The sequence below is a fragment of the Streptomyces marincola genome (assembly GCF_020410765.1).
Taxonomy (GTDB): Bacteria; Actinomycetota; Actinomycetes; order Streptomycetales; family Streptomycetaceae; genus Streptomyces; species Streptomyces marincola.
This window is the reverse complement of record NZ_CP084541.1, coordinates 3,042,501-3,100,171: the sequence shown is the minus strand read 5'-3', so window position 1 is coordinate 3,100,171 and position 57,671 is coordinate 3,042,501. Positions and strand designations below refer to the sequence as shown.

Below are 57,671 nucleotides of genomic sequence, written 5' to 3'. Positions count from 1 at the left end.
GCGCGGGCCGCGAACCCGAGGCCGCGGCGGCCGTCGCGGCCCGGTGCGAGGGGATGCCGGCCGCGATCCGGGCCGTCGGCAGCCGGATCGCCGCCTGGCCGAGCCGCGGCCTCGCGGACTTCGCCGCGCGGCTCGACGACGAGCGGCAGCGGCTTGAGGAGCTGAGCAGCCCGCACCTGAACGTCCGCCGCTACCTGATCCAGTCGGCCGCCCGGCTGCCGCGCGGCGCGCGCGAGGTGCTGACGGAGCTGAGCAGGACGGAGGAGACGGACGTCACCGTGGCCTACCTGGCCCGCCGCCTGCACCGCTCGGCCGGCTCGATCGAACGCTCGGTCGAGCTGCTGGCCGACTGCCACATGCTCACGCCGCTTCCCCGGGACGGCCGCCACGTGCTGCGTGTCGCGCCGCTGTTCCGCCTCGCGCTCGCCCTCGGCGCGCCGGAGCAGCGGTCGGAACCCGCCCCCGCGGGCCGGGACATGATGCTGCGCTACAGCGCGCGCGCCCGGCCGGTGCGCCGGCTCGCGCCGCTGCGCAGCGCCCTGCGGGGCGCCTGACCCCGCTCGGGCGCCTGACCCGGGCGGGCGGCTGGTTGGGCGCCGGGGTCGGGCGGCCGGTTGGCCGGGCGGGCCCGCTTGGGCCGGGGCGCCGGGTTCGGTTGGTTGGGACGGCCCGGGCGGCCGGTTGGCCGGTGTCGGCTGGATCGCCCGGAGCGCGTCCCGGCCGGATTGGCCGGCTTCAACGGACGCGCCCGGGTGGCCGGTTGGCCGGGTCCGGCCAGGTCCGCCAGGTCCGGCCGGTGCGTCCGGTCGCCGGGGTCACCGGGTCCGGCCTGGCGGCCGGCGACCCGACCGGCCGACTGCCGCACGGCGCGCGGTCAGCCGGCCGCGCGCAGCCGCCTGCGCCGCCACAGGGCGGCGCAGGCGGTCAGCGCGAGCGCCACCGCGGCGGCCGACCACAGGGCGGGCGAGGCCGGGGCGGTCGCGGCGGCGCCCGCGAGCGCGTAGGCCGCGTTCCCCGGCAGCGTGCCGATGAGGGTCGCCGCGGTGAACGGCAGCCAGCCCACCCGGCACACCCCCGCGCCGAGGTTGACCGCGGCGAACGGCATGACCGGCACCAGCCGCAGCACGAGCACGCCGGTGAACGGCCGCCGCGCCAGCCGTTCTTCGAGCGCGGCCGTGGCCCGGTGCCGGGTCAGCAGCGGGCCCACCGCGTCCCGGCCGAGCAGGCGCGCCGCGCCGAAGGCGAGCAGCGCGCCGAGCGCGGTGCCCGCGGCGGCGACCGCGATGCCGGACACCGCGCCGAACGCGGCGCCCGCCGCCGCCGTGAGCGCGGGTTTGGGCACGAACGCCAGCGTGCCGAGCGCGTACCCGGCGACGAACAGCGGCCAGGAGCCCGTGCCCGGCACCGCGTCGCCGCCGGCCGCGAACGCCGCGCCGGCCGCGAGCGCGAGCAGCAGCGCCAGCAGGGCGAGGCGCGGCCACGCCGCGCGGCGGCCGGCGCGCGGCGCCGCGCGGGCCCGGCGTTCCGCGCGCTCCTCGGCGCGCTCCTCGGCGTTCACGGCTACGGGGGCCTCCACCGGGACATCACACCATCACACGACCAGAGGCCACCGCCCGGCCCCGCGGCCTCGCGCCCGGTCGGACCGGCACCCGGTCAGGCCAGCAGAGAGGTCACCCAGTGGTGGAACTCGGTGATGTGGTGCTCGGTCGGCACCAGCACGCCGCCCGCCGCGTAGGCGCGCGAGTGCATCGCGGGCTGGGTGCGTTCGCACGCCGCGAAGTCCTGCTCGTTCACCCGGTGGAACAGCTCGACGGACGCCGACACGTCCGCGCCGCCGTCGATCACGTCGGCCGCGTACAGCCAGTCGCACTCCACCCGCGTCCGGTCGGGTGCCAGCGGGAACATGCGGTGCACGATCACGTGGTCGGGCACGAGGTTGACGAACACCTGCGGCCTGATCGTGGTCGCGAAGTAGCGCCGGTCCTGCTCATCGGCGAGCCCGGGCAGCCGGCCGAAGCCGCCGCTGCCGTCCACGGTGAAGCCCTCCACGTCCGGCGCGAACGCGGCCCCGTGGCCCACGGCGGCCTGCGCCGCCCAGCCCCCGGCGAACTCCGGGAGCACCTGCACCAGTTCGGGGTGGATGGTGGCGCAGTGGTAGCACTCCATGAAGTTCTCGACGATCAGCTTCCAGTTGGCCCGCACGTCGTAGGTGACGCGGCGGCCGAGCACGAGGTCGGCGGGCCGGTAGCGTTCGACGGCCCGGTCGTCGCCCAGGCGCGCGCTGACCGAGCCGATGACCGTTTCGTCGAACGAGGGCGGCTCGTCCGCGAGGCACACCCACGCGTAGCCGAGCCACTCCCGCAGCGCCACACCGATCAGGCCGTGGGCGGACCGGTCGAGGCCCGGCAGGTCCTTGAGGTTCGGCGCGGCCACCAGCCGCCCGTCCGGCGCGTAGGTCCACGCGTGGTAGGGGCAGCGGAAGGTGCGCCGCACCTGCCCCGACTCCTCGGTGCACAACCGGGCGCCCCGGTGCCTGCACACGTTGAGGAACGCGCGCAGCGCGCCGTCGCGCCCGCGCGTGACCAGCACGTTCTCGCGGCCCACGGTGACGGTGCGGAACGAGCCCGGCGTCAGCAGGTCGCCGGCGCGCACGGCGCAGAACCAGCGCGCCTCGAAGATCCGTTCCTGCTCGCGCCGGAACGTCTCGGGGTCGGTGTACGCGGGACCCGGCAGCGTGGGAAGCAGCCCGGTCGCGGTGATCGGCGTCGTCGTCATGTCTGCCGGCCTCCCAACCGGCCCGGGCTGAACAGCTCGATGGGGTGGGGCGTGCTGCCCGTGAGGGCCAGGTCGGCGAGGATCTCGCCGACGACGGGGACGAACTTGAAACCGTGCCCGGAGAAGCCGCAGGCCACGGTGACCGCCGCGTGCGCCGGGTGCGGGGCGATCACGAAGTGCTCGTCGGGAGTCGTGGTGTACATGCAGGTGACCGCCCGCAGCAGCCGCCCCGGCAGGGCGGGCAGCCGCGCCCCGGCGAACGCGGCCATCTCGGCCACCTCCTCCGGGTGCACCGTGCGGTCGATCGTCTCCGGGGTGCAGGGGATGCCCTGGCGGAAGAACGCCACCTTGGCGCCGCCGCCGGGACCGTCGAGCGCGGGGAAGCCGTAGATCTGCGTGCCCTCGGGGGCCTCCCACACGTACACGGGGTGCCGGTCCGGCTCGAACGGCGCGGTGCCGCCCTCGGGTTCGAACCAGTACATGATCTGCCGCTCGACGGTGAACGGCACGCCGAGGTCGGCCAGCTGGCGCGGCGCCCACGCGCCGGGGCAGACCACCAGGTGCCCCGCGGTGTACACGCCGTCCGGCGTGGTGACGCGGACGCCGCGCCCGCCAGGCAGCGCCTCCCAGGCGGTGACCGGCTCCTCGAAGCGCAGCTCGGCGCCCGCCGCCGCGGCCAGCTCAAGCTGTGCGGCGACCGTCGCCTCGGGGCGCAGCAGCCCGGCCCGCCGCTCGAACAGCGCGACCTCGTCGTCGGCCGGCGCGAGCGTGGGGAACCGGGCGCGGATCTCGCGCGCGTCCAGCATCTCGTGCGGCAGGTCCCACGCGGTGGCCGAGCGGACGCTGCCGGCCACGGTGCGGCTGTCGGGGCGCCCGATCATCAGCCCACCGCACAGCAGCGCGATCTCGCGGTCCGCGTCCCGCGCGAGCCGTTCGTACAGCTCGTAGGCGCGCAGCAGCAGCGGCACGTAGGCGGGGCCCTCGAAGTACGACTGCCGGGTGATGCGGGAGCCGCCGTGGCTGGAACCCCGGTCGTGGACCGGGCCGAACTGTTCGAGGCCGAGCACGCGGGCGCCGCGCGCGGCCAGGTGGTCGGCGGCGGCGCTGCCCATGCCGCCCAGGCCCAGCACGATGACGTCGTATCCGGAAGCCATGTCTCTCCGTTCTCGGGTGTTCCTCCTCCTTCACCCTCCCGCGCCCGGCCGGGCGGTGGGACGGCCGGGCCGGGCGTCAGCGCCGGATGCGGGACAGCTCCGGGTCGAGCAGCGGCTCGGCGCGCACGGTCGCGGCGAGCCGTTCGCCGAAGTAGGCGACGTGCGTGCCGGTGCCCGGCACGGCGAGGGCGGCCGGCAGCCAGGCGTAGGCGATGGCGCGGCCGACGGTGTGCCCGTAGCCGGCGCTGGTGACGTACCCGGCGGGCCGCGCGGGCTCGTCGGCCGCGTACACCGGTTCGCCGCCCAGGACGATCGCCGCCGGGTCGTCGAGCGTGAGGCACGCCAGCCGCCGCCGCGCCGTCGCCTCCGAACGGCCCGCGAGCGCGGCCCCGCCGATGAAGTCGCGGTCACCGGGCCGGAGGGCGAAGCCGATGCCGGCCTCGTACGGGTCGTGCTCCGTGGTCATGTCGACCCCCCAGGCCCGGTAGCCCTTCTCCAGCCGCAGGCTGGTGAACGCGGCGCGGCCCGCGGCGAGCACGCCGAGGCGCTGCCCGGCCCGCCACAGGGTGTCCCACAGCAGCGGCCCGAGGTCGGCCGTGGTGTACAGCTCCCAGCCCAGCTCACCGACGTAGCTCAGCCGCATGGCCGTCACCGGGACGTGCCCGATGTGCAGCCGGCGCGCGGTGAAGTAGCCGAACGCCTCGTGCGAGACGTCCGCGTCGGCCAGCGGCGCGACCAGCTCGCGGGCCAGCGGGCCCCACACGCCCAGGCAGCAGGTGCCCGGCGTGATGTCGCGGACGGCGACCGAGCCGTCCGTCGGCGCGTGCCGCAGGAGCCAGTCCAGGTCGAGGGGCCCGTTGCAGCCGATCTGCCAGTGGTCCCGGGCCAGCCGGGCGACGGTGATGTCGGACCGCACACCGCCCGCGTGGTCGAGCAGCAGCGCGTAGCCGACCGAGCCCGGCCCGCGGTCCACGCGCCCTGTGGTCATGCGGCGCAGGAACGCGAGCGCGCCCGGGCCCGTGACCTCAAGCCGGGTCAGCGGCGTCATGTCGAACAGCGCGACCCGTTCCCGCGTGGCCAGCGCCTCGGCCGCCGCGATCGGCGACCAGTGCCGCGCGGCCCACGCGTCGCGCGGCGGGACGGCGCCGGGCGGCAGCGCCTCGGCCAGCGGCGCGTTCGCCTCGAACCACTGCGGGCGCTCCCAGCCGGCGTATTCCAGCTGGTGAGCGCCCAGTTCGCGATGTTTCACGTGGAACGGCCCGACCCGCAGCGGCCTCGGCCGCGCGGGCGGGTCGAGCGGGTGGATGATGTCGTACACCTCGACGAAGCTCTGCGCCCCCCGGTCCGCGACGTAGGCGGGCGAGAGCTGGGCGCCGGTGAACCGGTGCACGTCGCACAGGTGCGTATCGGTGGCCGGCCTGCCCTCGGCCAGCCACTGCGCGACGGCGCGGGCGGCGCCCGCCGAGTGCGTCACCCACACCGCCTCGGCCAGCCAGAGCCCCGGCACCTCGCGGACCTGCCCGAGCAGCGGCATGCCGTCGGGCGTGAACGAGAACACGCCGTCGAACCCGCTCGCCGGCCCGGGACCGCCGAGCGCGGGTAACAGCTCGGCCGCGTCCCGCCAGGCGGGCGCGAACTCCTCCGCACTGAATGGCAGTTCCGACGCGGTCAGGGTGAACGGGTCGACCGGCATGGGCCGGTGCCCGTAGGAGCCGATGCCGAGGGCGTCGCCGTGCTGCCGCACGTACAGGTCGCGGTCCTGGTGCCGCAGGATCGGCAGCCGCGCGTCCGGGTCGAGCCCGGGTACCGGGCCGGTCCTGGCGTACTGGTGGGCCAGCGGCAGCAGCGGCACCGGCACCCCGGCCATCGCACCGACGACCGGCCCCCAGAACCCGGCGGCCGAGACCACCGCGTCGGCCGGAAAGTCCCCCCGGTCGGTGCGCACCGCGACCACCGCGCCGTCCGGGCCGCGTTCGATGCCGGTCACCGTGTGCCCGCCGTGGAACGTCGCGCCGCGCGCCATCGCGCGTTCGGCCTGGAGGCGGCAGGCCAGGGCCGCGTCGGCCAGGCCGTCGCGCGGCGTGTGCAGCCCGCCGAGCACGCGGTCCGCGCCGAGCAGCGGCCACAGTTCGGCGCAGCGCCGCGCGCTGACCCGTTCGGCCTCGATGCCCCAGGACGCGGCGAGCCCGGCCCGGCGCGCGAGGTCCGCGAGGCGTTCCGGCGTGGTGGCGACCTCAAGGCCGCCGACCGGCGAGAAGCAGCCGAGCGACCGGTACTTGTCGATGGTGTAGCGGGCGAAGTCGGAGAGCACCTTGGCCGGACTGGTGGCGAACACCAGGCCCGGCGCGTGGTAGCTGGAGCCCGGCCCGGCGAACAGCGGGCCCCGGTCGAGCACCGTGACCTCCCGCAGGCCGCGGGCGGTCAGCTCGTCGGCGAGCGCGCAGCCGACGATGCCCGCGCCGATGATGACGACGCGCGTGTCCGCCCTCGCTGCCATGGCCCGCTCCTCCCACCGACGCGTTGCGCATGGCGCGCTGGGTTGCGCCATGTGGGACATGGTGAGAACGGCCACTCGCGGTGTCAAGGGCGGCGGATCACCGGGGCGTAAAAGCGCCGGGACGTTCGCGTGTCAGCTGCCGAAGCCGAGGCGCCGCGACAACTCGCCCGCCGCCGAGGTGCAGCTTTCGGCCAGCTCGGACAGCCGTTCCTCGCCCATCCGGTACACGGGACCCGACACGCCGATCGCCCCGATGACCGTTCCGTCGTACCTGCGGACCGGCGCCGCGACCGCGTTCAGGCCGGCCTCCAACTCCTCGCGCGTGACCGCGAACCCCTCGGCCGCCACCTCGTCCGCCGCCGCCCGCAGCGCCGCGGGCGCCGTCACCGTGCGCGCGGTGAACCGCTGCTGCTCGCGCGCCAGCAGGCTCTCCCGCACGGCCGTCGGCATCGCCGCGAGCAGCACCTTCCCGCTGGCCGTGGCGTGCAGCGGCGTGCGCCGGCCCAGCCAGTTGTACGCCGCGACCTCGGCCGGGCCGCGCGCCTGCATGATGTTGACGGCGGCGTCGCCGTCGAGCACCGCCACGTTCGCCGTCTCGCCCGTCGCCTCCGCGAGCCGCCGGCACACCGGTGCGCTCTCCTGCGAGATGTCGAGCCTGATGGCCGCGGCCCCGGCCAGCCGCAGGATGCCCGCCCCCAGGTAGTACTTGCCGCGCTCCTTCTCCTGGTCCACCAGGCCCCGGCTCTCCAGCACCCCGATCAGCCGCGACGCCGTGGACTTGTGCACCCCGATCTCGTCCGCTATCTCCGTGACCCCGGCCCCGCCGCTCCTCGCCAGCGCTTCGAGAACGCTCACCGCCCGCTCCACCGACTGCACCGATCCGGCCACGCCCCGACGCGTTTCCTCACCCTCGGTCATGACCTCATCGTAGGCGCGCGTCACCCGGGCGGCCCCGTGTCGGGCGGCCGGTGACGCGGCGGCCTGGGTGAGCATCGGGACGTGGTGGATGCCGTCGTCATCGGGGCCGGAGCGGCCGGACTCACCCTCGCGCACCGGCTCGTCGAAACGGCCGGGGCCGAGGTTCTGCTCGTGACCGCGCCGCCGGGGCCGCTGCGCCCGGCAGAACGCACCTGGTGCTGGTGGGAGGCGCCCGGCGGCCCCTACGACGACGCCCTCGTCACGTCCTTCCACCGCCTCCGCGTGCACGGCCGCGCCGGCGACGTCGCCGACCGCGCGCCGCGCCGCCTGCGCTACAAGATGCTGCGCTCCGGCGCCCTCGAAACGCTGGTCCGCGACCGGCTCGCGGGCCGGGCCGCGTTCCGCGAGGTCATCGCGACCGTCACGGACATGCGCGACGCCCCGGGCGGCGGCGCCGAGGTGCGCGGCACGGACCCGGAGGGGCGGCCGGTGCTGCTGCGCGCGCGCTGGGCGTTCGACTCCCGGCCGCCGCGCCGGCTGCCGCCCGCCCGCACCACGCTGTTCCAGCACTTCCGCGGCTGGTTCGTGCGCACCCCGCACGCCGCGTTCGAGCCCGGCGTGGCCGACCTGATGGACTTCCGCGTGCCGCAGCCGCCGCGCGGCGTCGCGTTCTGCTACATGCTGCCGCTCGGGACGCACGAAGCGCTGGTCGAGTACACCGAGTTCTCGCCCGAGCCGCTGCCCCGCGAGGCGTACGAACGCGCGCTGCGGCACTACACGCGCCACCACCTCGCGCTCCCGGACCCCACGATCGCCGCGACCGAGGCGGGCGTCATCCCCATGACCGACGGCGTCTTCCCGCGCCGCGTCGGAACGGCCCTGTTCCGCGTCGGCATCGCAGGCGGCGCCGCCCGCCCGGCCACCGGCTACGCGTTCGCCGCCGCGCAGCGCCAGAGCCGCGCCGTCGCCGCCGCGCTGCGCGCCGGCCTGCCGCCCGTGCCGCCGCATCCCCACTCGACGCGCTCGCGCGCCATGGACGCGGTGCTGCTCGCCGCGCTCGACACCGGCCGGGTGTGCGGCGCCGACCTGCTGGCGCGGCTGTTCCACGAGGTGCCGACCGAACGGCTGCTGCGGTTCCTCGACGGCGACACCCGCTGGTGGGAGGACATCGCGGTCGGGCTGCGCACCCCGGCGCGCCCGATGCTGCGCACGGCGCTCACCCTGCCGCTGCGCCCCCGGCGGCCCACCCCCGCGCCCGCCACCCTCGACGAGCACCCCGACCACGGACACCCACGGAAGGCGAGCGTGAACGATGGCGATTGACGACAACCGGGCGCCCGCCGCGCTGCTGCGCGACGGCGACCTGGCGGCGGCGTTCGACCGGGCCGCCGCGGGCTACGACCGGCTCGTGGCCTGCAACCCCGGCTACCACGCGCACCTGCGGCGCTCGGCCCGCCGCCTCGGCCCGCGCCCCGGCGGCGCCGCCCCGCCCCGGCTGCTCGACCTCGGCTGCGGCACCGGCGCCTCGACGGCCGCGCTGCTCGCCGCCCACCCGGGCGCGCGCGTCACGGCCGTCGACGCCTCGGCAGGCATGCTCGCCCGCGCCACGGCCAAACGCTGGCCACCCGGCGTCACGTTCGTCCACGCCCCCGCGGAACGCCTCGCGGACGCGGGTGTCACCGGGCCGTTCGACGGCGTCCTGGCCGCCTACCTCTTCCGCAACGTCGCCGACCCCGACCGCCTCCTGCGCGACGTGCGTCAACTCCTCGCCCCCGGCGGGCGGCTCGCCGTCCACGAGTACACGCTCAGCGGCCGGCCGTCGCACCGCGCGGTGTGGGCCGCCGTGTGCGGCGGCCTGGTGCGCCCGGTGGGCGCGCTGACCGGCGACCGGCAGCTGTACCGGCACCTGTGGCACAGCGTCATCGCGTTCGACACCGCCGCGCAGTTCACCGGCCGCGTGCGCCGCGCCGGGTTCCACGCCGTGCGCGCCGCGCCCATGCCCGGCTGGCAGCGCGGCATCGTGCACACCGTCGTCGGGACCGCGGCGTGACCGGCCGGCGGCCGGGCCGCGACCGGCGCGCCCGGGTGCTGCCCCCGGCGGGGAACCGCGACCGCGTCACCGGCACCCCGCCCAGCGCCGCCGTCGTGGGCGGCGGCATCGCGGGACTCGCCGCGGCCACGGCGCTCGCGGAACGCGGCGTACGCGTCACCCTCGTCGAACGCGGCGACGCGCTCGGCGGGCGGCTCGCGGGCCACCGCGTGACGCTCGCGGACGGCTCGGCCGCCACGATGACGCGCGGCTTCCACGCGTTCTTCCGTCAGTACTACAACCTGCGGCAACTGCTGCGGCGCGCCGACCCGGACCTGCGGATGCTGACCGGGCTGCCCGACTACCCGCTGCTGCACCGGGAGGGGGCGCGCGACAGCTTCGCGCGCGTGCCGCGCACCCCGCCGTTCAACGCCCTCGGGTTCGTCGCGCTCAGCCCCTCGTTCGGCGCCCGCGACCTGCTGCGCATGCGGCCCGCCGCCGCGCTGCCGCTGCTGGACGTCCGGGTGCCCGAGGTCTACCGGCGCCTCGACGGGACCAGCGCCCACGCGTTCCTCTCCGCCATCCGCTTCCCCACGGCGGCCAGGCACCTGGCGTTCGAGGTGTTCTCGCGCAGCTTCTTCGCCGACCCGGCCGAACTGTCCGCCGCCGAGATGGCGTTGATGTTCCACATCTACTTCCTCGGCTCGGCCGAGGGCCTGCTGTTCGACGTGCCCGCCGAGCCGTTCCCCCAGGCCCTGTGGGAACCACTGACCGACCACATCGCGCGCCTGGGCGCGCGGGTGCGCCCCGGCACCGCCGCGGAACGGCTCGCACCCGCCGACGGCGACGCGCTCCACCTGACGACCGCCGACGGGGCGCGCGAACGCTTCGACGCCGTCGTGCTCGCGCTCGACACGGACGGGCTGCGCGACCTGGTGGCGCGTTCACCCGCGCTCGGCGACGCCGAGTGGCGCGCGCGCATCGACAAACTACGCGCCGCGCCCCCGTTCCTCGTGTCGCGCTACTGGCTGGACCGGCCCGTGGCGCGGCACCGGCCCGGCTTCCTCGGCACCAGCGGCTACGGGGCACTGGACAACATCACGGTGCTGAACGCGTTCGAGGGCGAGGCCGCCAGGTGGGCCCACCGCACCGGCGGCTGCGTGCTCGAACTCCACGCCTACGCCCGGCCGCCGGGCGCCGACCGGGCGGCCGAGCAGCGGCTGCTGCTGGCACGCGCGCGCGAGGTCTACCCCGAACTGCGCGAGGCGCGCGTGATCGACGAGCGGCACGCGTGGCACGCCGACTGCCCGCTGTTCCCCGTCGGCGGCTGGACCGACCGGCCCCCCGTGCGCACCCCGCACCCGGCGGTGATGCTCGCGGGCGACCTGGTGCGCACGACGCTGCCGGTCGCGCTGATGGAACGGGCCGCCACCACCGGCTTCCTGGCCGCCAACGCCCTGCTCGCCCGCTGGGGCGTGCGCGGCCAGACCCTGTGGACGGTTCCCGACCGGGGCCGCTCGGCCGCGTTCCGCACCCTGGCGACCCTGGCCCGCCCCACGCACCGGCCGTGACGCACTATGGCCGGATGAACGCGTTGAGTGATAGTCTCGCCACGGAGCGCTGGGACGAACTGGCCTCAAGGGGAGGGGACATGACCACGAAGTGGGAGGCCGATCCGGCGGCGTCGTTCGCACGGCGACTGGGCAAGTCGTCGCACGCGCTGGGCCAGACCTCGGGCAACGCCAGCTGCCCCGACGTGTGGGAGCTGGACAACGGGGACATCGCCGTCATCGGCACCGACCTGACCCCCGACTACGCGGGACGGCTCCCCACGGGGGTGAGCGTCGACCCCGGCGAGCGGCTGGTGATCATCCCCCGGGCGACGCTCGTCGCGGCCAAGACAGACATCCCGGATGCCTGACCTGCTGGCCGACGCCATGGGCGAGGCACGGCCGAAGTCCTTCAGGCCCCCAGCCGCTTCACGGACGCCCGCCGCACTGCACCGCCGCACCGCCGCACTGCCGCGCGGAGTCGACGGTCCGAAGCGGCGTCCGCCGGTGTCCGGGAAGCAGCAGTTGTTGATCGCGGAAGTGGCAGGAGGCTATGAAACAGAACTGATCACCTGGGCAGGGCACAGTGGTTCACGTCGAGTCACAGCAGCGGCAACGGTGAGTGTGTTGAGGTCGCGGACGCGGAGGACGGAGTCCTCACCCGGGACAGCAAACAGCGTTCGGGGCCTGTGCTTGTCAGTCGCTCTGAAGGCTGGCAGGCATTCGTCGCGGGCGTCGTGCGAGGTGACTTCGGCAAGGGGTGAGGACTGACACGGAGGTTCGGAACCCCAAGTGCGCACACGACGCGCGGGCCGCACCGAAGGAGAATGCCCGCATTGCTCGTCTTTGCCCCGTGTTGACTCGGGTTGGTGCCCCAGCCGCATGCCGAAACCACTGGTCAAACACCGTGGCGGCCGTCCCCCGGAACGGCCGAGGATCGCAACCGCCTGTTCGTGGAGCAGCTGGACCGGTACGGCTGGGTGGCGGCCGTCCCCCGGAACGGCTGAGGATCGCAACCCCGCAATCTGGCCGTGCGCCGGGCAACGCAGGAGGTGGCGGCCGTCCTTCGGGGCGGCTGAGGGTCGCAACCCGCAGCCGGACCCGCTCCGGCGGGGCCGGGAGGTCGTGGCGGCCGTTCTTTGGGGCGGCTGAAAATTGCAACTTGCCGGACATCTGCTTGACGTCGACACCGCCGCTGGGTGGCGGCTGTCCTTCGGGGCGGCTGAGGATCGCGGCACCTGGGCGCGGACTCCGCGACCGTGCGCCCGGCTCGGTAGCGGCCCCTTCAGGTTCGGGTGCGCCACGGAGGGTGCGCCGAACGGTATTCCTGGCGCCGACAGAGGCCTTCGGGCACTCAGCGTGGCGGGATTGGTGCGGCGTCTGCAGGGATGGAACGTCCCCGTTTCGCGCGCTAGTCAGCCACTCCCAGCCGTCCCGCCAGGCGGCGAAGTCCGGTGGGCCGCTGGGGAAGTGACCAGAGGTCTCGGACTATGGCGACCGCGAGTGTGTGGTGGCCGAGCCACGCGGGTGCGACGCGGTGGAGTCGTTCCAGAGTCGCCACGGCCTTCTCCGCGTTGCCCAGGTCCGTATGCGCCCGCGCGATGTCGAGCAGGAGCCACGCGCGCCAGGACGGTGGGACGTCCTTGCTCAGACGCATGCCGCGTGCCAGGTCCAGTGCCTCCTGCGGACGTTTGTGCTGGACGGCGAGTCGGACGCGCTCGATGCGTACGGAGGAGCGGCTGAAAACGCTCACCAGCCGTCCGTCTTCCGGCGGGGGCAGGTGCGCGAGTCGTTTCGCGGCGTTCTCGGCGGACGTCATCATCTCGTCGGCGCGTTCGTAGTCGCCGCTCCGTGCGTACGACGTGGCGGCGGACATCAGCAGGCCGCCCCGGACCCGAACGCCTTCGGCTGTGTCCGTGCGGCCCTGCTCGACGCGGTCGGCAGCGTGGATGGCCAGGTGAAGCGCGTCCTCCAGCCGGGCCTGGCGCTGGTAGGACCACGCCACGGAGGTGGAGATCATTCCGGGCAGCAGCACATCCGCCGACTGCTCCGCCGCGTGCATCGCGCGCTCAAGGGCGGAGAGCGCCAGGTCCGTCTTGCCCAGCCGAATCGCCACATGCCCGCCCAGTTGCAGCGACTTCGCCAGGAGCGCCGCTCCGCGCGCCCGCTGCTGCTCGGTGCCGACGGAAGCGGCGAAGCGGCTGTCGTCGATGATTCCGGGGAGAGCCGACATCAGGGCGGGGAAGTTCGCCTTGTGGTACTGCGTCCAGCCCGACGCGATGCGGTGCTTGACGGCTGTCGGCGAGGGGTGCGGCGTGCTGGGTTCCGGCGGGAGCGCGAGCAGCGGTGGAGCGATGGACCGGCGCAGCGCCACAAGCCGGGGGGAGTCGACGAGCGACCCGCTGGCCACCGCGGGCGGCTCGCCCAGCAACGCCGTCAGCTCGACGCCCAGACCGGCGGCAAGAGCGTGCAGGGTTGGCAGCCGGGCTGACGTCTTCCGGCCTTGTTCGAGCTTCTTGACGACATCAACGGACACGCCGGCCCGGTCGGCCAAGGTCTCCTGTGTGAGTCCCGCGAGGCGGCGCAGCCGACGGAGATCAGCACCAAGGCTCATGCTCCCCAGAGTAGGCGGGCACGAGCCCGGGCAGGCGCGGTGGCGACAGTCCGCAGGCGCGCGGCTGGGCCGTGCGCGCGGTCTTTCTCAACGTGCGCTGGGCTCACTACCGTCCGCCGTATGGCGAACACACCTGAGTTACCTTCCCGGCGCGGTGTCCTGCGCACGGCCGCCGCGGCCGGGGCCTTCGGGCTCGCGGCCCACACCGCGATCGGGCGCGCCGTCGCCGCGACCCCGGCGCCCGACCTGCCCGGTGGCCTCATCCCCTACCGCCTTCCCTACCTGAACTGGGCGGGCGAGATCGCCCACCCGGGCCTGTGGACCTGCGCGCCGCGCGACGGGCAGCAGGTCGCCGACCTCGCCAACTGGGCCCACGCCGCCGGCTGGCGGCTGCGGGCGCGCGGCAAGGCGCACACCTGGTCGCCGCTGACGATCACGCCGGGCACCGACGCGGACGCGCCGGTGCTGCTGGTCGACACCACGAAGCACCTGACGGCGATGGCCCTGGTGCCGCCGCCCGCCGGGGCGCCGGGCGCGGTCCGGGCGCAGACCGGCGTGACGCTTGAGGAACTGCTCGGCTACCTCGCGGGACACGGCCTCGGCGTGACCAACACCCCCGCCCCCGGCGAACTGACGCTGGGCGGCACGCTCGCCATCGACGCGCACGGAACGAGCGTTCCCGCCGCCGGGGAGGCCCCTCGCCCCGGCCACACCTACGGCAGCCTCAGCAACCTCGTGCTCGAACTGACCGCCGTGGTCTGGGACGAGGCGAACGGCCGGTACGCGCTGCGGACGTTCACGCGCGGCACGGACCCCGAGTGCGACGCGCTGGCCACGCACCTCGGGCGGGCGTTCGTCGTGGAGGCGGTGCTCCAGGCGGGCGAGGAGACGCCGTTGCGCTGCGTCAGCCGCGTGGACGTGCCGGCGGACGAGCTGTTCGCCGCGCCGGGCAGCCCCGAGGCGGCGGGCGGGCGGACGTTCGCCGACTACCTCGACGCGGCCGGGCGCGTGGAGACGATCTGGTTCGCGTTCACGGACAAGCCGTGGCTGAAGGTCTGGAGCCTCAGCCCTGAGCGTCCCGCGACGGCGCGACCGGTGCTGGGGCCGTACAACTACCCGTTCAGCGACCTGGTCCCCACGCCCGTTTCACGGCTCGTGGGGCGGCTGACCGCCGAGGCCGCCTGGTATCTGGCACCGCAACTGGGCGCGTTGCAGTACACGGTGGCGGCGACCGGGCTGACGACGTCGCTCGCGACGGATCTGTGGGGCGCCTCGCACCACCTCACGTTCTACCTGCGGCCGACCACGCTGCGGGAGACGGCCAACGGCTACGCCATCCTGACCCGCAGGGCGGACGTGCAGCGGGTGATCTCGGAGTTCGCCGGGTTCTACCGGGAACGGCTCGAAGCGTGGGCCGACGCGGGCAGGTACCCCGTGAACGGGCAGGTGGAGATCCGCGTCGGGGGCCTCGACCAGCCGGCAGATGTCGCCGTCGCCGGGGCGCGACCGCCGCTGCTGTCCGTGGTGCGCCCGCATCCGGACCACCCGGAGTTCGACTGCGCGGTGTGGGTGGACGTGCTCACGCTGCCGGGCACGCCGGGGGCGGCCGAGTTCTACCGTGAGCTGGAACGGTTCTGCCTGGACACCTACGACGGCGGGCACGCGCTGGTCCGCGTCGAGTGGTCCAAGGGCTGGGGCTACACGGACGCCGAGGCGTGGGCCGACCAGGAGGTCATCGGCGAGGTCGTGCCCGCGTCCTACGGGGCGGGGGAGTGGGCGGAGGGCACCGGGCTGCTGCGCGGTCTCGATCCGCACGGGGTGTTCGGCAACGCGTTCCTCGATGAACTGCTCGCGCCCTGACCCGCTGTCCCGGTCCTGCCTCGGCGGGGCCGGGAACCGGTCGACCGGGGAGTGAGGCCGGTCGGCCGGCACCTCACCTCGGCGTGTACCCCCAACGGGATTCGAACCCGCGCTACCGCCTTGAAAGGGCGGCGTCCTAGGCCGCTAGACGATGGGGGCCAGTATGGGACGCGCGAGCAGCATAGGCGATCGCGCGGGGGATCACCAAAACTTTTCCGCCGAAGGACAATGGCGGGGTGCTGGAGATGACGCGCGAGGAGTTCGAGGAACTGGTCAGTGAGGCGCTGGACCGGGTCCCGCCGGAGCTGACCCGGCTGATGGACAACGTCGCCGTGTTCGTGGAGGACGAGCCGCCCCCTGAGGACCCTGAGCTGCTCGGCCTGTACGAGGGGACGCCGCTCACCGAGCGGGGCGAGTGGTACGCCGGGGTGCTGCCGGACCGGATCTCCATCTACATGGGGCCGACGCTGCGGCTGTGCCGCCGTGAGGGCGGCGACCGCGAGCTGGTGGTGCAGGAGGTGGAGATCACCGTGGTGCACGAGATCGCGCACCACTTCGGGATTGACGACGAACGGCTGCACGCGCTCGGTTACGGGTGAGCCGCGAGCCGGTCGACGATCGAGCCGGTCGACGAGGGTGTGCACAACCGTTTGCGGCTGTCCGTTCCTGGTCGTCGATGACTGGTCCGTTTCGGTTGGCTCGGGTCCGTGTCCTCCGTCCGGGGGTGAGAGTTGAGTCACGCGTAAGTGCTTGCCCCCGCCCCCGGAGGTGTCCGCCCGTGCGCCGCCCCCACCGCCTCGCGCCGGTCGCCGCCCTCGTCGCGGTGGCCGCCCTCGGCGGCTGCCTGACCGTCGAGCCCGAGGAACGGCCGGGCAAGCCCGTGGCGCCTGCCGCCACGGACGCCCCGCGGACCGTCCCGCCCGAGGGCGGCGACGCGGACGAGCCGCCGTCGGGGCACGCCGTTCCCAGCGCGGAACGGCCCGCCGCCGGCACACCGGGCGCGGACCCCGAGCCCGGCGCGCCCACGGGCGAGGCGCCCCGCAGCTCCCCGCGCGCCCAGCCGCCCGCCCCGCCACCCGCCGCGCGCCCGCCGGAGCCCGCGCCTGAGCCGGAACCGAACCCGGCGCCCGAGCCGGAACCCCAGCCGGAACCGCCCCCCGCGCCCGAGCCGCAGCCGGAGCCGCCGCCGCCCTCCCCGACCGCGGAACCCGCGCCCTCGGAACCGCCCCCCGAGGATGGCTCATGAGCCGTTTGCACGGGACCCCACACGGTGCGTATGCTTGTAGATCGTTTGATCCCATCAAACTTGCCCGGCGCCCAGCAGCAGCGCGCCGTGTGGCGCGTTCCTCGTCTAGCCGTGGCTGATCGCATCCAGGCGGTCAACAGCACCTACGGAGCTAAGGCGCGTGCCGACCACCTCAGACTCCGGAAGGTACTCACTTCGCATGTCCGTCTCGACGCCAGAGGCACTTCTTCCCCTGGACGAGCCCACCACCACCTTCGCCGACCTGGGCCTGCCGCAGAACGTTGTGCGCAAGCTCGCCGAGAACGGGGTGACCACCCCGTTCCCCATCCAGGCGGCCACCATTCCCGACGCGCTGGCCGGCCACGACATCCTCGGCCGGGGGCGCACCGGCTCCGGCAAGACGCTGAGCTTCGGCCTGCCCACGCTGGCCCGCCTGGCCGGCAGGCGCACGGCGCCCAAGCGCCCGCGCGCCGTGATCCTCACGCCCACCCGCGAACTGGCCATGCAGGTCTCCGACGCCCTTGAGCCGTACGGCGACGTGCTCGGGCTGCGCCTGAAGGTCGTGTGCGGCGGCACCTCCATGGGCAACCAGATCTACGCCCTCGAACGCGGCGTGGACGTCCTCGTCGCCACGCCGGGCCGACTCCGCGACGTGATCGGCCGCGGCGCGTGCTCGCTCGACGACGTCGAGGTCGCCGTGCTCGACGAGGCCGACCAGATGGCCGACCTCGGCTTCCTGCCCGAGGTCACCGAACTGCTCGACCAGGTGCCCGCGGGCGGCCAGCGCATGCTGTTCTCGGCCACGCTTGAGCACGAGATCGACACGCTGGTGAAGCGCTACCTCGTCGACCCCGTCAGCCACGAGGTGGACGCGGCGCAGGGCGCGGTCACCACCATGTCGCACCACGTGCTGGTCGTGAAGCCGCGCGACAAGGCCCCGCTGACCGCGGCCATCGCGGCGCGCGAGGGGCGCACGATCGTGTTCGTGCGCACCCAGCTCGGCGCCGACCGCGTCGCGGGCCAGCTGCGCGAGGCCGGCGTGCGCGCGGACGCGCTGCACGGCGGCATGACGCAGGGCGCCCGCACCCGCACCCTGGCCGACTTCAAGGACGGCCGCGTGGCCGTCCTGGTCGCCACGGACGTCGCCGCGCGCGGCATCCACGTCGACGACATCGATGTCGTGCTGAACGTCGACCCGGCGGCCGACCACAAGGACTACCTGCACCGTTCCGGCCGCACCGCGCGCGCGGGGCGTTCCGGCACGGTCGTGTCGCTCGCGCTGCCGCACCAGCGGCGGACGATCTTCCGGCTGATGGAGGACGCGGGCGTGCACGCCGCGCGGCACGTCATCGGGCGCGGGGAGCTGTTCGACGAGGACGTGGCCGGCATCATCGGCGCGCGTTCCCTCACCGAGGTGCAGGCGGATTCGGCCATGGGCGCCGTCCGGCACGCCGAGCTTGAGGTGGCCCGCCTCGCCCGCGAGCTGGAGAAGGCGCAGGGCCGCGCCACGGAGCTGCGGGACGAGGCCGAACGCCTCACCGGCCGCGCCGCGCGGGAACGCGGGGACGACCCGGCCGAGGCCATCGCCCAGGCCGCGGAGCAGCGCAAGCAGGCGCTCGCCGAGGCCGAGCGCGAAGCCGAGCGGGAGGCGGCGCGCGAGGCGCGCCGTGCCGAGAAGGCCGCGCGGGCCGAGACCGGGCGCCAGGAGGAGCACGGCAACCGCAGGCCGGGTGGCGGCGGGTTCCGGCGCGACGACCGGCGGCCGTTCCCGCGCCGCGACGACCGAGGCGAGGGCTTCAGGCGCGGCGGGGACGACAACCGGCGCGGTGGCGGCGGCGGGTTCCGCCGTGACGAGCGGCGGCCGTTCCCGCGCCGCGACGACCGCGGCGAGGGTTTCAGGCCCCGGGGCGGCGGCGAGGGCTTCCGCCCGCGCGGCGGGGACGACAACCGGCGCGGCAGCGGCGGCGGGTTCCGGCGCGACGACCGGCCGTCGTACGAGCGCCGTGACGACCGGGCGTCCTACGACCGGCGGGACGAGCGTTCCTCGTACGACCGCAGGGCCGACCGGCCGCGCTGGAAGCGCGAGGACTGATCCTGACGGCCGTGGCCCGGCGGGGCCACGGCCGCTTCGGCTTCGAAGGCATGGCCCATGCCTTCGAAGCCGCGCGGGCCGCCGGGCTATGCTGCTCGGTGCGGGCCGTTAGCTCAATTGGCAGAGCAGAGGACTTTTAATCCTTTGGTTGTGGGTTCGAGTCCCACACGGCCTACCGGTCAGCCCCAGGTCGGACGCAAGTCTGGCCGGGGCTGATTCGTTCTCCGGGGCCTCAAGGAGCGTCTGCTCGGCCGGGGGTCGTGGCGGAGTGCGGCCCACAGCACGGCGGTGCGGTTCATGACGAACGTCACCGGGGCGCTGCGGATGCGGCGCGAACTGGACGCGCCCTGCGGCGGAACATGCCCGCCCGGATCGACGACATCGCCGCCGCGCACGGTGCTGAGCCGGCCGGGGTTGGCGAGGACGTCTCCTGAGCCGCTTCCGCGCGCCGGTCGTCCGCGTTCGGTGTTGCGTTCGCCGTCGCGTTCGTCGTCGCGTTCGTCGTTACGGAATGATCACGTCGTCCGCACTCCGGGCGTGCGCGCGGGAGGCTCGGGAGTATGACAGCCAACCAGCCGCCCGCGCGCTCCTTCTGGTCCCGCCTCACGCGGGGGCAGCGTGTCGGTGCCGTGGCCGGGCTCGTGTTCGCCGGTCTCGTTGTCGTCGGCATCGCCGCCCCGGACGAGGAGGACGGCGAGGCCGCGGGACCGGCGGAGGCGACCGCCTCCCTCGCTCCAGCGGAGGACGTCGAGTCTGTGCCCGCGCCCGATCCGGCCGCCGATGCCGATGCCGACGCCGGGGCCGGGGCCGGGCAGGAGGTCGCCGTGCTGCCCGACCTCACCGGCGGCGGACTCCAGGCCGCGCAGGACGCCGCGCAGGCCGCCGGCTTCCACGACCTCACGTCGCACGACTCCCTCGGCCGGGACCGCATGCAGATCATGGACCGCAACTGGATCGTCTGCTTCCAGAGCCCGGGACCCGGTGAGCACGCCACGGACACGGAGATCGACTTCGGCGCGGTCAAGCTGGAGGAGGAGTGCCCCGACGAGGACAGCACCGGGCCCGTGGCCGAGGCGGGGGACACGATGCCCGACCTGGTCGGCGAGTCCGTCAACGTGGCCCGCGACGCGTTGCCGGATGGCGTCGGCCTCACCGTTCGGGACGTCTCGGGTGAGGACCGGATGATCCTGGTCGAGTCCAACTGGCAGGTGTGCGCCCAGGAGCCGGCCCCGGGCACCGGCCTCGCGGGCGAGTCGGTGACGCTGCGGGCCGTGAAGTTCGAGGAGCCGTGCCCGTAGCCGTCGGGGAGCGGCGGGGCGCGGTCACGGCGCGGTGCTCCGCGGCCGGTCGGGCGCCCGGGCCGGGCCTGTGGCCGGGTCGGGGAGGTTCTTGAAGAACTCGGAGGACTCCGACCGCCTGATCCGGTAGATGCGTTCCAGCAGTTCCTCGGGCGCCGGGGCCGGTGCGTCCTGGCCGCGGTCGGCCCGCGTCCGCCAGGCGAGGTAGGTGTGGGTGAGCTGGATCTCGGTGTCCCGCAGCAGCACCCATGAGACGTCCCACCGGTAGAGGGCGCGCAGCGCGGTGGTCACCGCGACCAGGCTCCCGACGCCGGCGATGGTGCCGTCCCGGCCGGGGAAGTCGAGGGTGGTCAGCAGCGGCAACGCGGCCCCGGCCAGGATGATCACCGTGCCGCTGAACCGGTAGAGGCGCCGGTGCCAGCGCGCCCTGCGGTCGTAGAAGGCGATGACGTCCAGGACGTACTGCTCGGCCGAGGCCGCGATGTTCTCCGGCGGACGCCGCCAGCGGGGCGTGGCCGTGGGGCGTCGCATGCGCCAACTCACCTGGTTCTCCTCCCGGTTCGCGGGCCCGGTGGCCGCCATGTCCCCTCACCCGCCGCGGCCGAGGCGGGCGAGTGCCGCCAGCATGCGGGCCTCGGCGTCGGCCAGGCCGGCCCGGGCGGCCAGCAGGCGCCTGGTCTCGGTGAACCTGGCCCGGGCGTCCTCGAAGCCCAGGACCCGCAGCCCGCGGACGCGTTCCGGCGAGAACGCGAGCATGCCGCTGAGCGGCCCGAGCGGGCCCGGGGGCACGATGGGCACGCTCGGCCTGATGTCGATGCGCAGGAAGCGCGCCGTCGAACTCGGGCTGACGACCGCGTCGGGGTGCAGGTGGACGACGACGAGCACGTCGCAGTGCTCCTGTTCGGCGAACGCCCGCACCGGCGTCCGGTCCCCCGGCCCGCCGAGTCCTCCGTCGAGGTAGGCGCAACCGTCCACGACGCGGGAGGGGAAGATGAACGGCAGCGCGGCGCTGGCCAGCACGGCCTGCCTGATCTGCTCCTCCGGCAGCCCGTTGAGGCGCAGGACGCTGCCCTGCGCGCCGCCGAGCCAGCGCACGATCTCGATCAGGTGGCGCAGCCGCACGGGCACGGCCGGCATGTCCTTGAGGGGGTAGGCCGCCACCCACAGCGGCCGGCCTGCGCGGATGCCGGGAACGTCCACGGCCTCGTTCACCAGCTCTTCGAGCAGGCCGGCCCGGCGCCGCAGGCCGAGCAGCCGCGGCCAGAACAGCGCCAGTTGCCGCGCGGTCCCCTCGGCCGCGAGGCCGGCCTCGTCGAGGCGGAGCCCGCGGTCGGCGAACGGCGCCACGCCGGAGCGGGTGGAGAAGCGTTCCCAGAACGCCGCGAGCCGCCGTGTGCCGAGCCGCAGGTCGGGTTCCGCGGCGAGCACCGCGCCGTTGAGCGCGCCGATGCTGGTGCCCGAGACGGCCGCCACGTCCATGCCCATCTCGGCCAGGTAGTCGCACACCCCCAGTTCGTAGGCGCCTTTGGCGCCGCCGCCCGCCAGGACCAGGCCGATGCGCGGCAGCGCCGCCGCGCGCGGCGGGGGCGGAGCGGGGCGCGGCGCTGGCGCGTGGCGCGGGCGCGCGCCGTGCGGGGCCGCCGTGGCGCGGTCGGCCAGCGCGCCGAACGTCCGGGTGATCTCCTCGGGGTCAGCCACGGTCGTCCTCCCGGCGGGTGTCCTCCCGGCGGGCGGCCTGGTACGCGCCCGGCGCGCGCAGGTGCGCCCGGCGCGTGGCGGCCTCGGTGAACTGCTCGTCCACCACCCGGCGCACGAGCTGTTCGACGCTCAGGCTCGTGGCGAGGAAGCGGTCGCCCGGGCCGCCCGCGGCGAGCACCGCCTTGCGCGCCGCCTCGGCCGCGGGCGCGGCGCCGGCCGCGACCAGGTCGGCGGTGATGGCGAGGGCGGAGGTCAGCGGTCCCGCGGGCCCGGCCAGGCGGTCCGCGGGACCGGCCGGGCCGTCGCCAGGACCGGCGCCGCGGCCCAGGTTCAGCCCGACGCCCAGGAGTTCGGCCACCATGCGCCGGTGGTCGTCGCTCGGCAGCCGCTCGACGGCCGCGGCGATCATGCCGACCACCGACTTGACGCCGTCGAACCACGGGACCGGCGGGTCCTGGAGCATGCGTTCCGCGAGTTCGCGGCGCACGGGGTGGCCGGTGCGTCCGGTGCCGTCGCCGAACGCGTACTCGCCGGCCGGTCCCGCCGCGACCTCGCGGGCCAGCAGAACCGCGCCCACCAGCCAGGGGAGCCCCGGGTCGGGGCGCGGCCTGCGCCACCGCCGCACGGACGCGTCCAGCGCGAGCTGCGCCTCGACGGCCGCGAGCCGCCGTTCGTGGTCGGAGAGGAAACGCCCGGTGTCGCGGGCCAGCCGGGCGAGAACGGTGCCCAGTTCGTCGATGCCCTCGGCCGACCACGCGCCGGGCGGCCCGTTCCCCGCGAGGTGGTGCCTGATGCCGTTGACCTCATCGGTGACCTCGGCGACCACCAGGTTGGTGACGGTCATCCGCTCGGTGAGGCTGGTCAGCCATTCGAGGGTCAGCCGCTGGGAGTTGATGAGGCCGTGCTGGATGTTCCGCTCGCGGACACGATGGCGGCCGGTGGCGCGGCCGAGCAGCCGCGCGAAGAAGCCCTCGCGGGACCTCGCGCGGGCCAGGTCCTCCGCGGTGTGCAGGTCGTTGGCCAGTTCGAGCAGGAGCCGGTCGTCGATGAGGGGGACGCCGCGTGCCACCACGTCCGGGGCGTCCGGCACGGCGCTCACTCCGCCCCGCCCGCTGACGGACGCGCCCCCGCGCCCGGCGCGTTGGACGGCGCGTTGGACGGCGCCGTGCTCGGTGGAACGCCTGGTGGGGCGCCCGGCGGAACGGCCGGTGGGGCGCCCGGCGCGGTGTCCCGCGCCCCGACGGCCGCCGGGGCGACGAAGACCAGCGCCTTGGTCAGCTCGCCCGGCTCCGCCCCCGGCACGGTGTAGGCGGGCGCGACGAGGAACGCCGGCCCGCCGGTGCCCGCGTTGTACGGCAGCCAGGAGCCCAGCGCTGCCACGTCGGCGTCGAAGTCCAGCACGGCGGGCAGCCCGTCGCCGGCCAGCCCTCGGCGCACGGCGCCCGCGGTGTCCGACACCCTGGCGAGCGCGGACAGCCCCTTCTCGCCGAGGGCCGGGTAGCCGCGCGCGGCGAGTGCGGCCGCGAGCGCGTCCGCCGACGGCGGGCCGCCCCCCGCTTCCTCGGTGAACAGCAGCCGCAGCACGGCGGCCACCGCGCGGGCCCGCGCCTCGGCCAGCTCCTCCCGCGCGGTGGTCCCGACGGGGCACAGCCGCATCGCCAGGCCGCGCAGCGGCTGCCGGATCAGGCCGCTGTACGCCTCGGAGTTGCGCAGGTGGTGCCGGTGCAGGTCGCTGGTGACCTCGCCGGACTCGATGGCCTCCTGGTGCCGGGCGCCGATGAGGCCGTCCAGCGCGTCGTCGAACCTGGCCACCCGGGCCTCGACGTCGTCGAGCCGCTGCCGCACCTCGGTGCGCAGCGACCTGACCTCGGCGTCCAGCCGGCCGAGCCGTTCGGCCGTGTCCCGGCTGAGCCGGTCCACGGTGGTCTGGAGCGCGGTGAGCGCGGTTTTCGTCCGGCCGTGGCGCAGCGTTCTGACGTCGTCGTACAACTGCCCGAACTGCTCGTAGAGATCGGTGAGCCACGCCTGCAACTCGTCGAGGCGTGCGACCTCGGCGTTCCCCGCGGCGTTGCCCGCAACGTTCCCGACGGCGTCCGCTCCGGCGTGCGCGTGCGGGTACGCGCCGGTGTGCGCGGGGGCGCCGGCGGGCGGATGGGTGGGCTTCGGCGGAATGCCCCGCGCGCCGCCGCCCCCGCCCGCCCCGGACGACCCGCCCGCGCCGGAACCCGCGCCCGCGCCCGTTGCCCAGGAGTCCGTCACGACCGCCTCCCCTCCGGCCCCCGGCGGCCCTTGTTCCGCCTGCCGTACAGCTCGTCGAAGCGGACCTCCGTCCTGAAGACCGCACCGGTCTGGCGGTCCTTCGCCTCGACCGTCAACTCGGTCGTTCCGAAGGAGAAGTCGATGTCCGCGTACCGCCAGTCCTTGGTGCTGCCGTGCGACGAGGAGACGTCGATGGCCAGGGCGGCCAACTGCTCGACGCCCTCCTCGTCGTCGTACCTGGGGTCCGGCGCGTACGTCGCGACGATCGGCAGCGTGGCCACCCGCGTGGAGGGCGAGATCCTGAGCGTGCCCGTCACGGTGCGGTCGACCGGAACGGACTCGGCGCGCCGGACCATGACGGCGAAGCGGTCGTTGCACCGGGGTTCACCGAAGTCGTTGATGAACCGCTTCTCCTGCGGATCGACGCCCTCCTCGAACGGGCGTGCGCAGCCGAACCCGTAGGTGTACTTGGAACGGCGCCCCCAGATCACCGAGGGGTCGTAGGCGAAGTGGACCGCACCGGCCAGTACGGCGACCGCCGGGTCCTCGGGCAGGACGACGCGCGCCGTGTCGCCGAAGCGGTGCGCGAGCGCGTCCCTCAGGTAGGGGGAGCGGGCGAAGCCGCCCACGACGACCATCTGCTCGGCCACCTCGCCCACCTCGGCCGGGTCGTCCCTGCGGTCGAGGGCGCGTTGGCGTTCGATCACGTCGATGATCGGGTCGACCACCGCGTCGAACAGCTTCTTCACCTCGCCAGGCGTCACCACGATCAGGTGCGTGGCCCCCTCGGCGAGCGCGGTCAGCCGTTCGCGGGTCGGGGTGTCGAGCACCTCCCACACCCGGCCGGGCACGTCGACGAACACCGGGTCGTCGATCACCGGCCGGCCGTCTGGGGCGGTCTCGGAGGCGAGGGAGACCTTCTCGCGTTCCCAGACGCTTTCGAGCTGACCCAGTTCGAGCGGGAAGTCGGCCTGTAACGTGGCGAGTCGATCGGCTCCGAAGCGTTCCGCGAGCAGGTCGGTCATGAATCCGTGGTTGACGTAGGCGGATCCGAGCCGGCCGCCGTCGGCGACCCTGGACTCCTCAAGGCGGCCGGACCCGACGCCTTCGGGACGCAGCCGGTAACTGGTGATGTCCACCGTGCCGCCGCCGCAGTCCACGACCATGAAACGGCTGCCGGGCGCCGCGTCCACGTCCAGGCGCCCCTCCGGGCGGCCGGGCGCGAGCAGCGCCCCCGTGTACAGGGCGCAGTAGATGGCCGCCGCCTCCGGCTCCTGCACCAGCAGCAGCCGCTCCTGGTCGCCGGGCAGCCCGGCCGCCTCGGCGGCGGCGCGCATCAGCGCGCGTTCCGCCTCGCCCCAGATGGCGGGCACGGTCACGCACCAGCGGACGTCGTCGGCGGTGTGCGCGATGCCCTGCACGTTGATGCGGCGCAGGGTGTCGAGCGCCGCGCCGCTGATGTGCCGCAGCGTCGCCGTGGTCAGCTTCTTGACGACCTCGCGATCGGCCCCGGCGAGGCTGCCCTCGAACCGGGGGACCCCGGATTCGAGGCCGCGCGGCTGGATGCCCATCTTGAACCGGCCGGCGTAGCCGTGGTGGTCCGGGTTGCCGCGGGCCAGCAGGCGCAGCCACTGGTCGCGCGCCTTGTTGCCGAACGCGACGGGCGTCCGGTCGGCGTCCACGAGGACGGCGGTCAGGTCCTTGGGGTAGGTCGTGTCCTGGGTCACGGTGAACGTCTGGTAGGTGATGACGCGCTGGGTGGCACGGTCGTTCAGCGCGGCGACCCTGGCCAGTGCGAATCCTGAGCCGTGGGTGCCGAAGTCGATGGCAACGACGACTTTGGGCGTGAAGGAGGTGGAGCGGGAGGGGATTGCCATGGATGCCCCCGTTTGAGTGAGCCGCTGCCGTCGAGCGTACGGGTTGGGGTCACCGGGCGGGCCTGAATGCGGCGATTTCGTGGCCATGGTGTGACGTGCGGTCAAGTAGGCGGTGGCGACGCCTTGTTGGAGATATACCGGAGCGTGCGGCGGCCGTTATTCGCGCGTCGTGTGCTCCGGCGTGTGCGCTGGGCGCGCAAGCGGGGGTGTGGCGGAGTAGCACGCCCCCGGGTGAGGTACTCCTCTGTCAGCATCCGCATCGAGGCGTCCGGACCCGCACCGGAACGCCGGCACGAGGCAAGCGACAGGAACGCGAGGACCACCATCATGCGCGGAGCCGTCATCCACGCTCCCGGGGACGTGCGTCTGGAGACGCGCGAGGACCCGAAGATCATCGAGCCGACCGACGCGATCATCCGGACGGTCGCCGCCTGCGTGTGCGGCTCCGACCTGTGGCCCTACCGGGGCGTCGACCCGGTCGTCGAGCCCGCGCCGATGGGCCACGAATACGTCGGCGTCGTCGAGGAGGTCGGCGGCGACGTCGCGCGGATCAGGCCGGGCCAGTTCGTCGTGGGCTCGTTCTTCGCCTCGGACAACACCTGCCCCAACTGCCGCAACGGCTACCAGAGCAACTGCGTGCGCCGGGAGTTCGTCGGCGGTTGCCAGGCGGAGTACGTGCGCGTCCCCCTGGCCGACGGCACGCTGGTCGCCACGCCGGAGCACCCGGACGCCGCGTTCGTGCCCGGCCTGCTCGCCGCCTCGGACGTCCTGGGGACCGGCTGGTACGCGGCCGTGGCCGCGAGGGTGCGGCCGGGCTCGACCGCGGTCGTCGTCGGTGACGGCGCCGTCGGCCTGTGCGCGGTCATCGCGGCCAAGGAGTTCGGCGCCGAGCGCGTCATCGCGATGAGCCGGCACGAGGACCGGCAGCGGCTCGCCACCGCGTTCGGTGCCACCGAGATCGTCACGGAGCGCGGCGACGAGGGCGTGGCCCGCGTCAAGGAGCTGACCGGGGGCATCGGCGCGGACGCGGTGCTCGAATGCGTCGGGACCCAGGAGTCGCTGCGGCAGGCGCTGCGCTCCGCCCGCCCCGGCGGGAACGTCGGTTTCGTCGGCGTCCCGCACGACGCGGTCTTCGACGGGGTGGAGCTCTTCCAGTCACATGTCGCGCTGCGCGGCGGACCCGCCCCCGTGCGCGCGTACCTGCCCGACCTCGTCGAACGCGTCCTGTCCGGCCGGATCGACCCGGGCCGGGTCTTCGACCTCGCGCTGCCGCTCGACCGGGTGGGCGAGGGTTACCGCGCCATGGACGAACGCCGCGCCATCAAAACGCTCCTGCGCCCCTGAACGCGCCCTCGACCGTGCCCTGGGCCCGGCGCGCGCCCTTCGTGGGGCGCGCGCCGGCGGGGTACGGCGCGCGCTGTACCGCCGCGCCCGGCGGGTCAGTCCGTCGACTGGTGCCTCAGCAACCGCACTTCCTCGGCGTCCAGCATCGTCTGGAGCGTGCGCAGCACGGTGTCGTCGATGCGCCCCTCGTCGCGCAGGCGGATCATGGTGGCGCGTTTGCGCCTCAGCAGGGCGAGCCCGAGGGCCGTGTAGTGCCGGTCCCGCCGGACCGCCGGTTCCTCGTCGCCGTCGCCGTCATGGGCCGCGATCAGGGCGAGGTGGGTGCGGTACTCCCGGCGCAGGCGCTCCACGACCTCGGGGTCGCTGCCGAGCCCGCCCGCGACCTCGGGGAGCGCGGCCAGCGCCTCCCGGAGCGCGGTCTCCCTGGCCAGGCGCAGTTCCTCCTCGACCGCGGTGTCGCGCGGCAGGCGGGCCCAGCGGATCACCGGGGGCAGCAGCAGGCCCTGGGCGACAACGGTGACCACGACGACCCCCGAGGTGACGAACACGATCACGTCGCGGTGGGGGAACGGGGCGCCCGAGTCGAGCGCGTGCGGCACGGCGAGCGCTGCCGCGAGCGACACCGCGCCGCGGAACCCGGCCACACCGGCGACCACGCGCGCCCTCGGGCTTACCCGGCGCGTGCGCCGGCGCGGGTGGCGATCCACGGCGTACATCAGGTCGATCACGCCGAACAGGAACGCGAAGCGCACCGCCGCGAGCGTGGCGCAGGCGACCAGCACGATGGCCAGGGCGTGCACGAGATCGTCGCTCGTCAGGTTGCGGGCGGCGGCCTGCGCCTCAAGGCCGACGAGCACGAACAGGGAGCCGTTCAGCAGGAAGATCGCGAGTGACCAGAACTCCTCCGTCTGCCGGCGCGTGCCCGGCAGCCCGACCCGCGGCCCGGCCTGGCTCATCGAGAGCCCGCACACCACGACGGCCAGCACACCCGAGGCGTGCGCCGACTCCGCGAGCAGGAAGGCGGTGAAGGGGATCAGGATGATGGCCGCGCTCTCCTGCAACGGGTCGTCGAGGTGGCGCCTGACCCGCACGGCGACCCACGCGGTGAGCGCCCCGGCCGCCACGCCGCCGGCGTAGGCGAGCAGGAACAGGCCCGTGACGTGCCCGGGGGCCAGGTTCTCCTGGCCGATCGTGATGCCGATGGCCAGGCCGTGGACGACCAGGGCGGTGCCGTCGTTGACCAGGCTCTCCGCACGCAGCTGGGTGATGTTGCGGCGGGGCAGGGCCCCGGCGAGCACGCCGACGGCCGTCGCGTCGGTCGGCGCGACCGCCGCTCCGAGCACCCACGCGGGCCCCCACGGCAGCCCGAGCGCGTGGGCGGCGGTCGCGACCGCGGCGGCCGTGGCCAGGACGAGCAGGGTGCTCATCAGCACGATGCCCCGCAGGTCGCGGCGGATCTCGCGCGGCGACGTGGTCAGGCTCTCCCAGTAGAGCAGCGCGGGGAGGAACAGCAGCAGCATCGTCTCGGGCGGCAGGCGCACCTCGCTCAGGCCCGGCAGGAACCCGAGCAGCGTGCCCGCGACGAGCAGAAGTACAGGCGTCGCGATGTGCAGGTGGCGGCCTGCGAGGTCGCAGACCAGCACCGCGGCCCCGAGGACCACGACGAGCACCAGACCAAGCACGGCGTTCTCCTTCCGCCACCCGCCGTGAGCGGCGCGGAGATCCTGACGTACGCGCGGCCGGGTTCGCCGGAACCGGGTGGCGACAGGCCGTCGCCACGACCTGCCGGGCCGGGCGGGCCGTTCCAATGGAGCAGAGGCGTCCCGGCGCGGCGCACGGCGCGCGGTCGGCGGCGGGGCGCTCGACCGGCGGCGCGCGCGGGGGCGCGAGCCGGCGGAAGGGGGAGCGGGCGGGGGCGGAGTCAGCCGCGGGGCGGCGCAGCGAGGGAGTCGAGCCAGTGGCGGACGACCGCGCGCATCGTGTCGTGGTCCGTGCTCTCCGGCCACATCACGCCCTGGAACGTCAGCCCCTCGACCAGTGCGCGGAACGCCGCGGTCAGTTCCTCAAGGTCGTGGCCCGGGGCGATCTCGCCGCGGCGCGCGAGCAGTTCGACGCCCGACCGGCACAGGGCCTCGATCTCGCGGTTGATGGCCGCGGTGGCGTCGCGGTACGCGGGATCGGTGCGCGCCTGGACCAGGAACGAGTAGAAGACCAGGCTCGACTCGTACGACCACTCGTCGAACGGCAGCATCGCCCACACGTGGCGTTCGACGATCTCGCGCGCGGTGCCCTCGCGCGACAGGGCGGCCATGCGCTCGTTGTCGCGCTGGTTGACGAGGTCGAGCGCGTACAGCCGCAGCGCCTCCTGGCTGGAGAAGTAGTGACTGACGGCGCCGAGCGAGAGCCCCGCCTCGGCCGCGACGGCGCGCACGGTCGCCCGTTCGAGCCCCTCGCGCACCACCAGGCGCCACAGGGCCTCGGCCACCTGCCTGCGGCGTTCCTCGGGGTCGACGTGACGGGGCACAAGGGCATCATAGAAACCCTCGTAGTGGAGCAGGTGTTCTGTTACGCTGCGTGCATGTCTGGGGCAACGCTGAGCGATCGGCCGGCCGAATCGCGGGAGAAACGGGCGCTGCTCGCGTCCGCCCTCGCGAACGGTCCGGCCGAGCTGATCGACTTCCTCCTCCCGCTCTGGGCGGGCATGGCGCTCGGCGCGGACGCGGGCGAGGTGGGCCTGCTCGTCGGTCTTGAGATGGTGGTCTCGGTCGTCGCGCGACCCTTCGCAGGCGTCCTCGCCGACACCCGCGACCGCCGCCGCGTCGCCGCCTCGGGGGCGGTCCTCTACGCGCTGGCCTGCGCGGGGTACGCGTTCGCCGGCTCCATGGCCGCGGCCTGGGCGGCGGCGGCCCTCGGCGGCGTGGGCGGCGCGCTGCTGTGGGTGACGGTCCGCGCGATGATCGGGGAGCGCCTCGCGGACGACTCGGGCGTCTACCCGCGGCTCATGGCGGCCAGGGAGAACGGCGCGTGGATCGCGTTCTTCGCCGGCCTGACGCTGCTGTCGGCCGCCGACTTCCGCGCCGTGTTCCTCGGCTGCGCCGCGGCCTGCCTCGTCGCGGCGGGCGCGCTGCTGAGCAGTCCGCGCCGCGGTTCCGCCGCGGCGGGCTCCCCGGCGGGCGGCGGCGCGGACGCCGCGGGGACCCGGGGCGGCGGCCTGGCCCGGAGGCTGCGGCCGATGCTGTGCGCGGTCGCCCTCACGATGACGGCAGAGGCGGCGATCGGGCTGCTCCTGCTGCTGCATCTGCAACGGGGCTTCGGCCTCGAAGTGATCGAGGTCGCCTACGTGTTCCTCCCGGGGGCCGTCGCCGCGGGGCTGCTGCCCGAGTACCTGCACGCGTTCGTGGTCCGGTTCGGCAGGACCGCGGTCCTGGCGCTGGCCTCGGTGGCGAGCGCGGTGTTCGCCCTCGGCCTGGCCTGGGCGCCCAACCCCTATGCCGTCGCCGCCCTCTGGGTGCTGAGCGGTGTGGCGTGGGCGGCGGTGATGCCGGTGCAGGAGGCCGTCATAGCCGAGGCGTCGGGCAGCGAACGGGTGGGCCGCGGCATGGGGCTGTACGAGTCCGCCGCGCTGGTCGGCGGCGCGATCGGCACCGTAGCGGCCGGACTGCTGTACGAACGGGCCTCGTGGGAGGTGGCGTGCGTGGCCGCCGCCGCGGTGATCCTGGCCGGTGCCGCGATCGTTCCGCTGTCCGTCCGGGCTCTCGGCGTGCGGAACTTCCCGCCGCCCCCGCCCAGGAAGCCGGACGCAGCGGCGGGCCGGGAGCCGGGGCCCGGGGAGCAGGGTCGCCCCGGGGGCACCGGGGCGGCGGACGGGACGGGCCGCGCCCCGCGGGCGGTCCTGGCCGCCACCGCGCCGGTCGCGCCCGCCGGGGGTTCGGAGCCGGCGGGGACCGCGGGGGCGGCCGGGGTGCCGCGTCCCGCGCCGGCCGCGCGGCGGCCGGACGGGCTGCGGGAGGCGGGCGCGGCGATAGCCAGGCACGCCGCGGTGTTCGCCGTCGCCCAGGTCGCGCTCCTGTTCGCCGGCCTCTCCTGGGCGGCGGACGTGATCAGCGGCGACACCGCGGAGGTGCTGATGTCGGGGCGCGCCCCCGACGAGCTCACCGGGGCGCGGGAGTTGTTGTGGAACGCGGGGCGCATCTGGGGCTTCGTGTTCCTCATCGACACGGTGTGGCGGCTCGTGGCCGCCCTCGGGGCCGAGCTGCGGCGCTCGTCTGACGACGGGGCCGGGGGGTGAGCGCCGACGGCGGTGTCCCGGGCACGGACGGTCGTTGTGCACGGCGTGGACGAAATGGAGATGGGCGTGGACGCGGCCGCCGGCTCCCGATGGCGCGGAGCCGGCCGACGCGCTGTTCCGCGACGGGCCCGACGAGCCGCACGGCCACGGGCGCGAGGTGGTGTCGGGCGCGCCGTTCCGGCACCGCCGGACGCCGAGCAGGCGCTGATCGCCCGGCTCGCGCCCCGGCTGCCGGTGCCGGCCGACGCGTTCCTCGTGCCCGAGGAGCACCTGGCGGCCCTGCCGCTCCTGTCGTCCCCCGCCGCGGCGGCCGTCCGCGGCGCCCGCCGATCAGGGGGCCCGTTCCGCGATGTCCCCGGCGCCGGTGGGCCGGGCACCGCCCGGCGCCCGGCCCACCAGCGCGAGGCTCCCGGCTCAGCCGCGCAGCCGGACCAGGGCCTGCACCGGAGTGTGGTCGGAGGGGTAACGGCCGCGGTGCCGGTAGTTGTTGATGGCGGATTCGAGCACGTCCACGTGCCGGTTCGCCAGCACCCAGTCGATGCGCGAGCCGCCGTCGACCGGTTCGCGGTAGTTGGGGAACGTGCCCCACGCCGGGGTCTGCCGCTCGCCGGTGAGCCACGTGTCCGCGAGCCCGCCCTCCTCGACGAGGATGCGGTAGGACTCGGAGGTCTCGGCGGCGGCGTTGAAGTCGCCGGTCAGCACGACGGGCAGGTTCCGGTCGAACTCCGCGATGCGGTCGCGCACGAGCGCCGCGCTGCGCTGCCGGGAGTTCTCCGACTGATGGTCGAAGTGCGTGTTGACGTGCACGAACTCGGCCCCCGTGCGGCGGTCGCGGAAGCGCGCCCACGTCGTCATGCGGACCACCGTGTTGCCCCAGGACGTCGAGCCGATCACGTTCGGGGTGTCGGAGAGCCAGAAGTGGTCGAAGTCGAGCGGTTCCAGTCGGCGGGTGTCGTAGTAGATCGCCATGAACTCGCCCCTGGCGCCGCCCTCACGGCCGAGGCCGATCCAGTCGTAGTGGCCGGGCAGGTCGTCGGCGACCTGCTTGACCTGGTGGTACAGCGCCTCCTGCACACCGAACGCCGTCGGCCGCTCAAGCCCGAGGAACCGGGCGAGCACCGGCCTGCGATCGGCCCATGAGTCGGGAGTGCCGGGGGCCGCGTTCGCGTCCATCCTGATGTTGAACGCCATGAGGTGCAGCCGGTCGCCGCGCGCCTCGCCGATCACCGGTCGTTCGCCCCGCGCGGGTCCTGGCCGCGCCCCGGCGTGCGGACGCTCATCGGCCGCCGCGGCGTTCGCGCCGAGCAGCCCGGTCATGCCCGCGGCGCCGACCGCGCCCGCCGCCCCGAACACCCCTCGTCGTGACATACCCCTCATGATGCTCCTCACGTGTGGTGCCGCCATCCGCACGCGACTGTCCCGCCCACCGGTGAGGCCCGCGCGACCTCGTGCGGAACAAGAGGGGAACTCCCGGCTCCACCCCGCCCGCACGCGCCCCCGCCGCCACCCCGCCACCCCGCCACCCCGCCACCCCGCCACCATGTCGCCCGTCGGCCACGACCGAACGGCGCAACGCGCCGCCCCGCGCCCGCCAAGATCGACTGGCCGCTCCGCCCGCCCGGCGCGAGATTGGGACGGTGCAGACCTCCGCACCCCCCTGGTGGGCCAGGGCGCGGGTCCTCACCTGGCTCCCCGCGGTCCTCATCGCGATCGGGGCGGTGCTCGACCTGGCGAGCCCGCCGCACGTCACCCTGACGCCGTTCTACGTCGCCGCGCCGCTGCTCGTCGCCCCGGTGCTCTCGCTCCGGGTCACCGTCGGCTACGGCGCGCTGGCCACCGGCGTCGTCGCCGCCCAGATGGCTCTGCGGGCCGAGCCGCACTTCAGCGAGTCCTTGGTGAAGGTCGCGACCGTGGCACTGATCTCGCTGCTCGCCCTCGCCATCAACCGCATCGTGGCCCGCCGCGACCGCCGGGTCGCGTCGGCGCGCGACGTGGCCAGGATCGTGCAGCGCGCCGTCGTGCCGGCGCCGCCGGGCGAGGCGGGCGCGTTGCGCGTCGCGGCGCGGTACCGGCCGGCGCGGCGCGACACGCTGATCGGCGGCGACCTGTACGCCCTGCGGGAGACACCGTTCGGCGTACGGATGCTGGTCGGCGACGTGCGCGGCAAGGGCCTCGCCGCGACGGAGGCGGTCGCGGTGCTGCTGGGCGCGTTCCGGGAGGCCGCGGAGCGCGAACGCGACCTGTCCGCCGTGGCGAACTGCATGGAGGCCGCGCTGGTGCGCGAACGGACGACACGGCTGGAACTCGACCCGATCGAGGGATTCGCCACCGCGGTCCTCGTCGAGATGCCCCCGGGCTCGCCGCACCGCGTGCGCGTGTTCAACCGCGGTCATCCGCCACCGGTGCTCGTGCCTGAGGGCGCCCGCGCCCGGTTCCTGACGACCGATCCCGCGCTGCCGCTCGGCCTCGGCGACCTCGGACCGGCGCGGACCCGGGCGCGCACGGCCCGGTTCCCGCCCGGAGCCGGGCTGCTGCTCTACACGGACGGGCTCAGCGAGGCGAGGAACGCCACCGGCGTCTTCTTCGACATCGTGGACGGTCTCGGCGGCCTGCCGACGGAGGATCCGGCCGAGTGCCTCGACGGCCTCGTGGACCGCGTCATCGCGTACGCGGGCGGCGCGCTCGACGACGACATGGCGCTGCTCGCCGTGGCCCACGCCCCCGGCGGGTCGGTGGACGTCTCCGGGCCCGGCGCACGGCCGGAGCGAAGGAACGGACAGTGAGTCACAGGTCAGAGGTTGGTTCCGTGTTGTAACCGACAGCATCATGCGGAACTATTGGGCGTCGTGGAAGAAGGCACTTCGATGTCCCCCGGTCACGGGGCCAACGCTCTGCTCGACCCGCACACCGAGTGCTGCGGGACGAGCCACTCCTACGGGGCCAAGCAGTGGGACGCGCGCGAGGGCTGCGAGGTCCGCCAGATCCTCGACCGCATCGCGGACAAGTGGTCGCTGCTGGTGATCGCCTTGCTCGACCGCAACAGCCTGCGCTTCACCCAGCTGAAGCGCGAGATCGACGGCATCAGCCAGCGGATGCTCACCCGCACGCTGCGGCACCTGGAACGCGACGGCCTGGTGCGCAGGACCGTTCACCCCACCGTCCCGCCGCGCGTGGACTACGCGCTGACGCCGCTGGGGGGCACGCTGCACGCCACCATCCAGTCGCTCGTGACGTGGACCGAGGAGCACCAGCGCGAGATCGCCGCGGCACGCGACGCCTACGACGCCAGGGAACGGGCGGACGGCGAGGCCGCCGAGGATTACCCCGGGTGAGGAGTGGGCAGCGCTCCATAACAGTTGACGCACCGTCAGATGTGACGTACAGCGCTCGGGGAGCGAAATTATGCCCGATTTGCAGGACTTGGAGGGTTTAGGTCCTGGTCAGAAGGTGCCTTTATTTGCCGCAGACACTTGGAATCCGGCGGGCGCGTCTATTAACGTTCGATAACGCAGCGCGGCCGTCACCGCCGTCGCAAGGATGGCACCGCGCTCCGTCGCCGAATCCGGCGTGTGGGAAACAACTGCACTCATGGAACCGGGGAACCACCACTTGGGGTGAATCGGGCAGCCGGCGGCCACCCGCGGCCGGTCACTCGTAGGAGACCTTCCTGCTCCGAACCCGTCAGCTAACCCGGTAGGCGAGAGGAAGGAAAGGAGAGCGCCCCCGTGGCGTTGAACCGGCATGCCTCCGTCGAGGGTTCGGCCCAGGACACCCTCGAAGCCGTACCCCAGGACACCTACGGGCAGCAGGGCGTGCCCGGTTCGCCCGGGCCCTACCCCGCGTACTTCGGCGCCAAGCCGGGCGGCACCCAGTCCTACGGCGAGTGGAACCCCGGGGAGGACACCGTCCGCCCCGTCCGCGGCAGGCACCGGGTCGCCCGCCAGCGCGGCGGAACGATCGCGCGCAGCAGGGCCGTGCTCGGCGTGGGCGTGATGGCCGCGGTCGGCGCCGGAGGCATGGCCACCGCCAACGAGGACGGCGCCGCCGCCATGCCGGGCATGGACTCCGCGGCCGACACCCTCAACTCCATCCCCGTGCTCGGCGGTCTGCTCGACGGCGCGCCCGCCGAGGACACCGCGCCGGTCACGCCGTTCACCAGCGCGGGCCTCACCGGCGACGAGGCCGAGGCCGGCCCGGCCGACGCGGGCGAGGCGCTGCGCGCCCGCATCATCCAGCAGGCCGACCAGGCGGACGCGGGCGCCGACGCGCAGGTCAGGACGGCCGCGTTCGAGGCCGCCGCCGCCGACGCGGCCGAGCAGGCCGCGCAGAACGCGGAGGAGGAGCGCGCCGCCGAGGAGGAGCGGCAGCGCCGCGCGGAGGAGGAGCGCCAGCGCCGCGCCGAGGAGGAGCGGCTGCGGCAACTGCGCGAGAGCTATGCCCTCCCGCTCTCCGACTACCGCATCTCGACGTACTTCGGCCAGAGCGGTGCGATGTGGCAGACCACCCACACCGGCACCGACTTCGCCGCCAGCACCGGAACCCCGGTCAAGAACGTGCACAGCGGCGTCGTCAAGGAGGCCGCCTGGGCCGGCTCCTACGGCTACCGCGTGATCGTCGAGCTTGAGGACGGCACCGAGGTCTGGTACTGCCACCTCTCCTCGATGAACGTGTCGACCGGCCAGGAAGTCGTCACCGGCGAGACCGTCGGCCGCGTCGGCTCCACCGGCAACTCGTCGGGCCCGCACCTGCACCTGGAGGTCCTGCCCGACGGCCAGACGGCGGTCGACCCCCTCGCGTGGCTGCGCGACAAGGGCCTGTCGATCTGACCCGCGGCCCGGCGGCACCCGCCGCACCGTGAACCCGGCCGGCGAGCCCGGTCCACCCCGCCCCGACGGCCCTGGCGACTCCCCCGACGCCAGGGCCGTCGGCACTAGTCTGGACACATGACGACAAGCCGGCACGCCATCGGATCGCTGCACGTGTCCCCCCTCTGCCTCGGCGGGAACGTCTTCGGCTGGACCGCCGACGAGGAGCGGTCGTTCGCGGTACTCGACGCCTACGCCGAGGCTGGCGGGAACTTCATCGACACCGCCGACGGCTACTCGGCCTGGGTCGAGGGCCACCAGGGCGGCGAATCGGAACGCGTCATCGGCCGCTGGCTGGCCGCCCGCGGCAACCGCGACTCCATGGTCGTCGCGACCAAGGTCGGCACCCACCCGGAGTTCACCGGCCTGGCCGCGCCGACGATCAAACGCGCCGCGGAGGAGTCCCTGCGCCGTCTCGGCACCGACCGCATCGACCTCTACTACACGCACTTCGACGACGAGTCGGTGCCCGTCGAGGAGATCATGACCGCGCTCGACGACCTCGTGCGCGCCGGCAAGGTCCGCGAGATCGCCGTCTCCAACATCAGCCCGGAACGCCTCCGCGCCTCCCTGGCCTTCTCCACCCGCGAGAACACCGCTCGCTACACCGCCATCCAGCCGCACTACAACCTCGTCTCGCGCGACACCTACGAGGGCGAACGGGCCGCCCTCGCGGCCGAGTACGGGCTGGCCGCCGCTCCCTACTACGCGCTGGCCGCCGGCTTCCTGACCGGCAAGTACCGCCCCGGCGCGTCCCCCACCGGGCCGCGCGCCAAAGGCGCGGCACAGTACCTGGAGACCGAACGCGGTCAGCGTGTCCTCGCCGCGCTCGACCAGGTCGCCGCCGCGCGTTCCGCCGCGCACGCGACCGTCGCGCTCGCCTGGCTCGCCTCCCGGCCCACCGTCGTCGCGCCCATCGCGAGCGCCCGCGACACCGACCAGCTCCCGGCCCTGCTGGCCGCGGCCGACCTGCGCCTCACCGACGCCGAACTCGACCTGCTGACCACGGCATCCGACTGACCGGCACGCCAACACCCCGCGCGGAGGCGCCCGGACCCGGTCACCCCTCGCCCACCGGGCGCCCGTCCGCCCACAACGTCTCGACATGCGCGGCGAAGCGGTCGAACGTTCCGTCGTCCTGAAGCCGCCGTAGGTGCAGCATGGGGGAGTCGTGGCCGACGAGATACGCCAGGTGCGGGGTCACGAGCATCTGGTCGTCGAACCGGAACACGGAGAGCGAGATGTGTTGGTCGGCGTCGCTGTACCGGGCCTGTACGCCGTCGACGTCCGTGAGCCGTGCCAGATGCTCAAGGGTGATCCGGATGCGCGTCGATACGGTCAACGCGGTTCGCTCCACCTGCTCCCGGCGCCTGGCGATGTCTGAGTCCGGCACTCCTAGAAGGAACCGCACCGCTGTTCCCGAGCGGGCCTTCTTGCGCAGCACGGAGGCCAGGTTCGGGTGGTCGAGCCACAGGAAGTAGTTGGTGTAGCCGGCGAACGTCAGGTGCTCCCTGGCACCCGTGATCAGCCCGCGCCACACAGCGGAAGGGCACGACGAGCGGTAGGGATAGACGGACACGACCTCACGGTCTGGCCCGGTCTTCATGACCGCCTTGGCGGCTGCGGGCCACAGCACGGATTCCTCCACTCGTAGTCGTGCGGCGACGGCGGCGCGCGTCCCCGGCCGCGGCACACGCCCTTCGTAGAGCCAGCGATCAACGGTCCGAGACTCGACCTGGCACGCCCGTGCCAACTGGTGCGGCGTCAGGTGCGCCTGCGCAATAGCCTGCCGGAGCGATTCGTTCACGGGAACTCCTTCGTCACAACTGACATCACCAACGACCGCGATGGACTGACGGTTATGACATGACGACGCCGTAGAGCTGGCGAGAAGGGCGAGTCACGGTGGGGCTCACGTTGCTCGTGTCGATACGCGGAGGTCGCGATGCCACCCTCGTGCCCGGTGCCTCTCCCCTGGTGGATCCCGTCCGAGGGGAACGGGGTCAGCGCGCTCCCATGCGGAAGGTCGTTCGATGGCATCCGCGTAGTGGCGGAAGACGGAACGCGCGCAATGCACCGCCTTGGGAGGCACTCAGGACCTGTGCTGCTCGACCAGGCCGCCCGCACCACCTACTGGTTCGTGGCCGCCGGGTCAGCACGCGACTGGCGCCTCCCGGGGGTATGGGTGCTGGGACTCGGAGACACTGTGGCGGTGCCGCCCGCTTCCTGGAGGCGCGGAACGTCAATCCGGTGGCTCGTGCCGCCACATGGCGCGTGCCTCACGGACGCCAAAGCTCTCCACGCGGCTCTGGCGGTCGCGACCAGTGAGTGTCCACGGCCGATCGAGAGCTACGTAAGCCCCGATTGCCATGTGAACGCCCATGACGCGTGCGCGAAGGGGGAAGTCCCACCCTCTCCCACCGGACTGCCCGTGATCTACCAGGCGTGCGACTGCTGGTGCCACCGCGCGGTGACCCCATGAACGGCGTGCTCGTCGCTATCGAGATCGATGCCGGTACCGTCCAGCGCGGAGATCAGATCATGATCGGCGGGCAGGTGCACACGGTGCAGGACATGGTGACGGCGGGGCGCGGTGGCAAAAGGCTGACTTTCGCCTCCGGCGAGACGTTTACCATGTGCCACACCACCGTGCTGTGGGCGGCACGGCGGGTCACACCTCGACGTGCGTGGTCCGCGCGGGACGCCGGTTACCGCTGATGAGGTCTTCACCAGCCGCAGCCGCGCGGGCCGTTCGTATCCCCCTGAGTACGCGGGGGCGCGAGCGGTTGGCAGGATGGGCGCATGGAGACGCCCCTCACGGACCTCCGAGATGTCCTGCGACGTGTCGCGCAGACCTACGATCGAGGCGCGGGCACGAAGGCCGGCGTGCCAGCGCAGGAGTTCCTGCGTGGCATTCACACGATGGCACTGCCGCTCCCCGCGGGGCTGCACGCCACGGGAAACGGCGGCAACGGTGGGGCCGCGGTCAGTCCGTGGATCGGAATCTTCGACCCCGATGTCAGCGAGGATTCGCAAGAGGGCTTGTACCTCGCGTACATCTTCTCCGCCGACCTGGCGGCCGTGTCCCTCACGCTGCAACAGGGCGTCGAGCGACTCAAGAACGCCTACCCCTCCAAGGCGCAGCTGCGCGAGCGGTTGCGCCGCAACGCCGGGCGCCTGCAATCCGCGATGCTGCGCGACGCGTTGAAGGGGTGGGACGAACCGTTGCGCCTGGGCGCCGAACGGAAGCACTGGCGGCCCCACACCTACGAGGCGGGCAGCGTCGCCGCGCGGCGGTACGAAACGGCTGCCCTACCACCCGAGGCGACGCTGCGCGACGACCTGTGGGAGGCGGCGGACCTCTTGGAACTCGCCGCTCACGTCGAACGAAGCGTGTGGTACCTGGACCCGCAGGACGAGCCGTTCGTCTCCTACGAGCCCGATCCCGCGCACCAGCCCGTGCCGGGTGAGCGGGCCCCGCGTCCAGCGCCGGAAACGTTGGACCACTTCCGGCCGAAGAACGACGCCGACTACGTCGCCCATGTCCCCGCGCGCACGCAGCGGAAGACGCGACGCCACGAAACGCTCGTCGCGGAGTTCGGTGGCTACGTCAAACCACGTGGCTTTCTACGCAACACGCAGGTCCACCCCAAAGACCTAGTGCTCCGCAGGGGCGATGCGGAATGGCTGGTCGAGGCCAAGGTCGTCAAAGCGGGCAACCCCACGCGGGCGGTCCGTGAGGCGGTGGGGCAGCTGTTCGAGTACCGGCACTTCTTCGCGGATCGCGACCGGCCGCCACGGCTATTGGCCCTGTTCACCGAGGATGTCCGCGCCTACGTCGACTATTTGGAGACACTCGGCATCGGATCGGTGTGGAAGACGCCCGAGGGCTGGTCGGGCTCCCGCTCCGCCGTCGATTGGGGCATCGTCGACGGCTGAGGGCGCACGGGTCAGCAGGGTCAGGTCGGTGCTCGTGGCGACCGCGAGCGTGGTGCCCGTGGGGGAGAAGCCGGCGGTGCGCAGCGGGGCGTGCGTGGTGTGGTGGATCAGCCACCAGACGCCGCCGGCCGGGCCGTGGCACAGGCCGCCGTCGGCGGACAGCAGGACGCGGTGGTGCGGCCAGTCCGGGCTGACCACGTCGACGGCCCAGCCGTCCTCCGTCGTCGAGTGCAGACCGCCGCCGTGCAGGCCGGCGATCCGGACGTGCGTGCCGGTCAGCGGCCCGATGCCGGGGCAGGTGAGGAACGGGCCGGCCGGGTCGCAGATGTCGGCATCGGGGTCGCGGTCGCGGGCCAGGAGCGCGCCCGTGACCGTGTCGAACACGCCGTGCCCGCCCTGCGAGACGACCATGAGCAGATCGTGGCCGTCGCGCGGGTCGGGCGCGAAGCCGACGCCGAGCAGGCCGCCGATCGGCAGGCTCGCGTGGGAGGGGAAGACGGCACGCCAGGGTGCCGGGGCCGGGGTGAGGGGAGCGGCGAGGAAGCGCTCCCGGAGCTGCAACTCGTACTCGGTGAACATCGCGCTCCAAGCCACGCGTAGTGTGAGGGGAACACTACGGTCGGTTCGGGGGAAGCGCTAGACAGGCAACGTTCACCTGCCCGGTGCTCGCGAGTCACGTGGGCTGCCCGCCCGAGGGGCACTCTCAGCCCCATGAAGGTCAGGCTGCGCCCTGGAAGCGTCGCACGCGCCGAGGATCTCACCACCGCGTGCGTGCGGGAATGCGCGGGGTACCTCGCCGCGCTCGACGGCGTCGCGACGCCGGAGCGGACGAAGCTCGTGGCCGCGATCGGCGCGTTCGTCGCCGAGCACGTCGCGTACGAGCCGTCCGCCGATCGCTCTTTCGACGCCCTGCTGAACATCGGGCGGCTCGCGCTCGACGCCGGCGAGGTGCGGCTGGCCCGCCGCATCGCGGACTCCGCGGTGGCGCTGCGCGCCCGCTCGGGGGGCGCGTGGCGGCTGCGCGCCCAAGCGCTCGAAGCCGACGGCCGGGCGGCCGAGGCCATGGACGCGCACGGGCGGTACATGGCGCTGAGCGGGGCGCCTCTGGACGGGCTGCCGCTGGACGGCGGCGACCCGATCGACGTGGCGGCGTTCCGCCGGCAGCTCGCCGGGCGCACGGTGTGCGTGGTCGCCAACGGGGAGGACATCGCGGCGAGCGGGCTCGGTGCCCGGATCGACGACTACGACCTCGTCATCCGCCTCGACTCCTTCCAGACGCACGCGGAGGGCACCGGCGAACGCGTCGACGTGCACGCCGTCTCGCACCGCAGCGGCGGCCCCGGGTGGCGGCGCCGGGCGCGCACCCGCCTCGTCTTCGGTGAGCAGCCGGCGCAGTGGCAGGCCGCCATCAGGCAGCGGCTGGTGCCCGGCGCGCAGGCGTACGTGGGGGACCGCTCGCTGAGCCGGCCCGTCCGCGACCCGGCCCTGATGGGCGAGGTGCGCTGGGCCGCCGAGCCGAGCACCGCGTTCATCGTGGCCCGGCTGCTCGACTTCCTCGACGCCACCCCGCGGATCGACCTCGTCGGCTTCGCGCTCCCCGGCCCGCTGCGCGCCGAGGAACGGCAGTGGGTCCTCGGCCACGCGCGCCGCCGCGACGGCCTGGTGCTCTCGCTGCGCTGAACGAAGGGCGGGCACGGCCCGAACGGCGCCCAGGTGCCCGCGAGCGCCCCGGCAGGCGCGGGGGCGCCGCTCGCGTGCCGGAGGCCGGGGCGCGCGTGCCCTCAGCCGGTGGCGACGGCCGTGCGGGCCGACGGCTCGCCAGGCACCGCGGTGGTCCCGGAGGACGCCGCGGCCTCGATCGACGCCGCGGCCAGCGCCCGGTGCCGGCCGACCCGCAGCAGCAGTTCGCGCTCCGCGTCGGCGAAGTACGGCGCGTCCAGACCGTGTTCGGCCCGGTCGCGCAGCACGGCCAGCGAGGTCGCGGCCGTCTGGTAGCTGACGACGGCGCGCAGGCCGGCCGAGCCGTGCCGCTGGCGCGCGAGCCGCCGGGAGAGCGAGCGGGAGCGCAACGAGCCGAGCGCGGCCGGTTCCGCGGCCGCGAACCAGCCCGCCGCCGCGTACTGCGGCAACGTCCTGCGCACCGCGCGCAGTTGCTGGTCCCGCTCCCGGACGGCCAGCCAGCACAGCAGGCAGAACACGGGCACCATCAGCAGCGCGTAGACGAGGACGAACCCGGTCAGGGTCATCGACGCGGACGCGTTCCACACCGAGTGCAGCACCATGGCCGCGCCGAGCCCCGCGAGCGGCAGCGCGCGCCGCCACCGCGGGCGGTCCCGCGCCCACGTGAAGGCGAGGCCGAGACCGATGCCGGCCAGCACGGTGAACACCGGGTGCGCGAACGGCCCGACCACGATCCGCACGAAGAACGTCACGGTCGTCGCCGAGTCCACCCCGCCCACGCCTTCGACCTGGTCGCGGGCGATCGCGTGGCCGAGGTAGACCACGTTCTCGGTGAACGCGAACCCGGCGCCCGTGATGCCGCCCGCGACGATGCCGGACAGCACGCCGTTGAACTCGCGCGGCAGGTGCAGGAACAGCAGCAGCACGCCCGCCGCCTTGGCCGTCTCCTCGACGACGGGCGCGATGACCGTCAGTTCGAGCTGGTCCGCCTGCGAGGTGCGCAGGGAGGCCGACTGGTCGGTGAGGAGTTCGACCAGCAGCCCGTTCGCCAGGAGCGCGAACAACGTGGCCGCGCACGCCCCCCAGCCGAACGCGAATGCCAGCGCGCGCCAGGGGCGCGGCGCGAGGGCGTCGAGCCAGTGGAAGGCGCCGACGAGGAAGGGCACCGGGAGCAGGGCGAGTCCGAGGCCGCCCCAGAGACCGGCGGCGTCCGTGTCGCGCCACACCAGGGCCATCACGACGAGGCCGCAGACCAGCAACGGTGCGCCGATGAGGACCGTGGGGGAGCGTGTTGCGCGCACGCCGATGACTTTACGGCCTGCCGGGGAGGCCGGGACACACCGTCCCGTGCGGAGCGCGGCGCGGAGGTCGAACGCCCGCCCGCCGAGCGGGGGTTGGCGCCCCGGCGCGGGGGCAGCGCGGCCCGGCGCGGCGGTCCGGGCGAGGCGCGGCCGGGCGGCCCGGCGCGGCGCGTGAGCGGGGCGAAGCGGGGGCGTTGGGCGCGCCGGGCGCACACGGCCCGCTCCGCCCCGGCGCGGCGGCATGCGCCCGCTCCGGCGGCACACGGCCCGCTCCGGCGGCACGCGCCTCGCTCCGGCGCGCGCCCCGGCGCGGGGCTTCAGCGCCTGCGGTAGCGCAGGTCGCGCACCACGTGGCCCTTCGCGATGCCCTGGCGTTCGAAACGCGTGCGCGGCCGGTCCTGCGGCCGGGGGGCGAAGCCGTCGGGGCCGCCGGGGGCCGCGTTGACGAACGAGGGGCTCGCGTCGAGCACCTCGCGCATCCAGTGCGCGTAGGGCTCCCAGTCGGTCGCGCAGTGCAGCACCGCGCCCGGCGCCATCCTTGAGGCGGCCAGTTCCACGAACTCCGGCTGGACCAGCCGCCGTTTGTGGTGCCGCTTCTTGGGCCACGGGTCCGGGAAGAAGACCCGGACGCCCGCGAGCGCGGCCGGCGGCAGCATCTCGCGCAGCAGGATCATGGCGTCGCCGTTCGCGACCCGCACGTTCGTCAGCGCGGCCTCCTCCGCGAGCCGCAGCAGGTTGCCCTGACCCGGCGTGTGCACGTCCACGGCGAGGATGCCGGTGCCCGGGTCGGCCGCCGCCATCTCCGCGGTGGCCTCGCCCATGCCGAAGCCGATCTCCAGCACGACGGGCAGCCCGCCGAACAGCTCCGCCGGGTCGATGCGGGAGCCGCCGTCGACCTCCAGGCCCCGCCGCGGCCACCACCGCAGCAGCGCCTCGCGCTGCGCGTGCGTGACGCGGCTGCGCCGGGGCTGGAAGCTGCGGATGGTCCGCTCGTGCCGGTCGCCCGCGGGATCCGCGGCGGGCCCGGCGCCCGGCGGGAACATCCGGCGGCCCTCGGACGTGGGAAGGGAAAGGCGGCTATCGAAGTCGGTCACAATGCGTCCGAGTTTACGGTGATTCCCAACGGAACCGGGCACTGGATGGGCGACGTCGGACCCGGTGACGGCGTGCGGAAAGCCGTACGCGGGCGCGGCGTGCGGTCGACGACGACGTACCGTCTTGGGCACGGAAGCCGGATCGGGTGACGCGGGGAGACGTCATGGCGGAGGGACAGAGCAGGACCGGGCTCGTCGCCCTGCCCGTGGCCGTGCTGCTGCTGGCGCTGCTCACGGTCTGGGTGGTCGTCCTCAGCCGTGAGGACGGCACGGAGGCCCCCGTGAACACGGCGGACAGCCTGGTCTCCGCCACGAGCGCCGAGCCGAGCGGCAGCACGGAGGAGCTGGCGCAGGTGTGGCGCGCGCCGGTAGTGCGCGCCGCCACCGAGGGCGCGGGGGCGCACGCGACGCGGCTGTGGGTGCACGACGACACGGTGGTGCTCGTGTCGAGCGCCGGCGTGACCGGATACGGAGCGGCCGACGGAGAGCCGTTGTGGCAGGCGCGGGCGCCGGAGGGCGCGGGGCGGCCGTGCGTCGCGGCCGGGGCCGTGAACTCCGCGGGCGTCGGTGCCGTCCTCTACGCGACCGAGGACGGCGAGAACGGCTGCTCGGTCCTCGGCGTGCACGACACGACAGACGGCACGCTGCTCTGGACGGAGCGGTTCGACCGCGTGGTGACGCCGGCGGAGGCGCGCGTGACGGTCGGCGAACGCACGGTGACCGTCGGCCTCGACTCCGCGGGAACGGTCGATGGCTTCCACCGGTTCGAGGCGGAGGACGGCACCGCGCTCCCGCTGCCCGAGCCGCCAGGCGACGCGGTCGGGGAGTGCGAGGAGGGCCGGGAGACCGAGAGCGTGCGCCACGCCGGGTCCCGCGTCGTCGTGGTCACGCGCTGCGACGAGGCGCCCGAGCTGAGCGTCTACCACGCGGACACCGGCCTGCTGGAGTGGACGCATCCGGCGGTCGACACCGAGTTCGAGGTCACCGGCATCCTGGCGGGCGACCCGGTGCTGCTGTTCCAGGGGCACGAGGTCGTCGCCTACTCGGAGACCGGCGACGAGCTGTGGCGCCTGCCCGCCACCGAGCTGAACCCGCGGGCGTCGGTCGTCGCCGACGAGGCGCTGGTCACGCGGTACGGCGACGCGTCGTTCGCGGGCTACGGGCTGGTCGGCGGCGACCGGCTGTGGCAGGCGGACCTGCCGGAGGGCACCGACCTGTACGGCACGGACGTGACCGGCCGGCCCGTGCTTGGCCACGCGACGCCCGACGGCGAGTTCCTGCGGCTGCTGCACCTCGAACCGGGCAACGGCGACGTCCTGCCGGCGGGCACCGTGCCCCTCGATCCGCGCCGGGCGGCCGACAGCAGGCAGGTGGCCTGGGACGCGAACCAGGTGTACGTGCTGACGCCCGTGCGCGACGACGAGAACGACGGCGGCCTGCGCCTGCGCGCCTTCGAGAGCTGAACGCGCGGGCGCGGACACCGCAGCGTGCACTCCGGGGGCGCAACGCCTGCCGCGCCCCAGCTCTCGCGCCCGCACGCCCCGCTGTCCGCCCGCCGGCGCGCAGCACCAGCGGGTCCGCCCGCCGGCGCGCAGCACCAGCCCTCCGCCCGCGCTCCGGCGCATCGCCGGTACGCGGGCGCGTCCCGCCCGTCCTCAGTCCAACGGGGTGGCCGCGAGCAGCCGCGTCGCCACCTCGCGGCCGATCGGCAGGCACGCGGTGGCCGCGGGGGACGGCGCGTTGAGAACGTGCACCGTGTGCGGGGCCTCGGCGATCTCGAAGTCGTCGGCGAGCGTGCCGTCGGCCCGCACCGCCTGCGCCCGCACGCCCGCCCGGGCGGGCAGCAGGTCCTCCTCCCGCACCTCGGGAAGCAGACGGCGCACCGCGGTCGTGAACGCGCGCCGGGACAGCGAACGGCGCAACTCGCCCGCGCCGTAGCGCCAATGCCGCCGCGCCATGCGCCACACGCCGGCGTACGCCGCCGTGGCCGCCAGCTCGCGCACCCGCACCGTGCGCCAGTCGTACCCCTCGCGGGCCAGGGCGGGCACCGCGTTCGGGCCGATGTGCACCTCGCCGTCCCGCCCCGCGGTCAGGTGCACGCCGAGGAACGGGAAGGCGGGATCGGGCACGGGGTACACCAACCCGCGGACCAGCCAAGAGCGTTCGGGCCGCAGCCGGTAGAACTCCCCGCGGAACGGCACGATCCGAAGACCCGGCTCGTCCCCCGCGAGACGGGCGATGCGGTCGCTGTACAACCCGGCGCAGTTGACCATGGCGCGCGCCCGCACCACCTCACCGCGCGCCGTGCGAACGGCCACCCCGCGCCCCCGCCGCCGGTCGACGGCGACGACCTCGGCCGACGTCCGCACCGTGACGTCCCTGGCCAGCTCGCGCGCCACCGCCCCGAAGTCGCACTGCCCCGTGGTCTCCACGCGCAGCGCCGCGATGCCCCGCACGGCGGGCTCGTACTCCTGGATCTGGGCGGGACCGAGCTCGTGCACGGGCACCCCGTTGCGCCTGGCCCGCTGCGCCAGTTCGTGCAGCCTGGGCAGCTCGGCCGGCTCCGTGGCGACGATCAGCTTCCCCGGCACCGCGTGCGGGATGCCGCGCTCCGCGCAGAACGCCACCAGCTCGGCGGCGCCCCGCACCGCGAACCTCGCCTTGCGCGATCCCGGCCGGTAGTACACGCCGCTGTGGATGACGCCGCTGTTCCGCCCGGTCTGGTGGCGGCCCGGCGCCGCCTCCTTCTCCAGGACCGTCACCCGCAGACCCGGCCGCGCCGCGCGCAGCGCGCGGGCGGTCGACAGGCCGACGATGCCACCGCCGATCACGAGCACATCGCAGTCGTACCCTGCCAGTGTCATGTGTCACATCATGCCGGAGCCGTCAGCAGGGGACGGGCCTGCTCCTGGAGCTCTTTGACCAGCGGCTCGTCCCCGTAGGGCGCGAGGCGCAGCAGCAGGTTGCGCACGTAGTCGGTGGTGCGCGCCGAGGAGATGCGCCCGGCGACCTCGACGGCCCGCGCGCCGGCGGCGCACGCGGCGTCCAGGTTCCCGTCCTCAAGTTCGGCCACGGCCGCCACGATCAGCCGCAGCCCGTGGGACCTGACGAACTCCTCGGTCGGCTCGGACAGCGCCTTCTCGGTGAACCGCCGCACCTGCTCCGGCATGCCGAGGTCGATGTAGCACTCGGCGGCGTCGGCGGCGAGCCGGTTGTACGAGTAGAAGTCGAGCCAGCCCGGGTCGCCGTCGCCCTCGCGCGAACGCTCAAGCCAGCCCTCGGCGGCGTTGAGCGCCGACTCGCAGCCGGCCACGTCGCCGGCCTTGGCCAGGGCGCGCGCCTCCACCAGTTTGAAGAAGCTCATGGTGCGCGCGGTGGCGAGGGAGCGGTTGCGTTCCAGGGCGGCCTGCGCCAGGTCCACGCCCTCCTCGGCGAAGCCGCGGTATATCGCCTGGAGCGACATCGACGCCAGCACGTAGCCGCCGAGCGGCACGTCGGCCGCGGCCCTGGCCAGCCGCAGGGCCTGGATGTAGTAGCGCTGCGCGGCCTCCTGCTGACCGGTGTCGAACGCCATCCAGCCCGCGAGCCGCGTCAGTTCCCCGGTGGCCCGGAACAGCGACCTGCCGACCTCGTCGCTGTAGCTGCCGAGCAGCAGCGGCGCGGCGTCGGTGCGCAGGCACTCCGGCACCATCGAGGAACGCCAGTCCCCGCCGCCGTACTTGGAGTCCCAGCGGCGCGCCTCCTCCGCCGCCTCGCGCAACTTGGAGACGTCGGAGTGGCCGACGCGGCCGATGCCGCCCTCCTTCGGGGACGCGGGCGCCTCGCGCGCGACCGAGGCGTCCGCCGGGCTTATCAGCCAGCGCGAGACAGGCGTGGCGTACGCGGTGACGGCGTACGAGCCCGCGAGCGTCTGCCAGATGCCCTTGCCCGGGGCGACATCGAGCCGGTACAGCTCGGTGGCCGAGTCGACCGCGCCCGGGACGTCGCGCGTGAAGGCCAGGCCCACCTCGGGGGCCGGGTCGGTGTCGGCGAGCCCGATCTCGTGCAGCGGCACGGGCCGGCCGAGCTTGCTGCTGATGGCGGCGGCGATGAGGTGGGGCGCGGAGCCCTGCGGCACCATCCCCTTCGTCACCCACCGCGCCACCGACGTCTTGTCATATCGCAGTGTCAATCCCCGTTGGGAACCGAGGTCGTTGACCCTGCGGGCGAGTCCGGCGTTGCTGATCCCCGCAAGGGCGAGAACCGCACCCAGCTTCTCGTTCGGCCCGCGTGGCTCCTTGGACATGCGCGCACCCCTGACACACCAACGGCAGCCCCGCGACCAGCGCAGGGCTTTCCGTACCTCCGCGAACCCAGCGTAGTTCGGTGCCTCCTGACCGTTAAGGGGGTGAATCCCGGATGGCGGATTTATGACCGTACATACGTACGAGCGCTGCCCTGAACCGGGATCGTGCTCCCGTCATGTGGCCGTGCGCCCGGCCGTGCGCTCTGGGCAGTCCCCGACCCGGCCGCTTCGATGGGGACCGCGTGGGTCGGCCCGTTGTCCTCATGAATACGGCATGGATGCGGCGGGCCGGGGGAAGTCGCCGTCTCATTCCCCGCGGACGGTGGCCTGGTCCGGGAGGCGGCCAGCGTCTCCCGGACCACAGAACAACTGCCCAGGGGCGGGCTCGACATGACCCGTTCCCCGGCCAGACTTTGGCCGAATAACGCCGCTTTCCCCCGTGCCGCGACGCCGGCCCCAGGGAACCCGGCCGGCGCGGCAGGTGGTTCGCCACACGGGCGAACCACCTCCCCGGCATGCCCCGCTCCCGGCGGTCCCATGGCAGCATGGGCCTGTCAGACACACACCCAGGCGGCGGTCCGTGGTGGTCAGTGGGGAGGCGGCGATGCGGTGGTTGGTCGGGTGGGCCGGGGCCGCTGCCAGCGCTGCCCGTGACATCCAGCCGCTGGGCGCCCACCTGCTGTGGGAGGGCCCCGACCCGCTGTGGGCCGTCGGCGACTGGCGGCCGGACGAGATCCGCCTCGTGTACGCCGACGGCGACACCCACCTCGCCGTCTTCGGCCACTGCGGGGCCGACGACGAAACGCTTCGCCGCTCCCTCGTCTCCGCCCGCGCCGGCGCCCTGCGCCAACTGACGACCTGGCCCGGCAGTTACACGGCCGTCGCCCGCTTCGGGCGCCGCACGGTCATCCCCGCCGACCTGGCGGGCACCAGACCCGTGTTCCACGCCGCCTGGGCCGGCGGCACCGCCTACGCGACGGCCGCCCTGCCGCTCGCCGACCTCACCGAGGCCCAGCTCGACGTCGCCCACCTGGCGGCCAGGCTCGCCTGCCCCGAGGCGCCGGAAGCCGTCGGCGACGGCACCCCCTACCAGGGCGTCCACCGCGTTCCGCCGGGCCACGCGCTGCGCCTGCGCGAGGGCGGCAGCCACGACGTGCTCGGCTACGAGCCCGCGACCCCCCTGGTCGTCGCCGCCCCGCCGGTCGAACGGGAAGCTGCCGTCGCCGGCGTGCGCGACGCCCTCGTGGAAGCCGTCCGCACCCGGCTCGCCGCCCCGCGGCACGCCCCCGCCCGCGACGCGGGCCCGGTGCCAGGCATGGGCCCGGCCGACCGCAGGGCCGCCCGCCTCGGTCCTGAACCCGCCCCGGGCGTCGGCGCCGACCTCTCCGGCGGCAGCGCCTCCGCGACCCTCGCCCTGCTCGCCGCCGGACTCCCCGGCATGCCGGGCACCGTCTACGGCACCGGGGCCACCCTGGCAGGCGAACGGCTGCTCGCCGTGACGTTCAACGACCTGACCACCGCGGGCGGTCCCGGCACCGCCGCCGAACTCGACCGCGCCCGGCTCATCGCGGAGAACCCGCGCCTGCACCACCTCGTCGTCGCGGGCGGCGAAGAGGCCTTGCCCTACGCGGAGTTGGAGAGCGGCCCCCTCACCGACGAGCCGGGCCCCTCCCTGGTCACCGCCGCCAGGCACCGGCACCGGCTGGCCGCGGGCAGCGCCGACCACCTCGTCGGGCACGGCGCGCGCCACGTCCTCGACGCCCACCCCGCCCGCCTCGCGGACCTGCTGCTCGACCGCCGCCGCCGCCATCTCGTGCGCCCCGTCACCGCCCTCGCCAAGGCGAGCGGCGGGGGGAGCCGCGCCATGCTGGTGCCGTTCACCGTCTACCGCGCGGCCCGCCGCCTGGCCCGCACCCCCTACCCCGAGGGCCTGACCAGCGCCGCGGGAGTGCTGCGCGGCACCTTCGACGAGGCGGGCGCGACGGACGGCGCGCTCGGGGCCTCCCTGTCCGCACTCGCCTGGTGCCGCCCGGGCCCCGCGGCCCGCTGGCTCACCGGCGAGGCGCTGGCCGAGGTGTCCGTCCGCCTTGAGGCCGTCGCCGCCCGCCCCCGCGGCGGCGCCACCACCGGCCGCCCGGGACAGCAACTCGCCCGCGCGGCACTGGCCCGGCAGGCCGCCGACCACCGCGTCTTCGAGCAGGCGGCCGAGGTGCGCCACCAGCGCCTGCACGCCCCCTTCTACGACAACCAGGTCGTGCGCGCCTGCCAGGCACTGCCGGAGAGCCTGCGCGTCCAGCCCGGCGCACGCGCCGACGTGCTGCGCGCCGTCCTCACGGGCGCGGGCGTCCGCGGCCTGCCGCCCGGCTGGGGCGCCACCACCCACGCCTGGCACACCGACTCCGTGCGCTCCGGGCTGCGCACCTATGTCAGCGACGTGGTCGGCCTGTTCGACGCGCCGCTGCTCGCCGACGCGGGTCTCGTCGAGGCCCGCGTCGTCCGCAAGGCCGTCCGCGCCGCCGCGCAGGGCGAGCCGCTGCCGCTCGACGGACTCGCCGAACTCGTCGGCACCGAGATCTGGCTCCGCCGCCTGCTCACCCGCCGCGGCTCCTGCTGGACCGCCGAGGGCAACCGCGACCCGCGCGCCGTCACCAGCGGCGTCACCCCCTGACCCCGCCGCCGCGCGCGGCGCGCCACTGGGCACCGGGTCAGCAGCGGATCTCCGACTCCGCCCAGTCCGCGAGCGCCGCCGCCCCGAGCGGCCCGCGCGGCTCCACGGCCAGCCGGAGGGTGCGCACCCCCGACAGCGGAACGTTCAACGGGACCGCCGCGTCCTCGCCCTCCAGCACCGGCGAACGCCACAGCTCCTCGTCGTCGCCCAGCACCCGGAACACCGCCGCGCCCGCGCCCCGCGTCAGATCGTCGAGACCGACCCACGACGCGTAGGAGGTACAGGTCCTGTTCAGGTCGATGGTGACCGACGACCACCCCTGCACGGTGATCCCGTGCGCGAACTCCCGCCCGGCGACGCTCGGATCGTCCCGCTGCCACACCGGGGTGCTGCCCACCAGCCGCAGCGCCGGGCCGCCGCCCTCGCCCAGCACGTCGTAGGGCAGCTCGCGCAGCACGAACGGCTCGGCCGGCGGCTCGGGCTCCGGCGCGGGTCCACCGGAGGACGGGCTCGGCCGAGGTGCCGGCGGCCGCGGTGCCGGCGGGTCGGGCGCGGGCGGCTCCGGCGCCGGGGGTTCCGGCTCGGTCTGCGGCTCCGGCGCCGGCGCCGGCTCCGGCGAGGCCGGCGGGGCACCGGGCGCGGGAACGGGCGCCCGCGGCCCCGGCTCCTCGGGAACCGCCGGCGCCGGCCCGGGCCCCGGCCGTCGCGGTTCCGGCACCGGCTCCTCGACCGAAGGACCGGCGGGCACCTGCCGGGGCGGCGCACCCGCCCGCGGCTCCTCCGCCGGCTCGCCGCCCACGAGTGCGTACGCCAGCACCGCAGCCGCCGCCGTGGCCACCACGCCGGAGGCGATCCCCGCCTTCACCGGGCCGCCGAGCCCCTCGGACGCGGCCCCGCCCGCGCCGCCCGCCGCCGCCGAACCCGCCGTGCCCACCCCGGCGGTGCCGAGCAGGAACCCCGCGCCCCGCGACGACGCCTCGGCCGCGAACCAGCCGACCACCGCCAGCGGAAGCACCAGCCTGATGTGCTCGTTGAGGTCCCGCACCTCCGAGGCCGCCGTCGCACACCTGCCGCACTCCTCCAGGTGCTTGCGCAGCCCGCGCTCGGCCCGCGTGCGCAACCCGCCCCGCGCGTACGCGCCGAGCCGGTCCGCGAACCGCGCGCACTCCCCGCCGTCCCGCAGCGCACGGCTCACGTGCTCCTGGAGGAACGCCTGCCGCAGGCCCTCCCGCGCGCGGTGCGCGAGCACCGCCGTCGCGTTCGGCGTCAGGCCGAGCAGCGGCGCCACCTCCCGCGGCGACGCCTCCTCGACCGCCGTGTGCCACAGCACCGTCTGCCAGCGCTCGGGCAGACTGCGGAACGCCCGGACCGCCATCGAGCGCTCCGCCTCCCGCATGGCCCGGACGTCCGCGCCCACGTCCACGCCCGCGCCCGAGCCGGCCGCGGCCACGCCCGCCTCCCGCGCCGCGCCCGCGGACACGGCGAACACCGCGAAGTCCTCCACCAGGTGCTCGCGCCGCGCGCTCCTGGCCCAGTCCGCGGCCACCCGCCGCACCGACGTCAGCAGGTAGGCCCGCACCGCCGTCTCCGGGCCCGCACCGCGCCGCACCGCCTGCAACGTGGCCGCGAACACCTCGTTCGTCAGGTCGTCCGCCGTGTCCGAGTCCCGGCAGCACGTGCGCGCGTACCGGCGCACGGCGTCCGCGTGGCGCCGGTACAACTCGTCGTACGCCTCGGGCACGCCACGGCGCATCCGTTCGACCAGCTCCAGATCCGCCGTCCCGCTCCCCGCGCCGCCCCGCCCCGGCACCACGGGGCCGCCGGAGTCGTCGTCCTCACCCTCAACTCCCATAGCCCGCAGCCCTCGTCCTGCCATCGGCGTCCACGACAGGGGCCAGGCTGCCACACCGGGACGCCACGACCGCCGCAGTTCGAGCAGAACCACCCGTCCGAGCGTCAACGCCCCGTGGCGCGCAGCCCCTGCAACAGGATCTGCAACAACCGCGCCTCCGCCGCCGTCTGGCGGGCCGCGTCCTCGAACCTCGGCGGCGCCGTGGCTATCACGAGCATCAGGTCGGCCACCGTCACGTCCGGCCGCAACTCACCGGCCGCCCGCGTCCGTTCCACCAACTCGCCCACGGCGGACAACAGCTCGCGCGCCCCGGCACGCGCCCCCGACCCCGGGACCGGCCGGCCGCCGGGGCCCTGCTCGGGACCGTCGCCCGGCCCCCCGCCCCCGGCGGCGCCCCGCCGCCACGGACCCCGCCGCCACGGCTCCTGCGCCCTGCCCCCGGGACCGGCCGCCAGCAACTCGGGCGGCAGCAGGCGGCCCGCCCCCGAGGCCGCGGACCGTTCGACGAACCCCGCCAGCGCGCGCCACGGCTCCCCGTCCGCGGCCAGCGCCTCCAACGCCCGGTCCGTCAGCCGCCGCGTCTCCTCGTCGGCTATGTGCCGCACCAGCGCCTCCTTGTTCGGGAAACGCCGGTACACCGTGCCCACACCGACCCGCGCCCGGCGCGCGACCTCCTCCATCGGCGCCCCGTACCCCTGCTCGCCGAACACCGCGCGCGCCGCGCTCAGCACGTGCCGCAGATTGCGCTGCGCGTCGACCCGCAACGGCCCCCGCGCCTTCGCGCCGGCGCGCCCGCCGGCATGGCCCCGCTCCGCCGGGTGGGACGCGTCGGCGCCGCCCCCGGACCCTGTGATCCGCATATGCAATTCCCCCGGTGCTGCGGCAGCCGCCGGAACGGACGGGCCGCGATGTCGAGTACGAACATAGTTGAGGCCACTGACAGTGAGAAGGAAACAGCCGACCGCCGACGCCCGTTCGGCGCAGCGGTCCGTCCGGCCTGTGGACAAACGGCCGTCCGCCGGTGCCTCATGGACGGGTGACGAAGCAACCCGCGCACATCGTGGTGGCCGGCGGCGGCTACGTCGGCCTGTACACCGCGCACCGCCTCCAGCGCAGACTCGGACGCGACCTGCGGCGCGGCGACGTCCGGATCACCGTGATCAGTCCCGAGCCCCACATGACCTACCAGCCCTTCCTCCCCGAGGCCGCCGCCGGCTCCGTCTCGCCCCGGCACGTCGTCGTGCCGCTGCGCCGGGTCCTCGCCAAGTGCCGGTTCCTGCCCGGCCGGATCACCTCGGTCGACCCGCGCACGCGCACCCTCTCGGTGCGCACCGCGGCGGGCGAGGAGGCCGGGGCCGAGCAGCTCCGGGTCGCTTACGACGAACTGGTGCTGGCTCCCGGTTCCATCGCGCGCACGCTTCCCGTCCCGGGACTCGCGGAGCACGGCATCGGCTTCAGGACGGTCGAGGAGGCCATCGGCCTGCGCAACCACGTGCTCGAACAACTCGACATCGCCTCGTCCACACGCGACTCGGCCGTCCGCTCCGCCGCCCTCACCTTCGTCTTCGTCGGCGGCGGCTTCGCCGGCGTCGAGGCCCTGGCGGAACTGGAGGACATGGCGCGTTACGCCTGCCGTTACTACCACAACATCCGGCCGGAGGAGCAGAAGTGGATTCTGGTCGAGGCAGCGGACCGCATCCTCCCCGAGGTGGGTGAGCACATGGGCAGGTACGCCCTGCGGGAACTGCGCGGGCGCAACGTCGACATACGCCTCGGCACCCGCCTGGAGTCCTGCGCCGACCGCACCGCCGTCCTCAGCGACGGCTCCCGCCACCCCACCCGCACCCTGGTCTGGACCGCCGGGGTGCGCCCGCACCCCGTGCTCGCGGACTGCGGGGTCCCCCTGGACGAGCGGGGCCGCGTCCGCTGCACCCCGGACCTGCGGGTCGAGGGCGTGCCGCACGTCTGGTGCGCGGGCGACGCCGCCGCCGTGCCCGACCTGACCGCGCGCCCGGCGGACCCGGCCGCCCTGTGCGCCCCGAACGCGCAGCACGCCGTCCGCCAGGCCCGCCGCCTCGCCGACAACCTCGTCGCGACGCTCCGTGGCCGCCCGGCCGGCGACTACCGGCACCGCGACGCCGGCTCCGTCGCGTCGCTCGGACTGCACAAAGGGGTGGCACGCGTCTACGGCAGAAGACTGAAGGGCTACCCGGCCTGGCTGATGCACCGCGCGTATCACCTCGGCCGCGTGCCGACGTTCAACCGAAAGGCGCGCGTACTCGCCGAATGGACCCTTGCGGGATTGTTCAGACGTGAGATCGTCTCCCTCGGCTCTCTCGAACATCCGCGGGCCGAGTTCGAGCTGGCGGCGGGAACGCGGCGCGACCCCGAGGACGGCTGACCGCGGCCCGGCATGTGACCATGGGAGGACCGGTCCTGGCACGTACCCGGCCGGGCCGCCGGGAGCGCCGCCGGTGCGAAGAGCGGTAGAACGGCAAAGCAGTAGAGAAGCAAGCAGAGAAGTAGCGAAGAAGCAGTAGAGAACGCCAGAGAACGCAGACGCGAAAACGCTTACGGCGCGACCGGCGCCGTGGGAAACGTAGCGACCAGAACGAATCGGATCGGAACGCTGTGAATTTGACGCGCTGGGGTATCCGGCTGCCCGGAACACAGCGGCGCCACGCCGCCGCCACCGATCGCGGCCGGGCGGAAGAGCCCGGTGGCGTGCCGGCGGCCCGCTCGGGCGATCACCAGGAGCCACCGCCGGGCCCCGCGGGCCGGGGCGTCGACGCGGCGGCCGTGCACGAGCTGCTCGGCCACGTGCAGGCTCCCGTCGCCGTCGTGCGCGGTTCCGACCACCGCGTCGCCTACGTCAACGCCGCGTACGCCGCGCTCTTCGGCCCGAGGACACCGGGCGAGCCCGCGCGGCAGACGCTGCCCGAGCTCGTCGAGATCGGGCTGCTCCCGCTCATGGACCAGGTGCAGCGCAGCGGCACCCCGCGCACCCTGAAGTCGCGCAGCGTTCCCGCGACCGCGCGCGGCGCCGGCCGCGACAGCCACTTCACGTTCACGTGCACGCCGGTCCAGCTCGCCGGGGCGGCGGGCAAGCCCGCGCAGCGCGGGGTGCTGGTGTTCGCCGCCGACGTCACGGACCAGGTCGTGGCCGCCGAGCGGCTGCGCGAGAGCGAGAGCAGGCACCGGGCCGCGGCCGTCACGCTGCAACGCAGCCTCCTGCCGCAGCGGCTCGAACAGCCGGACGACCTGCGCGTCGCGGCGACGTACCAGCCGGGCGGTCTCGACGCCGCGGTGGGCGGCGACTGGTACGACGTGATCACCCTGGGCGCCGGGCGCACGGCCGTGGTGATCGGCGACGTCATGGGCCGGGGCGTGCGCGCGGCGGCGGTCATGGGGCAGTTGCGCACCGCCGTGCGCGCCTACGCGCGCCTCGACCTGCCGCCGCACGAGGTGCTCCAACTCCTCGACGGGCTCGCCGCCGACATCGACGCGACGCAGATCGCCACGTGCCTGTACGCCGTGTACGACCCGAACGAGGGCACCCTCACCCACGCGTCGGCCGGCCACCTGCCGGTCCTCATCCGCGAGGCCGACGGCACGGTGCACCGCGTCGCGGAGCCGACCGGGCCGCCGCTCGGCACGGGCGGCTGGGTGCACGCGTCGGGAGCCGTGCCGTTCGGTCCTGGCTCGACGGCCGTGCTGTGCACCGACGGCCTGGTGGAACGGCGCGACGCGGACATCGACGAAGGGCTCGACGCGCTGGAGCGCGCCATGGCCGCCGCGTGCGACAACCCGCAGATCCTGTGCGACCGCCTGCTGCGCGCCCTCGGCATCACCGAGGAGCACGACGACGACGTCGCGGTGCTCGTCCTCACCTGCCCCGAGCGGCACGGCGAGGAGGCCGACCTGTTCAGGGGCGCGGCCCTCGACCTGCTCGGCGGGGTGGAGGCCGCGCCGCGGGCGCGGGCGTTCGCCGACGGCGTGCTGGCGAGCTGGCGGTTCTCCGAGGAGCTGCGCGAACTGGGGGTCCTCGCGGCGAGCGAACTCGTCGCCAACTCCCTGAAGCACGGCCGCGCCCCGATGGGGCTGCGGCTGCGCAGGACCGACCGCAGGCTGATCGTCGAGGTCACGGACGGGGACGAGCACCTGCCCCGCAGGCAGCAGGCCCGCCCGGCCGACGAGGCGGGCCGGGGCATCGCGGTGGTCGCCACCATCGCGGCGGAGTGGGGCGCGCGCCGCCTGCCCGAGGGCGGCAAGGCGGTGTGGGCGGAGTTCGCCCTGCCCGACGCGAGTTGACGCCCCCCATCCCGGCGCGTAATGTAGTCCGAGCGCTCTTCACGGGCGCACCTCCACTCACTCAGTGAAGCCCGCAAGGGTCTGTTCCGGCATGCCCGGAACAGGGAGCGCCGGACCGGATTTGAAATTCGGCGGGAGTTGCTTCTAAAGTAGTGGACACAGCGAAGGGAAGCGCCC

At 74.7% G+C, this 57,671-nt stretch carries 45 protein-coding genes, 2 tRNA genes, 1 pseudogene and 1 riboswitch (1 of these 49 only partly in view); of the genes and pseudogenes, 25 read left to right on the top strand and 23 right to left on the bottom strand.

Annotated features, from left to right (window positions below; genetic code table 11):
* Window positions 1–554 carry the final stretch of an AfsR/SARP family transcriptional regulator gene (locus LC193_RS13215; RefSeq protein WP_226074257.1) on the top strand. It extends 1,363 nt beyond the left edge of the window, so the window shows 554 of its 1,917 coding nt (coding positions 1,364–1,917); the start codon falls outside the window, past its left edge; it ends in the stop codon at window positions 552–554.
* A 320-nt stretch (window positions 555–874) separates the two neighbouring features.
* Here the strand turns inward: LC193_RS13215 and LC193_RS13210 are convergent, their stop codons facing one another.
* The 5 genes from LC193_RS13210 to LC193_RS13190 all read right to left on the bottom strand — a co-directional run bounded on the left by LC193_RS13210 (window position 875) and on the right by LC193_RS13190 (window position 7,344).
* Window positions 875–1,576 carry a TVP38/TMEM64 family protein gene (locus LC193_RS13210; protein WP_226074255.1) on the bottom strand — a complete coding sequence of 234 codons (702 nt, stop codon included), beginning with the start codon at window positions 1,574–1,576 and terminating at the stop codon, window positions 875–877.
* Window positions 1,577–1,653: 77 nt separating this feature from the next.
* Window positions 1,654–2,775, bottom strand: coding sequence for an aromatic ring-hydroxylating oxygenase subunit alpha (locus tag LC193_RS13205; RefSeq protein ID WP_226074253.1), 1,122 nt, complete (start codon window positions 2,773–2,775; stop codon window positions 1,654–1,656).
* The gene (solA, locus tag LC193_RS13200) at window positions 2,772–3,929 is read right to left on the bottom strand and encodes an N-methyl-L-tryptophan oxidase (protein WP_226074251.1); all 1,158 of its coding nucleotides are present in this window, start codon (window positions 3,927–3,929) and stop codon (window positions 2,772–2,774) included. The genes LC193_RS13205 and solA overlap by 4 nt, the downstream gene beginning before the upstream one ends.
* A 76-nt stretch (window positions 3,930–4,005) precedes the next feature.
* Window positions 4,006–6,426, bottom strand: coding sequence for a GcvT family protein (locus LC193_RS13195; RefSeq protein WP_226074249.1), 2,421 nt, complete (start codon window positions 6,424–6,426; stop codon window positions 4,006–4,008).
* A 132-nt stretch (window positions 6,427–6,558) separates the two neighbouring features.
* Entirely contained in the window at window positions 6,559–7,344 is a 786-nt protein-coding gene (locus LC193_RS13190) for an IclR family transcriptional regulator (RefSeq protein WP_226074248.1), read from the bottom strand.
* Between the two features lie 81 nt (window positions 7,345–7,425).
* On the opposite strand from LC193_RS13190, the gene LC193_RS13185 reads away from it, so the two are divergent.
* The 5 genes from LC193_RS13185 to LC193_RS13165 all read left to right on the top strand — a co-directional run bounded on the left by LC193_RS13185 (window position 7,426) and on the right by LC193_RS13165 (window position 11,687).
* Window positions 7,426–8,667: a lycopene cyclase family protein gene (locus LC193_RS13185; RefSeq protein ID WP_226074247.1), complete on the top strand. Its 1,242-nt coding sequence runs from the start codon at window positions 7,426–7,428 to the stop codon at window positions 8,665–8,667.
* On the top strand, window positions 8,657–9,394 hold the full coding sequence (locus LC193_RS13180; RefSeq protein ID WP_226074246.1) for a methyltransferase domain-containing protein: 738 nt from the start codon (window positions 8,657–8,659) through the stop codon (window positions 9,392–9,394). Before LC193_RS13185 ends, LC193_RS13180 begins: the two co-directional genes overlap by 11 nt.
* Window positions 9,391–10,944, top strand: coding sequence for an FAD-dependent oxidoreductase (locus LC193_RS13175; protein ID WP_226074245.1), 1,554 nt, complete (start codon window positions 9,391–9,393; stop codon window positions 10,942–10,944). Before LC193_RS13180 ends, LC193_RS13175 begins: the two co-directional genes overlap by 4 nt.
* Before the next feature lie 80 nt (window positions 10,945–11,024).
* Window positions 11,025–11,294 carry a hypothetical protein gene (locus tag LC193_RS13170; protein ID WP_226074244.1) on the top strand — a complete coding sequence of 90 codons (270 nt, stop codon included), beginning with the start codon at window positions 11,025–11,027 and terminating at the stop codon, window positions 11,292–11,294.
* 201 nt (window positions 11,295–11,495) lie between these two features.
* A complete protein-coding gene (locus LC193_RS13165) occupies window positions 11,496–11,687 on the top strand; it encodes a DUF397 domain-containing protein (protein WP_226078577.1) in 192 nt (63 codons plus the stop codon).
* Between the two features lie 647 nt (window positions 11,688–12,334).
* Here LC193_RS13165 and LC193_RS13160 read toward each other — a convergent pair.
* A complete protein-coding gene (locus tag LC193_RS13160) occupies window positions 12,335–13,537 on the bottom strand; it encodes a helix-turn-helix domain-containing protein (protein WP_226074243.1) in 1,203 nt (400 codons plus the stop codon).
* Window positions 13,538–13,657: 120 nt separating this feature from the next.
* Between LC193_RS13160 and LC193_RS13155 the strand changes: the two genes are divergently transcribed.
* Window positions 13,658–15,397, top strand: a complete 1,740-nt coding sequence (locus LC193_RS13155) for a cholesterol oxidase substrate-binding domain-containing protein (RefSeq protein ID WP_226074242.1) — start codon at window positions 13,658–13,660, stop codon at window positions 15,395–15,397.
* 86 nt (window positions 15,398–15,483) lie between these two features.
* Here LC193_RS13155 and LC193_RS13150 read toward each other — a convergent pair.
* A tRNA-Glu gene (locus tag LC193_RS13150) sits at window positions 15,484–15,556 on the bottom strand.
* A 77-nt stretch (window positions 15,557–15,633) separates the two neighbouring features.
* On the opposite strand from LC193_RS13150, the gene LC193_RS13145 reads away from it, so the two are divergent.
* The 5 genes from LC193_RS13145 (at window position 15,634) to LC193_RS13125 (ending at window position 20,033) form a co-directional block, all read left to right on the top strand.
* Window positions 15,634–15,996 (top strand): metallopeptidase family protein, encoded by a 363-nt coding sequence (locus LC193_RS13145; RefSeq protein WP_218027914.1) that lies wholly within the window; start codon window positions 15,634–15,636, stop codon window positions 15,994–15,996.
* Between the two features lie 179 nt (window positions 15,997–16,175).
* Window positions 16,176–16,643, top strand: a complete 468-nt coding sequence (locus tag LC193_RS13140; protein WP_226074240.1) for a hypothetical protein — start codon at window positions 16,176–16,178, stop codon at window positions 16,641–16,643.
* Between the two features lie 199 nt (window positions 16,644–16,842).
* Window positions 16,843–18,735, top strand: a complete 1,893-nt coding sequence (locus tag LC193_RS13135) for a DEAD/DEAH box helicase (protein WP_226074239.1) — start codon at window positions 16,843–16,845, stop codon at window positions 18,733–18,735.
* 102 nt (window positions 18,736–18,837) lie between these two features.
* Window positions 18,838–18,910 (top strand) — tRNA-Lys (locus LC193_RS13130).
* Between the two features lie 385 nt (window positions 18,911–19,295).
* On the top strand, window positions 19,296–20,033 hold the full coding sequence (locus LC193_RS13125) for a PASTA domain-containing protein (protein WP_226074238.1): 738 nt from the start codon (window positions 19,296–19,298) through the stop codon (window positions 20,031–20,033).
* Between the two features lie 24 nt (window positions 20,034–20,057).
* On the opposite strand, the gene LC193_RS13120 is transcribed toward LC193_RS13125, so the two are convergent.
* The 5 genes from LC193_RS13120 to LC193_RS13100 are packed head-to-tail and all read right to left on the bottom strand — an operon-like array spanning window position 20,058 to window position 25,867.
* On the bottom strand, window positions 20,058–20,564 hold the full coding sequence (locus LC193_RS13120; protein ID WP_226074237.1) for a DUF4231 domain-containing protein: 507 nt from the start codon (window positions 20,562–20,564) through the stop codon (window positions 20,058–20,060).
* A gap of 57 nt (window positions 20,565–20,621) precedes the next feature.
* Complete coding sequence (locus LC193_RS13115; RefSeq protein WP_226074236.1) at window positions 20,622–21,731, bottom strand: patatin-like phospholipase family protein; 1,110 nt, start codon at window positions 21,729–21,731, stop codon at window positions 20,622–20,624.
* A complete protein-coding gene (locus LC193_RS13110; protein ID WP_226074235.1) occupies window positions 21,724–22,821 on the bottom strand; it encodes a hypothetical protein in 1,098 nt (365 codons plus the stop codon). The genes LC193_RS13115 and LC193_RS13110 overlap by 8 nt, the downstream gene beginning before the upstream one ends.
* 5 nt (window positions 22,822–22,826) lie before the next feature.
* Entirely contained in the window at window positions 22,827–23,990 is a 1,164-nt protein-coding gene (locus LC193_RS13105; RefSeq protein ID WP_226074234.1) for a hypothetical protein, read from the bottom strand.
* Window positions 23,987–25,867 carry an Hsp70 family protein gene (locus LC193_RS13100; protein WP_226074233.1) on the bottom strand — a complete coding sequence of 627 codons (1,881 nt, stop codon included), beginning with the start codon at window positions 25,865–25,867 and terminating at the stop codon, window positions 23,987–23,989. The genes LC193_RS13105 and LC193_RS13100 overlap by 4 nt, the downstream gene beginning before the upstream one ends.
* 327 nt (window positions 25,868–26,194) lie before the next feature.
* On the opposite strand from LC193_RS13100, the gene LC193_RS13095 reads away from it, so the two are divergent.
* A complete protein-coding gene (locus LC193_RS13095; protein ID WP_226074231.1) occupies window positions 26,195–27,211 on the top strand; it encodes a zinc-dependent alcohol dehydrogenase family protein in 1,017 nt (338 codons plus the stop codon).
* Between the two features lie 95 nt (window positions 27,212–27,306).
* Here LC193_RS13095 and LC193_RS13090 read toward each other — a convergent pair whose 3' ends face one another.
* Entirely contained in the window at window positions 27,307–28,893 is a 1,587-nt protein-coding gene (locus LC193_RS13090; protein WP_226074229.1) for a Na+/H+ antiporter, read from the bottom strand.
* A 239-nt stretch (window positions 28,894–29,132) separates the two neighbouring features.
* Window positions 29,133–29,735, bottom strand: a complete 603-nt coding sequence (locus tag LC193_RS13085) for a TetR/AcrR family transcriptional regulator (protein ID WP_226074228.1) — start codon at window positions 29,733–29,735, stop codon at window positions 29,133–29,135.
* 54 nt (window positions 29,736–29,789) lie between these two features.
* Here LC193_RS13085 and LC193_RS13080 point away from each other — a divergent pair, with 54 nt between their 5' ends.
* Window positions 29,790–31,499, top strand: a complete 1,710-nt coding sequence (locus tag LC193_RS13080) for an MFS transporter (protein ID WP_226074225.1) — start codon at window positions 29,790–29,792, stop codon at window positions 31,497–31,499.
* 414 nt (window positions 31,500–31,913) lie between these two features.
* Here LC193_RS13080 and LC193_RS13075 read toward each other — a convergent pair whose 3' ends face one another.
* Window positions 31,914–32,867: an endonuclease/exonuclease/phosphatase family protein gene (locus LC193_RS13075; RefSeq protein ID WP_226074223.1), complete on the bottom strand. Its 954-nt coding sequence runs from the start codon at window positions 32,865–32,867 to the stop codon at window positions 31,914–31,916.
* Window positions 32,868–33,136: 269 nt separating this feature from the next.
* On the opposite strand from LC193_RS13075, the gene LC193_RS13070 reads away from it, so the two are divergent.
* The 4 genes from LC193_RS13070 (at window position 33,137) to LC193_RS13055 (ending at window position 37,384) form a co-directional block, all read left to right on the top strand.
* Window positions 33,137–34,282 (top strand): PP2C family protein-serine/threonine phosphatase, encoded by a 1,146-nt coding sequence (locus tag LC193_RS13070; protein WP_226074221.1) that lies wholly within the window; start codon window positions 33,137–33,139, stop codon window positions 34,280–34,282.
* Window positions 34,283–34,345: 63 nt separating this feature from the next.
* Window positions 34,346–34,831: a winged helix-turn-helix transcriptional regulator gene (locus tag LC193_RS13065; protein ID WP_404819409.1), complete on the top strand. Its 486-nt coding sequence runs from the start codon at window positions 34,346–34,348 to the stop codon at window positions 34,829–34,831.
* Between the two features lie 212 nt (window positions 34,832–35,043).
* A riboswitch (cyclic di-AMP (ydaO/yuaA leader) is annotated at window positions 35,044–35,214 on the top strand.
* A gap of 97 nt (window positions 35,215–35,311) precedes the next feature.
* Window positions 35,312–36,325 carry a M23 family metallopeptidase gene (locus LC193_RS13060; RefSeq protein ID WP_404819535.1) on the top strand — a complete coding sequence of 338 codons (1,014 nt, stop codon included), beginning with the start codon at window positions 35,312–35,314 and terminating at the stop codon, window positions 36,323–36,325.
* Between the two features lie 117 nt (window positions 36,326–36,442).
* Window positions 36,443–37,384: an aldo/keto reductase gene (locus tag LC193_RS13055; protein WP_226074217.1), complete on the top strand. Its 942-nt coding sequence runs from the start codon at window positions 36,443–36,445 to the stop codon at window positions 37,382–37,384.
* A 40-nt stretch (window positions 37,385–37,424) separates the two neighbouring features.
* Here LC193_RS13055 and LC193_RS13050 read toward each other — a convergent pair whose 3' ends face one another.
* The gene (locus LC193_RS13050; RefSeq protein ID WP_226074215.1) at window positions 37,425–38,171 is read right to left on the bottom strand and encodes a helix-turn-helix domain-containing protein; all 747 of its coding nucleotides are present in this window, start codon (window positions 38,169–38,171) and stop codon (window positions 37,425–37,427) included.
* Window positions 38,172–38,842: 671 nt separating this feature from the next.
* Here LC193_RS13050 and LC193_RS13045 point away from each other — a divergent pair.
* Window positions 38,843–39,082, top strand: coding sequence for a hypothetical protein (locus LC193_RS13045; protein ID WP_226074212.1), 240 nt, complete (start codon window positions 38,843–38,845; stop codon window positions 39,080–39,082).
* A gap of 84 nt (window positions 39,083–39,166) precedes the next feature.
* A pseudogene (locus LC193_RS29110) lies at window positions 39,167–39,706 on the top strand (MrcB family domain-containing protein); the annotation flags it as partial.
* 459 nt (window positions 39,707–40,165) lie between these two features.
* Here LC193_RS29110 and LC193_RS13035 read toward each other — a convergent pair.
* Window positions 40,166–40,897: a hypothetical protein gene (locus tag LC193_RS13035; RefSeq protein WP_318842151.1), complete on the bottom strand. Its 732-nt coding sequence runs from the start codon at window positions 40,895–40,897 to the stop codon at window positions 40,166–40,168.
* A 117-nt stretch (window positions 40,898–41,014) separates the two neighbouring features.
* Between LC193_RS13035 and LC193_RS13030 the strand changes: the two genes are divergently transcribed.
* The gene (locus LC193_RS13030; protein WP_226074208.1) at window positions 41,015–41,983 is read left to right on the top strand and encodes a hypothetical protein; all 969 of its coding nucleotides are present in this window, start codon (window positions 41,015–41,017) and stop codon (window positions 41,981–41,983) included.
* A gap of 101 nt (window positions 41,984–42,084) precedes the next feature.
* Here the strand turns inward: LC193_RS13030 and LC193_RS13025 are convergent, their stop codons facing one another.
* Entirely contained in the window at window positions 42,085–43,284 is a 1,200-nt protein-coding gene (locus LC193_RS13025; protein WP_226074206.1) for a PrsW family intramembrane metalloprotease, read from the bottom strand.
* A gap of 317 nt (window positions 43,285–43,601) precedes the next feature.
* Window positions 43,602–44,327: a tRNA (guanosine(46)-N7)-methyltransferase TrmB gene (gene trmB, locus LC193_RS13020; RefSeq protein WP_226078576.1), complete on the bottom strand. Its 726-nt coding sequence runs from the start codon at window positions 44,325–44,327 to the stop codon at window positions 43,602–43,604.
* A 215-nt stretch (window positions 44,328–44,542) separates the two neighbouring features.
* On the opposite strand from trmB, the gene LC193_RS13015 reads away from it, so the two are divergent.
* The gene (locus tag LC193_RS13015) at window positions 44,543–45,841 is read left to right on the top strand and encodes an outer membrane protein assembly factor BamB family protein (RefSeq protein ID WP_226074204.1); all 1,299 of its coding nucleotides are present in this window, start codon (window positions 44,543–44,545) and stop codon (window positions 45,839–45,841) included.
* 192 nt (window positions 45,842–46,033) lie between these two features.
* Here the strand turns inward: LC193_RS13015 and lhgO are convergent, their stop codons facing one another.
* Together lhgO and LC193_RS13005 are read right to left on the bottom strand one after the other, a co-directional pair.
* Entirely contained in the window at window positions 46,034–47,242 is a 1,209-nt protein-coding gene (gene lhgO / locus LC193_RS13010; protein WP_226074202.1) for an L-2-hydroxyglutarate oxidase, read from the bottom strand.
* 8 nt (window positions 47,243–47,250) lie between these two features.
* The gene (locus LC193_RS13005; RefSeq protein ID WP_226074201.1) at window positions 47,251–48,663 is read right to left on the bottom strand and encodes an MFS transporter; all 1,413 of its coding nucleotides are present in this window, start codon (window positions 48,661–48,663) and stop codon (window positions 47,251–47,253) included.
* Window positions 48,664–49,267: 604 nt separating this feature from the next.
* On the opposite strand from LC193_RS13005, the gene LC193_RS13000 reads away from it, so the two are divergent.
* Window positions 49,268–51,331: an asparagine synthase-related protein gene (locus LC193_RS13000; RefSeq protein WP_226074200.1), complete on the top strand. Its 2,064-nt coding sequence runs from the start codon at window positions 49,268–49,270 to the stop codon at window positions 51,329–51,331.
* Between the two features lie 37 nt (window positions 51,332–51,368).
* On the opposite strand, the gene LC193_RS29105 is transcribed toward LC193_RS13000, so the two are convergent.
* On the bottom strand, window positions 51,369–53,183 hold the full coding sequence (locus LC193_RS29105; RefSeq protein WP_318842150.1) for a sigma-70 family RNA polymerase sigma factor: 1,815 nt from the start codon (window positions 53,181–53,183) through the stop codon (window positions 51,369–51,371).
* 104 nt (window positions 53,184–53,287) lie between these two features.
* Entirely contained in the window at window positions 53,288–54,043 is a 756-nt protein-coding gene (locus tag LC193_RS12985; RefSeq protein WP_226074199.1) for a TetR/AcrR family transcriptional regulator, read from the bottom strand.
* Window positions 54,044–54,219: 176 nt separating this feature from the next.
* Between LC193_RS12985 and LC193_RS12980 the strand changes: the two genes are divergently transcribed.
* Together LC193_RS12980 and LC193_RS12975 are read left to right on the top strand one after the other, a co-directional pair.
* Window positions 54,220–55,584, top strand: coding sequence for an NAD(P)/FAD-dependent oxidoreductase (locus LC193_RS12980; protein ID WP_226074198.1), 1,365 nt, complete (start codon window positions 54,220–54,222; stop codon window positions 55,582–55,584).
* Window positions 55,585–55,814: 230 nt separating this feature from the next.
* Window positions 55,815–57,494 carry an ATP-binding SpoIIE family protein phosphatase gene (locus tag LC193_RS12975; RefSeq protein ID WP_226074197.1) on the top strand — a complete coding sequence of 560 codons (1,680 nt, stop codon included), beginning with the start codon at window positions 55,815–55,817 and terminating at the stop codon, window positions 57,492–57,494.
* Window positions 57,495–57,671: the final 177 nt, after the last annotated feature.

Excerpts from the sequence above, each read along its gene's own strand:
- LC193_RS13160 (WP_226074243.1), bottom strand. The coding sequence starts at position 13,537 with ATGAGCCTTGGTGCTGATCTCCGTCGGCTGCGCCGCCTCGCGGGACTC.
- LC193_RS13000 (WP_226074200.1), top strand. The coding sequence starts at position 49,268 with ATGCGGTGGTTGGTCGGGTGGGCCGGGGCCGCTGCCAGCGCTGCCCGT.
- LC193_RS13100 (WP_226074233.1), bottom strand. The coding sequence starts at position 25,867 with ATGGCAATCCCCTCCCGCTCCACCTCCTTCACGCCCAAAGTCGTCGTT.
- LC193_RS13095 (WP_226074231.1), top strand. The coding sequence starts at position 26,195 with ATGCGCGGAGCCGTCATCCACGCTCCCGGGGACGTGCGTCTGGAGACG.
- LC193_RS13125 (WP_226074238.1), top strand. The coding sequence starts at position 19,296 with ATGACAGCCAACCAGCCGCCCGCGCGCTCCTTCTGGTCCCGCCTCACG.
- LC193_RS13030 (WP_226074208.1), top strand. The coding sequence starts at position 41,015 with ATGAAGGTCAGGCTGCGCCCTGGAAGCGTCGCACGCGCCGAGGATCTC.
- LC193_RS13120 (WP_226074237.1), bottom strand. The coding sequence starts at position 20,564 with ATGCGACGCCCCACGGCCACGCCCCGCTGGCGGCGTCCGCCGGAGAAC.
- trmB (WP_226078576.1), bottom strand. The coding sequence starts at position 44,327 with ATGTTCCCGCCGGGCGCCGGGCCCGCCGCGGATCCCGCGGGCGACCGG.
- LC193_RS13155 (WP_226074242.1), top strand. The coding sequence starts at position 13,658 with ATGGCGAACACACCTGAGTTACCTTCCCGGCGCGGTGTCCTGCGCACG.
- LC193_RS13135 (WP_226074239.1), top strand. The coding sequence starts at position 16,843 with ATGTCCGTCTCGACGCCAGAGGCACTTCTTCCCCTGGACGAGCCCACC.
- LC193_RS13055 (WP_226074217.1), top strand. The coding sequence starts at position 36,443 with ATGACGACAAGCCGGCACGCCATCGGATCGCTGCACGTGTCCCCCCTC.
- LC193_RS13190 (WP_226074248.1), bottom strand. The coding sequence starts at position 7,344 with ATGACCGAGGGTGAGGAAACGCGTCGGGGCGTGGCCGGATCGGTGCAG.
- LC193_RS13170 (WP_226074244.1), top strand. The coding sequence starts at position 11,025 with ATGACCACGAAGTGGGAGGCCGATCCGGCGGCGTCGTTCGCACGGCGA.
- LC193_RS29105 (WP_318842150.1), bottom strand. The coding sequence starts at position 53,183 with ATGGGAGTTGAGGGTGAGGACGACGACTCCGGCGGCCCCGTGGTGCCG.
- LC193_RS13080 (WP_226074225.1), top strand. The coding sequence starts at position 29,790 with ATGTCTGGGGCAACGCTGAGCGATCGGCCGGCCGAATCGCGGGAGAAA.
- LC193_RS13195 (WP_226074249.1), bottom strand. The coding sequence starts at position 6,426 with ATGGCAGCGAGGGCGGACACGCGCGTCGTCATCATCGGCGCGGGCATC.
- LC193_RS13045 (WP_226074212.1), top strand. The coding sequence starts at position 38,843 with ATGAACGGCGTGCTCGTCGCTATCGAGATCGATGCCGGTACCGTCCAG.
- LC193_RS13180 (WP_226074246.1), top strand. The coding sequence starts at position 8,657 with ATGGCGATTGACGACAACCGGGCGCCCGCCGCGCTGCTGCGCGACGGC.
- solA (WP_226074251.1), bottom strand. The coding sequence starts at position 3,929 with ATGGCTTCCGGATACGACGTCATCGTGCTGGGCCTGGGCGGCATGGGC.
- LC193_RS13005 (WP_226074201.1), bottom strand. The coding sequence starts at position 48,663 with ATGTCCAAGGAGCCACGCGGGCCGAACGAGAAGCTGGGTGCGGTTCTC.
- LC193_RS12985 (WP_226074199.1), bottom strand. The coding sequence starts at position 54,043 with ATGCGGATCACAGGGTCCGGGGGCGGCGCCGACGCGTCCCACCCGGCG.
- LC193_RS13015 (WP_226074204.1), top strand. The coding sequence starts at position 44,543 with ATGGCGGAGGGACAGAGCAGGACCGGGCTCGTCGCCCTGCCCGTGGCC.
- lhgO (WP_226074202.1), bottom strand. The coding sequence starts at position 47,242 with ATGACACTGGCAGGGTACGACTGCGATGTGCTCGTGATCGGCGGTGGC.
- LC193_RS13205 (WP_226074253.1), bottom strand. The coding sequence starts at position 2,775 with ATGACGACGACGCCGATCACCGCGACCGGGCTGCTTCCCACGCTGCCG.
- LC193_RS13075 (WP_226074223.1), bottom strand. The coding sequence starts at position 32,867 with ATGTCACGACGAGGGGTGTTCGGGGCGGCGGGCGCGGTCGGCGCCGCG.